Here is a 57,179-nt window from a genome sequence, read left to right on the forward strand (position 1 = left end):
GGGGTAATACCGGCGAGTATTACCCCGACTCTCCCGAGATCAACGGGCAAGAAGGAGGGGGCGCGCACCCCGGGGCGGGGCCGCCGATCGCGCCGCAGCGGTCGCACCGCTCACACGGGCGAGGCCGAAAGCTCCACCACTCCAATGGACACGACCTGGGGAACCGCCCCGCTTCCTCGTCGCCGCCGTTCCCCCTGGCCCCGAAGAGCCCTGCCGCTCGGCAAGCAGGCTGGAGCGGGGAACCAGCCGTGCCGTCGTCGCTGCTCATCGCCGGGACCGCGGGAGGCCCGGCGGCCGACGAGCAGCACCGGGCAACCGCTTCGCCCCGTCGTCGCCGCCCTCTGCCTGGCGCCTCGGCGACCCGCCACCCGGCAAGCAGCCGTGAGCGGGGTACCTGCCGGGCCGTTGTTGCCGCTGTTCCCGGGTAACTGGCGACCCGGCGGCCGACCAGAGGTCATAGGGGCCCGCCCCGATCCACCGGCAGGCGATCCGACCGGGGCGGCCGGCGCCTCGTGGCGGTCCTCCGTGCGCCGGAGACCGCTCAGCGGGCCGGGCGCGGGACCGCCCGCGGGGGGCACGGCGGACGGTCCCGCGGTCAGGGGCGCGATCGCGGCGCCACGGAGGCGCGCGGCGCGGTCGGGGTGCCGCAGGGCCGTAGGGTCACCGCGGGCGGTGCACCGAGGCCGCGGTGTGCAGCAGCCAGGTGCGGAAGCCCACGGCGTCGCGGATCAGCCCGGCCGAGACCGCGGCGTGCAGCTCGCCCTCGGCGCGCCGCTCGGCGAGGGTCTGGGCGTCGGCGAGGGCGATGGCGTGCACGGTGAGCCGGTGCCCCTCGGGCAGCGACCCGCGCGCCTCGGCCGCGGTGCCGCGGACCCCGGCGCCCATCAGCAGGTCGGCCAGGGCCCGCTTGGCGCCCCCGTCCCACCAGGCCTGGAACGGGGGCCAGGCGGCGCGCAGGTGCGCGGCCAGCCCGTCGGCACCGCCGAGCGAGGAGAAGTGCGGCGGGTCGCAGCCGGTGGGGGCGCCGTCGGTACGGGCCGCGGAGCCCGCGGTGCCGGTGCCCGGGCCGCGGAGGGGGGCGCCGTGCGCGGCCGCCTCCCTCCACAGCCGCCTCCGCCATGTGCGCCACTCCTCGTGGACGGCCTCCCCGGGGGCGGGCACCGCGTCCCGGCCGGTCGGCTCGGGCGTGAAGTCGGCGCCGCCGCGGTCGGGCTCGGCGAACCACAGCCAGTTCAGGCTCCAGGGGGCGTCCAGGGCGAGCTCGGGCGAGGAGGGGCGCGTCCGCATGGCCGTCACCGTCCGTTCGGTCAGGGGAGCCGGGCGGGGGCGCGGCCGTCCGTCCGCGTCCCCCGGCGCCCGGGGGACCGGCCGGCCCCCGCCGCGGTCACTGGATCCACTGGGTGTCGTTGGGGCCGAGCGCCGTGCAGATCTGGAAGTTCGACAGGAAGGCCCAGCCGTTGTCCACCATTCCGTCGTAGAGGTCGGTGGCGGGGACCATGCCGTAATAGTCCTGGCTCCAGTCCTGGCTGTCCAGGACCCCTCCGTCCTCGAAGGTCTGCTCGTAGCGGGTGTCCCCGGCGCCGATCACGGCCGACTCCCAGCCGTAGAACCAGGCGTTCTCGTTGACGTGGAAGCCGGTCCACGCCATGTAGCCGCGGTTGCCGGTGCTGAAGAGCCACAGGTAGGAGTAGCCGCAGTCGCCGATGACCAGGTCTTCGGTGCCGACCTCGCCCTTGCTCTCCCGCCACTCGGTGTAGGCCTGCTCGGGCAGCTCGATGCTCTGCCCGTTGTCGAGCCGAGCCGTGGCGCCCTCGCCGTCGGCGTCGGGCACGGCCGAGGTGATGTTGGCCGCCTCCATGGGGACCTTGACGACCTCCGCCGCGGCGCCTTCGGGCACCTCCGGGGGCGCGTCGGGCGCCGGGGACGGGGAGGCTGAGGCGGGCGCGGGGGCCGCCAGGGCGAGGGCGGCGCCGGAGACCAGCGCCGCGGCGGTGGTCAGCCAGGGCACGGGGGATGTCGTGGAGGGCATGGGTGCTCCTCTTCGTGGAGATCGCCAGGACCGGGGTCCGGTCCTTCGCTCGTACATTCGGGAGGGGAAGGTCATGGAATCCGGAATTCCTCGGTCCGGTCCACGGTCGCCGACTCTAGAAGTGTTCTCCCGAATGCGGGAGGCCTAGGCCGATTTTCGGGCTTCGGCGGGCCTGCGCTCCGATTGCTCTGGTGTCCGCGCATGTGGGGCGTGTTTTTGCAGGTCGATCCAGGGTGTGTTTGTCGTTTAGAAAGGAATGGGGAATGCGCGGAACAAGGGGGTGCGGGACCTTTTTCGGGAATGGGGGATCCGCGGCCGATGGGGGCGAAGCGGAATGCCGGTCCCTGTGCTCCGACCGGTCCGCGCGGCGCTGAGGGTCGGTGGCCGGACCCGGCCACCGACCCCTGTGCCGACCGGCCGGCGGCGTGCGGGGACCGGGAGAAGGGAGGGAGGGGGAACCGGGCAGGCCGGCGACAGACGGTCACACGCCCTGGTCCCGGGCGGGCGCCTCTGCGGCCGCGTGCGACAGGGCGCCGACGAAGGCCGCGACGGGCGCGGGCAGGGGAGGGGCGCCGAAGGTCACCACCTCGACCGTGCGCACCCGCCCCGTCGGCGCGGTGTGCAGCCCCTCCCGCCGGTGGGCCCGCAGCGCGAGCCCCGGCAGGGTGCTCACCCCCAGACCTTCGGCGACCAAGGCCTGCACGGCCACGTAGTCGTCGGTCGCGTAGGCGATCTCCGGCTCGAAGCCTTCGGCGGCACACGCACGCAGGAGCTGGGCACGGCAGCGCTCGCACCCGGTGATCCACCGTCGGTCGGCGTGGTCGCGCAGCCGCGGCGGCCCGGACCGCCGACCGCCCGGCCCCTGCGGGGCCTCCGGCGTGACGAGGTGGACCGGGTCCTCCAGCAGTGACACCGCTGCGAACCCCTCGGGGGCGGGCTCTCCGGTGTGGCGGAAGACCACCGCCGCGTCGGCCTCGCCCCGCCGCACCGCCGCCAGCGCCTCCGGCGGCTCGGCCTCGGTCAGGGCGGGCTCCACCCCCGGGTGCGCCCGGGCGAACCGCGCGGCCGCCGGGGGCACCAGCACCGCCAGTGCGGACGGAAAGGCGGCCAGCCGCACCCGTCCCCGGGTCAGCCCGGCGTGCGCGGCCAGTTCGGCGCGGGCCTGGTCGATGCGGCCCAGGATCTCCTCGGCGCGGGCGGCCAGGTCCCGGCCGGCGTCGGTCAGCCGGATGCCGCGGCCGCTGCGCAGCACCAGCGCGGTCCCCGCCTCGGCCTCCAGGCGGGCGAGGTGGTGGCTGACCGACGGCTGGGCGTAGTGCAGGGCGGCCGCGGCCCCGGTGACCGATCCTTCGCGGGCGATCGCGGCGAACACGCGCAGCCGGGTCTCATCGAACATGCGCCGACGCTACCTGCTCTTATAGAAATGATCGATGGATCCACTCGGAACCGGCATTTGTCCTATGCCTGAGCCGGCCCGACGATGGGCCCATGACCACTGCGGACGCCTCCTCGCCCACCGCCCCTGCCGACACCTCCGCTCCCGCCCCGGACATCACCGACGTCCTGCGCGCGCGCCGCCTGCTCCAGGGGCGCCTGGAGCCGACGCCGCTGCGCTCCTACCCCGCCCTGGACCGCCGCATCGGCGCCCGGGTGCTCGTCAAGCACGAGAACACCCAACCGACCGGCGCCTTCAAGGTGCGGGGCGGACTCGTGCTGCTGGCGGGCATGTCCCGGGAGGAGCGGTCCCGGGGCGTCGTCACCTACTCCACCGGCAACCACGCCCAGTCGATCGCCTACGCCGCCCGCGAGACCGGCGCGCCCTGCGCCATCGTGGTGCCGGAGAACCCGAACCCGGTGAAGGCCGAGGCGATCAGGGCCCTGGGCGCCGACCTGGTCGAGGCCGGGGCCGACCTGGACGGCGCGCGGGAGCGCGCCGAGGCCCTGGCCGCCGAGCGGGGCGCCCGCCTGGTGAGCCCCGGCGACGAGCCGGACTTGATCGCCGGGGTCGCGACGGCCTACCTGGAGCTGTTCGAGCAGGCACCGGACCTGGACGCGGTCGTGGTGCCCGTGGGCGGCGGGAGCGGGGCGGCCGCGGCGTGCATCTCCGCGGCCGCGGTGGCGCCGGGGTGCCGGGTGGTCGGTGCGCAGTCCTCGGCCTCCCCGGCGGCGCACGACTCCTGGCGCGCGGGCTCCTGCACGGTGCGCCCGAACCGGACCCGCGCCGAGGGCCTGGCGACCGGGCGGGGGTTCGCGCTCCCGCAGTCGGTGATGCGCGGGCGCCTGGACGACTTCGTCCTCGTCGGCGACGAGGACATCCGCCGGGCCCAGTGGTGGGCGCTGAGCGAGGCCCGCACGGTCGCTGAAGGCGCGGGGGCGGCGGCCCTGGCGGGCGCCTACGCCCTGCGCGCCGACCTCAGGGACCTCCGCGTCGCCGTGGTCTGCACCGGTGCCAACGCCGCCCCGGACGAACTCCGCGGACTCCTGGCACCCTGACGGCGACGACGGCGGCATTCTCGGAACCGGGGACCGCTGGAGGGCGGCTCGGCCATGCTCGGATACCTGGGACGGTCGTGCCCAAGCCCCCGAGGCGGTCGATTCTGCTGGAGTGCTGAGACGGGGGCGAGGGGACCAGGGAGGTATCGTGTCGGGCGAATCTGCTGCATCCGTGAACGACCCGCTGATTCCGCAGCCCGCGGCGACGCCTGAAGCGCTACGGGAAGCGGTCGCCGTCCTGGATTCCGAACGGCTTGGCGAGTTCCTCAGTGATCTCGCGCGAGCGAAAGCCGAGTCGCGAAAGACGTCGAGCATGCGCCCCATGCTCGCTTTCTATAACAAGTGGTCGCAGTTTGCCGCTCTCCATCGGTATCCGGCCAGACGAGAGCGCCTGCGGAAGCTGGAAGCGATCGCCGGGAGTGAGCCCGACCCCGTGAAGAACCGCGAGGCGATCAAAGGGATATCCGAGCCTCTCACCGAGGCCGAGTCCGAGGTCAACGGGTGAGCGACTGGGGGTATGGCTTTGAACCTCCTAGCCTGGTGAAAGATCTTCCGCCAGGAGCGCTCGCAGAGGTCGAGCGAAAGGCGGCGGAACTAGCGGAGCTGGGGCTCGACGCAAACCAGGCGGGGGATCCGGCAGGGCGGTACGGAGGACTTCGCAGCCTTGCGCTCGATGACTGCCTTGTGGCATTCCAACGGTTCATGACCCCTCGGACCACAGCGCCCGCTCCTCCGCGTAGTGGCAGGCGGTCAGGTGGCCGGCCGCCCACGGGTCCAGGGGCGGCTCCTCCTCGATGCACCTGGTCTGCTCCGCCGGGGTCAGCGTGTCCGCGAACTTCGGGCACCTCGTGCGGAAGCGGCACCCCGACGGCGGCGACGACGGGCTCGGGACGTCGCCGGTGACCAGGATGCGCTGCCGCCGCCGCTCCTTGCGGGGGTCCGGCAGCGGGATCGCCGAGACCAGGGTCTGGGTGTAGGGGTGCGTCGGCGACGTGAACAGGCGGTCGGCCGGTCCCGACTCCACCACCTTGCCCAGGTACATCACCGCCACCCGGTCGGCGATGTGCCGCACCACCGACAGGTCGTGCGAGACGAACAGGTACGCCAGGCCGAACTCCTCCTGCAGGTCCTCCAGCAGGTTGACGACCCCCGCCTGGATCGACACGTCCAGTGCCGAGACCGGCTCGTCCAGGATCAGCGTGCGCGGGCGCAGCGCCAGCGCGCGGGCGATGCCGATGCGCTGGCGCTGCCCGCCCGAGAACTCGTGCGGGTAGCGCGCCCCGTGCTCCGGTCCCAGCCCCACCGTCCTCAGCAGACGATGCACGTCGGAAGCGCCCCCGCGCTGGCGGTACGACCCGTGGATCCGCAGCGGCTCGGCGACGATCTCGGCGACCGTCATCCTCGGGTCCAGCGACGCGAACGGGTCCTGGAACACGATCTGCATGTCCTGGCGCAGCCTGCGCAGGCGCGCGCGGGGCAGCCCGGCGATGTCGGCGCCCTCGAACTCCACCGTCCCCGCGTCGGGGGTCAGCAGCCGCAGCAGCAGCCGCGCCGTCGTCGACTTGCCGCAGCCCGACTCCCCGACCAGCGCCAGCGTCTCGTGCTCGTGCAGGTCCAGCGACACCCCGCACACCGCGTGCACGTCGCCGATCCGCCGCCGCACCACCCCCTTGGACCGCACCAGGAAGTGCTTGACCAGCCCCTTGGCGCTGAGCAGGGGAGCGGCGCCGTCCGGCGCGGGCGGCGCGGTCGAAGGCGCGGCCCGGTCCGGACGGCCGAACAGCGTGTCCGCGCCGTCCTCCTCCAGGCGCTCGCTGAAGTGGCAGGCGGCGGTCCGGCCCGCGCCCACGGGCCGCAGTGGCGGCTCCTCGGCGGTGCACCGGTCCTCGGCCATCGGGCAGCGCGGCGCGAACGGGCACCCGGGCGGCGGGGCGAGCAGTGTCGGAGGCGCCCCGGAGATCGGCGCCAGCCGCCGGACCCGCTCCTCGTCCAGCCGCGGCCGGCTGCCCAGCAGCCCCAGGGTGTAGGGCATGCGCGGGCGGGAGAAGACCGCGTCCACCGGCCCCTCCTCGACCACCCGCCCGGCGTACATCACCGCCACCCGGTCCACGTGCCCGGCCACCACCCCCAGGTCGTGGGTGATCAGCACCAGCGCGGCCCCCGTGTGCCGCCGCGCCGCCTCCAGCGCCTCCAGCACCTGGGCCTGCACCGTCACGTCCAGCGCGGTCGTCGGCTCGTCGGCGATCATCACGTCCGGGTCGTTGGCCATCGCGATCGCGATCACCACCCGCTGGCGCATGCCGCCCGACAGCTCGTGCGGGTAGCTGCGCACCCGCTCCTGGGGCCGGGGGATGCCCACCGCCCCCAGCAGCTCCACGGCCCGTTCCAGAGCCGTCCGCTCGCTCACCGCCCGGTGCGCGCGCACCGCCTCGGCGATCTGCCGTCCCACCGTGTACACCGGGTTGAGGGAGGTCAGCGGGTCCTGGAAGATCATGGCGATGCGCTCCCCGCGCACCCGGCTCAGCTCCTCGTCGGGCAGGTGCAGCACCTGCTCTCCCAGCACCCGCGCGGCCCCCCCGCACCTCGGCGCCGCGCGGCAGCAGCCCCATCACCGCCAGCGAGGCCACCGACTTGCCCGACCCCGACTCGCCGACGATCCCCAGCGCCTCGCCGCGGTGCACCCGGTAGGACACGCCGCGCACCGCCCGCACCCGCCCGTCCTCGGTGGGGAACGACACGTGCAGGTCCTCGATCTCCAGCACCGGCGCGCCCTCCCGCGCCGGCCGGGACCCCGCCACGGGGTCGGACACCGCTTCCACCGCCGCCTCCTCCGCCGTCATGAGCGCACCATGGCCTGCCGGGGGTCCAGGGCGTCCCGCAGCCCGTCCCCGATGAAGTTGATCACCAGGGCGATCAGCACGATCGCCAGCCCCGGCGGGTAGAAGAGCCAGGGCCGGGTGAAGGCCGCCGTCTTGGCGTGCTGCACCATCAGCCCCAGGCTGACGTCGGGCGCCTGGATCCCGAAGCCCAGGAACGACATCGCCGCCTCGACCAGGATCGCCACCGCGATCAGCAGGGTGGCCGCCACGATGATCGGGCCGGCCGCGTTGGGCAGCAGGTGGCGGAAGACGATGCGGGCGTGCGAGGCGCCCGCGGCCCGCGCCGCCTCCACGAACTCCTGCTCGCGCAGCGACAGCACCACCCCGCGCACCACCCGGGAGATCGGGGTCCAGGCGAACGCGGCGATCACCAGCGCCACCCCGTACCAGGTGGTGCCGCCCCGCACGTTCCCGCCGACGGCGGCCACCACCACCAGCAGCGGCACGATGAGCAGCACGTCGACCGCGCGCATCAGCACCGCGTCCACCCACCCGCGGAAGTACCCGGCCACAGCGCCCCACACCGACCCCACCACGGTGGCCAGCACCGTGACGGTGAAGGCCACCTTCAGGGTCTGCTGCATCCCGCGCATCAGCTGGCCCAGCACGTCGTTCCCGGCGCTGGTGGTGCCGAGCGGGTGCTCTGGGCCGGGCGGCGCGCTGCTGGGGATCTCCCCGGACACGGTGTGGTCCCACGTCCACAGCAGCGGGCCGGCGAAGGCGAACAGCACCAGCGCGGCCAGCGCCGCCAGCCCGGCCATGGCCGGGCGGTGCCGCGCGAAGCGGGCGGCGACGGTGCGCAGCCGGCCGCGCGGCGGGGGCGGGGCGCCGTCCCGGACGGTCTCACTCATAGCGGATCCTCGGGTCGAGCACGCCGTAGAGCAGGTCGGCGGCGAGGTTGGCGAGCACCACCAGCGTCCCGGCCAGCATCAGCCAGCCCATGAGCACGTAGGCGTCGCTGGTGCGGACCGCCTCCACCAGCAGGGTGCCCATGCCCCGCCACTGGAAGACGGTCTCGATGAGCACCGTCCCGGCCAGGATCTCGGCGATGGTCACCGCCGCCACGCTGGTCAGCGGGATGAGCGCGGTGCGCAGCGCGTGGCGGCGCATCACCGTGCGCCGGCGCAGCCCCTTGGCGTGCGCCAGGCGCACGTAGTCGCTGTTGAGCACCTCCAGCATGGCGGTGCGCTGGTAGCGGCTCCAGGCGGCGTAGCCGGTGAGCATCAGCGCCACGGTGGGCAGCACCAGGTGCCCGCCGGCGTCGGCGATCCGCTCCCAGAGACCCATCCCGCGGGTGTCGGCCGCGCTCGCGCCGATCGTGGAGAAGACGGTCGTCCCGAGCTGCCCGTTGGCCCACACCCCCGCCTCCTTGATCAGTGCGCCGAGCCAGAAGGTGGGCATGGCCAGCGCCAGGAAGCCGATGAAGGTCAGCGTGTGGTCCACCACCGAGTACTGGCGCATGGCCGAGACCACGCCGGTGGCCACGGCCAGGCCCAGGGCCAGCAGCACGGCCGCGGCCACCAGCCGCAGGGTCACCCCCATGCGGGCGGCGACCTCGGCGCCCACGTCGAAGGCGGGCCCCTGGACCGAGGGGCCGAACTCGCCCTGCAGCAGCCCGATGTCGCCGTTGCCGCCGATCCCGGTCAGCCACAGCCAGTACCGCTCGTAGGCGGGCCGGTCCAGGTACAGCCGCTCCCGCTCGGCCTGGATCACCTCCTGGGACGGCGGGGGCTGCTGCACCAGCAGGTCGGCCAGCGGGTCGCCGGTGACGTCGATCAGGGCGAAGGAGAACATCGAGGCGGCCAGCAGCACCGGTACGGTCACCAGCAGCCGCCGGATCACGAAGACGAGCACGGGACGCGTCCCTTCCGTGCCGGGCGGTCAGTTCGCCACCGTCCCCCACTCCCCGATGTTGTACGTGGCGCGCAGGCTGTGCTGCCGGTTGTCGCGGATGTTGGTGAAGCCGTCGGTGACGAAGGAGTACCGCGGCTCGTCGGCCAGCGGCAGCACGTAGGCCTGGTCCACCACCAGGCGCCCGGCGTCGTTGGCGTACTCGGCGGCCTCCTCCAGCGTCGTGGCGGTGCCCATCCGGTCCAGCGCCTCGTCGACCTCGGGCACGTCCAGCCCGCCGAAGTTGCTGCCGGACCCGCTGTGCCACTGCTGGCCGGGGTTGATCAGGAACCAGGGCGAGGTGCTCCAGCCGAACTGGACGATGTCGTAGTCCTGGTCGCCCAGCACCCCGCCCAGGTCGTTGATGGCCTCGATCTCGGTGGCCACGCCGATCTCCTCCAGGTGGGACTGGATGATCTGCAGCGAATCCTGGCGCACCTGGTCGGCGGTGGCGCGCAGGCGGAAGGGGCCGACCTGCTCGCCGTCGCGCTCCAGCGTCCCGTCGACGATCGCGTACCCGGCCTCCTCCAGGATCCGCGCGGCCTCCTCGGCGTCCCCGGTGCCCTGCGGCGAGTCGCCGAACAGGTCCTCATGGTGGGGGCTGTCGGCGGCGAAGGTGTGGTTGGTCTTGCGCTGGACCTCGGGGTAGGCGGTGCCGTAGCTGCGCTCGACGATCTCCTGGGCGTCGATGGCGGTGAAGACCGCCCGCCGCAGCTCCACGTCCTGCAGCCACTCGTTCTCGGTGTTCAGGTCGATGTGCTCCCAGCTGGCGCCGGGTCCCACGTCCACCGACACCTCGGGCATGCCGCGCAGCTGCTCGATCACGTCGTCGTTGATCTTGGCCGGGTTGCCGCCGTCGATCTCGCCGTTGGTCAGCGCCGGCACCCAGCTGTTCTCGTTGTCGTTGAACTGCACGATGACGGTGTCGAGGGTGGGCTGCGCCTCGCCGTACCAGTTCTCGTTGGGCTCCATGATGACCTGGGTCTCCAGGTCGCCCTCGACGATGGTGTAGGGGCCGCCGGAGTACTCGGGCACGGTCTCGTTGAGCCACTCGAAGTAGGCGCCCACGTCGGCGGGCTCGTCCAGGTCGTAGCCCTGCTCCTCGGCCAGGTGGGCGGGCAGTATGCCGCCGGCGATCTGGTGCGCGTCGAGGAAGCCCCGCCACTCGGGGTTGGCGCGCCCGTCCTTGAGGGTGAACGTGACGGTCTTGCCGTCCTCGGAGGCCTCCATCTCCTCCACGTCGTCGTAGATGCCGGGCTGGCGGGAGCGGCAGCCCTCGCACCAGCCCTCCTCGTCGCTGGTGGACATCTTGACGGTGGCGATGGCGTCGTCGGCCCCGATGGGGGTGCCGTCGTCCCATTCGGCGCCGTCGGCGAAGGTGAAGGAGAAGGTGAAGGGGTCCTCCGAGACCAGCTCGGGCTCTTCGGCGAGCAGGTCCATGTTGAACTCGTAGGTCTCGCCGTCGGGCGCCCACTGCCCGGTGCTCGGCACGATCCCGGAGAGCATCTGCAGGGTGTAGACGCTGCCCCCCTCGGGGGAGACGGTGGTCCAGGCGCCGGGGAAGTCGCTGACCACCCAGGTGATCTCGCCGCCGTCGGCCCGCTCGCCGGAGTTGCAGGTGTTGGGATCGCTCTCGCACTCCTCCCACACGCCTCCGGCTCCGGTCCCGCCGCCGCCTCCGCCGCCGGTGCACCCGGCCGCGGCCAGGGCCAGCGCGGCCGCCACCGCCGCCGGGCCGGTGAGTCTCGATCTGTTGCGCACGTTGGCCATCCTTCTCCTCGCCGGTTCTGCACCCGGGGGGCGGTGCGCCGGTCCGGGCGGGGTGATTACCGACAGCACACCATCGGGGGCGCCGGCGGGATAAGACCGTGGACGCGATTCGTGACGAATCTGAAACCGCATTCTTCGTGAAATGTTCTGACTGGGGGAGGGGTGCGGTGATCCATTGTTCCTGCTGGTGGGCAGGGGATTGCTGGTGCCTGGAGAGGGAAATGGAGGCACCTGTTTCCATTCATGGGAAGCGTGGAGCGAAGGGAGAGGGGATTCCTCTGGCGGCGGTGGTGCCCTTGGGAATAGGAAAAGGGCGGGCGCGTTGCGCGCCCGCCCTCTGGAAGGGGCGGAGCCGGGGGCCGGTTTCCGGCCCGGGCCGCCGGGTCAGCCGTCCGCGTGCGGCCCCTTGCCGTTCCCGCCCTTGCCGAGGCCGTTGCCGTTCCCGGGGCCGTGGCAGGCGTGCTTCCCCTTGCCCGTGCCCGGCTTTCCGTAGAAGCGCCTCTGCTCCGCGCGGTCGGTCTCCGTGTCGCCGCTCAGCGGGCGGAACCGCAGCACCTGCGGGTCGTGGTCGCTGGCCTGGTCGTGGAACTCGGCGTTGGTCCGCACGATCGCGTAGCACAGTCGGTCGGCTGCCTCCCCGCTGACCAGCATGTGGTCGAGCGACTGCGCATTGCCGTCGTAGACGTAGTTGTAGCGCTCTTCGGCGGGCAGGTCCTCCATCGGGTTGTGCAGGGCGCCGCCGTCGGTGAGCGTGCCCAGCGTCTCGGAGAACCAGAAGTCGTTCAGGTCGCCCACGACCAGGACGTTGGCGTCGGGGCGGGCCTCCTGGAGGTCGTCGACGAACCCGCGGACCAGGGCGGCCTGTGCGTGGCGCTGCACCTCCGAGGAGCGCTCGGGCGGCTGCGCGGTCCCGTGCAGCGCCTCGTCCCCGCCCTTGGACGCGAAGTGGTTGGTCACCACGAACACCGGGCGCCCCTGGAAGGAGAACTCGCCCACCAGCGGCTTGCGGCTGTCCTCCCAGGCCGGGTCCTTGGGGGCGATCCGGCCGGGGGACACGCTCAGGTGCGTCCCGGAGCCCTCGCCGACCACCTCGACCGGGGTGGTGGCGTCGCCGCCCGGGCGGTCGGTGAACGACACCCGCTCGGGGTCGTACAGCAGCGCGTTGCGGATGTTGCCGCCCGGCTGCCCGCCGTCGCGCCCGTCCTCGGGGTCGATCTGTCGCCACGCGTAGGAGGGGCCGCCGGCCTCCTCGACCGCCGCGGTCAGGCGGTCCAGGGTCCGCTCGGGCGATACGGTGCCGTCGTCTTCGGGGCCGGAGTCGTCCTGGACCTCCTCCAGCGCCACGATCGCGGGCGCCGCCAGCCCGTCGGCGACCCCCTCGGCGAGCCGGTCGAACACGGCCTGATCGTCCCGGGCCGACAGGTTCTCCAGGTTGTAGGTGGCGACCGACAGCTCCCCCTTCCGCGCGGGATCGGCGGAGGTGCGCTCCAGGCCGTTGTCCACGTGCTCGCCCAGCTCACTCGCCTTGAGGACGTAGCCGCCGAACCGGGTGTAGTACAGCGGCCCCTGCGTGGTCCCGGCGAGCTCGTCGCCGGTGTCCACCTCGGGGAAGGGGCGCTCGGAGAAGGGGATGAGCGACTCGATCTTGAGCCTGCCGGAGTTGGGGTCGCCGTAGCCGTTGTAGACCGTCCCGCCCCGGGGCGAGGCGTTCTGTCCGGGCTCGGTGGTCACCCACAGCCCGTTGTAGTCGTCGGTCGGCGCCACGGTGCGGGCGTCCTCCACGCGCACCACCATGTGCTCGCGGGACTCCCAGTAGTCCAATGCGAACGCACCGGGCTCCAGCTCGTATCCGCTGATGTCCTCGCCTTCGGGGGCGTAGTCGTCGGGGACCGTGCCCGGCTCCAGCGCGACCGGGTCCGGCACCTCGGCCCGGCGGGACACCTCCCAGGAGGCGTCGGCCAGCTGGGTCACGGTCTGCAGCCCGTCGCCGGGGGAGTACTCCTGCACCCGCCCGTCCACGGCGACCCGGTCACCGGGACCGACGTCGGGCGTGGTGCCCGCGGTGTAGACGAACAGGGCCTCGCTGGTGCGGGGGTCGCCGTCGCCCCGGGGGTCCTGGAACCAGAACCCGCGGGCCGAGCCGAAGGCGTTCACCGCGGTCACGACGCCGGTGACGCCCGCGACCTCGCGGCCGTCGTAGGGGGAGAGGCGGGTGGTGCCCTGGACGTCGTGGATGCGCGGGGCCTCGTCGGCCCGGGCGGCGGTGCAGGCGGTGGCCGCGAGCGCGGCGGAGAGCACCGCCGCGCCCAGGACCGAGGGGAATCGGGGCAGGAGGGGTGTGCGGGGTGTGGGGGCCACTCCGATCGGCCTTTCCGGATCGCGGGAAGAGGGTCCGATGATGCCGGAGGCCCGTTACCGCTGGGAAGACCCCCGGTGAACGGCGGCGGCCGCGTCCGGGGAGTCCGGAACGGGCGGCCGTGAAGCGGAGGGGCCGGGCCCGGGGGAGGCGGGCCCGGCCGGTTCCGGAAAGGAACGGGAACGGATCAGGCGGGCTCGAAGACCCACTTCTGGAGGGCGCCGTCCTCCCACGGCGGCAGATTCAACCGGCTTCCCTCCGTGTCGCCGGCGAGCGAGAGGGACTGGTCGGCGAACGGATTGCGGATCCGGAACAGGTCCGGCCCGGCCGGTTCGATCGACCAGGGCATGGGAAGCGGTTGGACGGCCGCTTCGAGCGGTTGTCGGCGGCCGAATCCGATTCCGACATAGACCGCGCCCAGTACGCTCCTCAGGCGGAACTCGTTCACCTCGTTCACCCCGTCGACGTTCCTGACCTCCCATTTCTGGTTGTCGCCCCGGTGCGGGCCCCGGCCGATCAACGGAGTGGCGGGCCGGGTTCCGCCGCCGGACAGGTCTATGGAGAGGTCGGCGCCCGCGCACGAGATCAGGTAGACGCCGTCGGGAATGAGCGGTGGCATCTCCACTCCGTCGGAAAATCGGGTTGGAAGGCCCCTGAGGGGTCAATGAAGACTCTCTCAAAAACGGGCCGCCGTCACCCGGCGGTTTTCGCGGGGATTTCGAACCCCCAGCTCTCGGGCCTGTCCTCATCCGGCCACGTATCGGGAGCCGAATTCCTCTCGAATTCGAGAGGTCGGATTTTCGATGACCGTGCGGGGGCCGTGCGGCGGGAGCGGCGCAGGGGCTCCGCGGCCCCCTCGGGGCGGTCGGCGGAACGGCTGCGCGGCGCCGGGGCCATGGTGCACCATGGGCTGCGTGGACGCCCGACACGTCGCGCAGCTGCGCGACCTCCTCGCTTCGACGCCCTGGGTGGAGCGCGCCGAGGACTTCGCGCGCGCCCTGCGCCGCACCAACGCCCCCGACGGGCTGATGCTGCTGGGCACCCCGGAGGACGAGCCGTGGCACCTGGCGGCGCACCTCGACGACGAGGCGCGCTATGCCGGGATCCCGCAGCTCTCGCCCTCGCTGGTGCGGTGGCAGCCGCCGCCGGACGCGCCCGCGCACCTGCGCATCGGCCTGGAGCGGCTGGAGGACGCCCGGCGCGGGCACACCCTGTTCGTCGTCAACGACGCCCCCGAGGCGCCGGTGCCGCTGCTGGAGCGGGTCGACGACGCCCGCCGCTCCGGGGCCACCGTGCTCTCCCTGGACCAGGGCGACCCCGAGCTCACCGCGATCGCCCACGACGCCATAAGCCTGCGGCCCAAGGCGGCGCCGCTGTCCTTCGACGGCATGCAGCACCTGGTCTCCAGCGCGGCGGGGCAGGCCGAGGAGGCGCGCAAAGGCGGTCTGCGCGACCGGATCTCGCGCTTCCTCGACCTGGTCAGCGGGCCGCGCCCGGTCGACTGAGCGGGGCGCGCCCGGCTCGGTCGGGTCGGCCGACGGGGCCGGCACGGCTGGCGCGGTCGGGACGCGGCCCCGCTGCGGACGCGGTCCGCGCGGCCCCCTCCAGTGCCCTCAGTGCCCTTCCTGCTCCCAGGGGTCGTCGTCGGCGTCCCAGGCCTCGTTGCGCTCGGAGACCGTGCGCAGCGCCCCGGCGGCCGACTCCTCGTCGGCATAGGGGCCCAGGCGGAACTTGTTCGGGCAGCCCGCGCCCTTCTCCACCCGGTCGTGTTTCAGGCAGTACCACCAGCGCTGGTCTTCGGGCAGGTCCATCGGGTTGCCGGCCATCTCTGTCGCTCCCTCTGCGCCGTCGTCCCGGGTGCGCGCCGCACCGGGCGCCCGGAGCGGCGCGCACCCGCCTCTTACCCTCGTCACGTGCGGTGCCACACACCGGCGCCGCGCCCCTGTGCGCGAGCCGGTACGGGGGGGCGTCGCGGGTAGACTCCCACGACATGACCACACCGCTTGTTCCCGGGCGAATCTCGCCGCAGCGCTCCGTCCCCTCCACCATCGAGCGGCCGGAGTACGTCGGCAGGAAACGCCCGGTCGAAGGGGTGCTGGGGGACGTGCAGACCCCCGAGACCATCGAGGCCATGCGCGAGGCCGGGCGGATCGCCGCCCAGGCCCTGCAGGAGGTCGGCAAGCACATCGTCCCGGGCGTCACCACCGACGAGCTCGACCGGATCGGCCACGAGTTCCTGCTGGACCACGGGGCCTACCCCAGCACGCTCGGCTACAAGGGCTACCCCAAGTCCCTGTGCTCCTCCCTCAACGAGGTCATCTGCCACGGCATCCCCGACGACACCGTGGTCAAGGACGGCGACATCGTCAACATCGACATCACCGCCTACAAGAACGGCGTGCACGGGGACACCAACGCCACCTTCATCGCGGGCGAGGCCACCGAGGAGCACCGGTTGCTCGTCGAGCGCACCGAGGAGGCCACCCGGCGCGCCATCAAGGCCTGCCGCCCGGGCCGCCAGATCAACGTCGTCGGCCGCGTCATCGAGTCCTACGCCAAGCGCTTCGGCTACGGCGTGGTGCGCGACTTCACCGGCCACGGCGTGGGCCCGGAGTTCCACTCGGGCCTGGTGATCCCGCACTACGACGACCCGCGCGCCGACACCGTCATGGTCCCCGGGATGACCTTCACCATCGAGCCGATGATCACCCTGGGCACCATCGACTACGACCTGTGGGACGACGGCTGGACCGCGGTCACCGCCGACCGCAAGTGGACCGCCCAGTTCGAGCACACCCTGGTGATCACCGAGGGCGGCGCCGAGATCCTCACCCTGCCCTGACGCGCCCCCGCCCCTGTGGGGGAGGAGAGGAAACGGGCCGAGGCCCTCGACGGCGATCACGTGCGGGCGCTTCCCGCAGGACCGCGCCCGCACGACGGGGGACGCGTCTCCAGACCGGGCCCGGCCCCGACCCCCGGCGCACGCCCTTCGGCCGCCGATCTGCGCGAGGCCTGGCTCCCCACGGGACGCCCGGGATAGGGTCGCCCTCGTGAGGGTGCTGATCTCCGCCGACATGGAAGGCGCCACCGGCGTCACCTGGCCCGCCGACGTCGAGCCCGGCACCGAGCAGTGGCAGCGCTGCCGGTCGTTGTTCACCTCCGACGTGAACGCCGCCATCGCCGGGCTGCACGCTGGCGGCGCCACGTCGGTCCTGGTCAACGAGGCCCACGCCACCATGCGCAACCTGCTGCTGGAGCGTCTGGACGAGCGGGCCGAGATGCTCACCGGCCGGCACAAGGACCTGTCCATGGTGGAGGGGGTCCAGCGCGGCGACGTCGACGCCGTCGCGTTCGTGGGCTACCACTGCGGCGCCGGGGAGGAGGGCGTGCTCGCCCACACCTACCTGCCCAACTCCATCACCGGGGTGTGGCTGGACGGCGAGCCGGCGAGCGAGGGGCGGCTCAACTCCTTCGTGTGCGCCGAGTACGGCGCCCCCGTCGTCCTGGTCACCGGCGACGACAAGGCCTGCGAGGACGCCGCACGCTACGCGCCGCAGGCCCGTACGGCCGCGGTCAAGGACCACGTCTCCCGCTACGCCGCGGTCTGCCGCCCGCCCGGGCGCACCCACGCCGCCATCGCCGAGGCCGCGCAGGACGCCATGGCCCTGGCCGGGCGCACCGAGCCGGTCCGGCACGGGCCGCTCACCGTCGAGGTGGAGGTCGACGCCGAGCACCTGGCCGGCGCCGCCGCCGTGGTCCCCGGCGTGGAGCGCGTCGGCGCCCTGCGCGTCCGCTCCACCTCGCCCACCGCCTATGACATGATCCGCTGCTTCAAGGCGGTCGCCACCCTCATCTCCAATGCGGTCGAGAACCGCTACGGGTGACGCTGCCCGGCCAGGCGAGACGAACGAGAAGGGCGCGCGTGCGCGTGGAAGACTTCGCCACCGCCGACGAGGAAGTCGTGCGGTTCACCTCTGAACTGATCCGGATCGACACCACCAACCGCGGGGGAGGCGACGGCGACGAGCGGCGGGCCGCCGAGTACGTCGCCGAACGGTTGGGCGAGGCCGGTCTGGAGCCGCGGCTGCTGGAGTCGGCGCCGCGCCGCTCCAACGTGGTCGCCCGCATCCCGGGCACCGACCCCGCGGCCCCCGCGCTGCTGGTCCACGGCCACCTGGACGTGGTCCCCGCCGACCCGGCGATGTGGAGCACCCACCCCTTCTCCGGGGAGGTGCGCGAGGGCGTGGTGTGGGGACGCGGCGCCATCGACATGAAGAACGCGGTGGCCATGGCCGTGGCCGTCGCCCGGCACTGGGCCCGCACCGGCCGCCGCCCGCGCCGCGACACCGTGCTCGCCTTCACCGCCGACGAGGAGGCCAGCGCCGCCTACGGCGCCCAGTGGCTGGTGCGCACCCACCCCGAGCTGTTCGCCGGGTGCACCGAGGCCGTCGGCGAGTCCGGCGGGCACACCGAGCACGTGCGCGCCCCGGACGGGCGCACGGTGCGGCTGTACCCGGTGGCCGCGGGCGAGCGGGGCACGGCCTGGCTGCGGCTGTGGGCCTCGGGCACCGCCGGCCACGGCTCGCGCCCCAACAGCGACAACGCGGTGCAGGCGGTGGCCGCCGCCGTCGCCCGGATCGGCGAGCACCGCTGGCCGCACCGGCTCACCCCGCTCACCCGGGCGGCGATCACCGAGATCGGCGCTGCGGTGGGCGTCAAGGCGGACCTGGACGCCCCCGGCTTCGACCCCGACCGGGACCTGCCCGGGGTGCTGGACCGCCTGGGCGAGGCCGCCGCCCTGGTGCGCGGCACGGTGCGGGAGAGCGCCAACCCCACCATGCTGAACGCCGGGTACAAGGTGAACGTCATCCCCTCCGACGCGGGGGCCGGGGTCGACGGGCGGGTGCTGCCCGGAGGGCGGGAGTCCTTCGAGGCGGCCATGGACGAGCTGACCGGCCCGCGGGTGGGCTGGGAGTACGAGCACAGCTCCCCGGCGCTGGAGTCCCCGGTCGAGGCGCCGGTCTTCGCCGCCATGCGCGCGGCGCTGCTGGCCTTCGACCCCTCCGGCCACGTGGTGCCGGTGTGCATGGCCGGGGGCACCGACGCCAAGCAGTTCTCCGAGCTGGGCATCGCCGGGTACGGCTTCACGCCGCTGCTGATGCCCCCGGGGCTGGACCGCGACGCCATGTTCCACGGCGTGGACGAGCGCGTGCCGGTGGAGGCGCTCCGCTTCGGCGTCCGGGTCCTGGACCGCTTCCTCTCGACGGTGGAATAGCGGCCCGGCCCTCGGCGGCCGGGCGGTGACGAACAGAAAGGCACGGGTGACCATGCCCCACCTGCCCTACGGTTCCTGGCCCTCGCCGGTCGGCGCGGACGCCGTGGCCCGGCACGACGGCGCCCCGGGGTGGCCGTGCGCCGTCGGCCAGGAGGTGTGGTGGACCGAGCCGCGCCCCGAGGAGGGCGGACGGACCGCGCTGTGCCGCACCCGGCTGGACGAGCCCGAGGACGGGGTGCAGGAGGTGCTGGCCGCCCCGTGGAACGCCCGGACCCGGGTGCACGAGTACGGCGGGCGCCCCTACCTGGTGCTCGACCGCGCCGAGGCGGGTACCGCCGCGGTGTTCAGCGAGTTCACCGACCAGCGGCTGTACCTGTTCTTCCCGGGCCAGGTGCAGGCGCCCTCGCCCCTGACCCCCGAGCCGCCCGAGCCCTCCTCGCTGCGCTACGCCGAGCCGGTGGAGGGGCCGCCCGGGCGGGACGAGGTGTGGTGCATCCGCGAGGAGCACACCGGGCCCGCCCCCACGGACGTGCGCCGGGCGCTGGTGGCGGTGCCGATGGACGGATCGGCGGCCCGGGACCCCGGCCGGGTGCGGGTGGTCGCCGAGGGGCGCCGCTTCCTCGCCTGCCCCCGCGTCTCCCCGGACGGTCGGCGCCTGTCCTGGATCGGGTGGGACCACCCGGACATGCCCTGGGACTCCACCTACCTGTCGGTCGCCGCGATCGGACCGGACGGGACCGTCTCGGGTCCGCGCGACGTGGCCGGCGGGCCGGGGGACTCGGTGGTGCAGGCCGAGTGGGGCGACGAGGAGACGCTGTTCTGCGTGTCGGACGCCTCGGGCTGGTGGAACCCCTACCAGATCTCGATCGCGCGCGACGGCGGCGCGGCCCGGGCGCCGGTCGCCCTGGCCCCCTCCCAGGAGGAGTACGGCGGGCCGCTGTGGACGCTGGGGCAGCGGTGGATCCTGCCGATGCGGAGCGGCCTCATCGCGGCCGTGCACGGCACCGGCTCGTCCCGGCTGTCGCTGCTGTGCCCGGACTCCGGGGCGCTCACCGACATCGCCACCCCGCACACCGAGTGGTCGGGGCGGCTGTGCCCGGCCGGGACCGCCGGGGAGGTGGTCGTGGGTGTGGCCGCCTCGCCCGACCTGCCCGCCCAGGTGGTGGCGGTGGTCGCCGCCGACGGGTCGTGGCGCGCGCTGAGCCGCCGGTCGGGGGACGACCCGGAGGTGCGGCACGGGTACGCGCCGCGGGCCGAGCGGCGGGTGTTCAGCGGCCCCGGCGGGCGCGAGGTGCACGCCATCGTCCACCCCCCGCACAACCCCCGCGCCCAGGGGCCCGAGGGGGAGCCGCCGCCGTTCGCGGTGTGGGCGCACGGCGGCCCCACCGGCCGGTCGACCACCGCCCAGGACGCCGAGGTCGCCTTCTTCACCAGCCGCGGCATCGGGGTGGTGCAGGTCGACTACGGCGGCTCCACCGGGTACGGGCGCGCCTACCGGGAGCGGCTGCGCGGCCGGTGGGGCGTGGTCGACGTGGAGGACTGCGCGGCGGTGGCCCGGGCGCTGGCCGCCGAGGGCACGGCCGACGCGGACCGGTTGGCGATCCGCGGCGGCAGCGCCGGCGGGTGGACCGCCGCGGCGGCGCTGGCCTCGGACCACGTGTTCGCCTGCGGGGTGATCCAGTACCCGATCGTGGACCTGGTCGGGTGGCGGACCGGCGAGACGCACGACTTCGAGTCGCAGTACCTGGAGAGCCTGGTGGGGCCCTGGCCCGAGGAACGGGAGCGCTACATCGAGCGGTCCCCGGTCAACCGGGCCGACGCCGTCACCGCGCCGTTCGTGCTGATGCAGGGAGACGAGGACGAGATCTGCCCGCCGGTGCAGGCGCGGCGGCTGCTGGAGCGGGTGCGCGGGCGCGGGGTGCCCCACGCCTACCTGGAGTTCGCCGGGGAGCAGCACGGCTTCCGCAAGGCCGAGACCATCCGTGTCGCGCTGGAGGCGGAGCTGGCGCTGTACGCGCAGGTGTTCGGGTTCGACGCCGACGTCCCGGCGCTGGACCTGCGGCCGTGAGCGCGCGGCGGCCCCCGCGGCTGCACGCGGGCGAAAAGGTGGCGGTGGTCGCGCCGTGCAGCCCCGCCCCGGAGGAGGAGCTGGCGGCGGCGCTTCCGGTGATCGAGGCCTGGGGCGTCCGGGCGGAGGTGCGCCCGCACGTCCGCGACCGGCACCCGGAGCTGCCCTACCTGGCCGGAACCGACGCCGACCGGGCGAGGGACCTGCAGGAGGCGCTGCTGGCGCCCGGCGTCGCGGCGGTGCTGTGCCTGCGGGGCGGCGACGGGGCGCACCGCATGCTGGACCTGCTCGACTACGGGGCGCTGCGCGGGGCGCCGCCCAAGGCGTTCATCGGATTCAGCGACGTGACCGCGCTGCACGAGGCGTTCGCGGTGGAGCTGGACCGGGTCACGGTGCACGGCCCGGTGGGGGCGTACTTCGGCCGTGACCCCGAAGCGGTGGAGGACCTGCGCGCGATCCTGTTCGAGCCGGAGTCGCGGATGCGGATCGCCCCTCAAGGGGTGCGCACCCTCGTGGGGGGGAGGGCCCACGGGCGGTTGATGGGGGGCAACCTCAGCGTCCTGGCCGACAGCATCGCCACGCCGCATTTCCGCCGTTCGGCGGAGGGGGGACTCCTGCTGCTGGAGGACGTCGACGAGGACGCCTCCCGGATGGACCGGATGGTCACCCAGCTGCTGCGGAGCGGCTGGCTGGACGGGGTCGCCGGCGTCCTTCTGGGGTCGTGGGGCAAGTGCACGCCCGATGAGGAGACGATCCGGCTGATGATGCGGGACAGGTTGGCCCCCTTGGGCGTCCCGGTCGCGGACGGCTTCGGCTTCGGACACATTCCCGCCCAGACGACGGTCCCCCTCGGAGCCACCGCGACCCTGGACGCGGACGAGGGAACCCTGACCCTCGACGAGCCCGCCCTCCTCTAGGAGCGGGCCGGCTCTAGGGGAGGGACCTCCTCCCTCAGGCGGACCGGGGGTGCCCGCGGTCCGGACGGCGTGCGGTTCGTGGATCGTGCGGGGCGCGGTTCGTGCGGGGTGTGGTTCGTGCGGGGCGCGGTTCGTGCCGCCCGACGGCGACAGCCCGGCAGGCGCCCCACTCGCGGGCCCCGGCCAAGTCCCGGCGTCCCGGCGGTACCGGCGATGAGCGGCGACGACGGCCGGCAGGTACCCCGCTCCGGCCTGCTCGTCAGGCGGCGGGGCCCTTCGGCGCAGGGAGGGAGACGGCAACGACCAGGCGCGGCGGTTCCCCGGCCCTGCTTGGCGGGTGGCGGGGCTCTTCGGTGCCAAGGGGAGGGCGGCGACGACGAAGCGGGGCGGTTCCCCAGTGCCTCCGGTCGTCCGCCGGGCCTCTCGCGGTCCGGGAACAGCGGCAACGACGGGACCGGCAGGTGCCCCGCTCCGGCCTGCTTGCCGAGCGGCAGGCCCCCTAAGTGCCAGGGGGCGGCGACGGCGCAGCCGGTGCCCGGCTCACGGGCCCCGGCCGGGCGCCGGGCCGCCGCGGTGCCAGGAGAGGCGGTGATAAGGGGGCGGTTGCCCGGTACTGGTGGTCGGCCGCCCGGTGGATTGCCTCCTGGAAGGGCCCTTCTTTTTCGCGTTCCGGGCATACCGGGCATGCCAGGCGCTGCTTAGACATCGTGAGTGGTGATATCGCCATCCAATTGCACATTGCGTGGCGATATCACCACTCACGATGAAGAACAGGCCCCTCTGGGCTAGTCTCCAGCGGACACAGCCCGCCAAGTGCCCCGTTTGTCCGGATTAGAAGGGGATGAGGGTCCCGCGCACGCCCGGAGCAGCCCCGTGGGCCGGGCGGGCGTGCGGTGGCGGCCAGGCCAGAACCGGATTCGGTGCCCGACACCCCTTCTACCGGAACACTGGAGCCGATTGCGGCACTCTCGGACACTCTGGGTAGCCGGAGGTGGGCCGATACCGGCGCGAGGCTCAACACGGGCGGACGCCCCACCCCTCCTCTGCCGCCTCCTCCCTGTCGACGGACGGACAAGTAGGGGCAATACGGGCACTGCGATACCGAACCCCGTTCTGGTCTGGCCGGGATCGCACCCGGGAGCCGCCGCGGGGCGTCGATCAGCACGCTCCCGCTCTCCCTGAGCTGTGACGGTGCGTATTCTCCCAGGTCAGAATGGTGCCTCTGCTCGAAGGGGTGCCTGATGCGGGCGCGGGCGGGGCACCGCGAGCGCGGGCGGGCGACGCCCGGCCCCACCGCGCACCTGCCCCGGACCGCGAGGGGCCCGCCGGACGACCGGGGCGCCCGGGGAACCGCCCCTGCTTCGTCGCCGCCGCCTTCCCCCTGGCCCCGCGGCGGCCCGCCGCCCGGCCGGGGCCCGTGAGCGGGGCACCGGCTGCGCCGTCGCCGCCATCTCCCCGGACCACCGATCACCCGGCGGCCGACCGTCGACCTCGGGGGACCGCTTCCCACTTGTCGTTGCTGCTCATCTCCCTGAACTGAAGGGTCCCACCGCACGGCAGGCGGCCCGGAGCGGGGTACCTGCCGTGCCGTCGTTACCGCTGTTCCCGGGCCGCGAGAGGCCCGGCGGCCGAAAAGCAGGGCCGGGGAACCGGCCCGCTTCGTCGTCGCCCCCTTCCCCCGTCTCCAGGGGCCCGCCGCCGGCAGGCAGCCTTGATCAAGATGTCGGCGCCCGGGGCGGGCAGGGCGGGCTCCACCTCCTATCGACCGGTGTCGGCCGTTCGGGACCGACTTTGGTATTGATCTGATTCCGAACTTACGGCCGATGTGCTCTCACCTTCGCGAGTCCATACTCGAATCACACGATCGGGCCGCGAGGGGGAGGAGCTCGACGATGACCGCGATCCACATGCAGAGGGCGCCGGCAGGCGCCGCGCGGGTGGTCGGCGGCGCCCGGTGGGGCGTCAAGGCGCGCTCGGTGGCGGCGGGACTGTTCTGGTCCCTCTTCGACGCCGAACGGGTCCTTCCGGAGGCCGAACCGGCCGAGGTCCGCTGGCGGCTGATCGAGCTGGGACTGCTCGACCCGTGCGCGCCACCCGCGGCCCGCCCCGAAGCCCTGGCCCGCTTCCAGGACGCGGTCGGCCTGCCGCGGACCGGCCGCGCCGACGGCCGCACCGTCTCCGCCCTGGCGGCGGCCGCCGCCCACCGCCTGCACATGCGCGAGCTCGGGCTGGAGGGGCTGGAGCCGCGCGTCTTCACCGCCTGACGGCGTGTCCCCGCCCGGGCGGCGGAGCCGTGCGGGTGGGATGATTCCTGTCATGGCTGATCAGACATCCCCACACGACACCCCCGACGTCTCGGGCCTGGTCGTCGCCGTCCTCGGCGGGACCGGCGACCAGGGCCGGGGTCTGGCCCGGCGGCTGGCCCTGGCCGGAACCGAGGTCGTCATCGGCTCGCGCAGCGCCGAGCGGGCGCAGGGCGCCGCCGACGGTCTGGGCGCCGACCTTCCGGTCCGCGGCCTGGACAACGCCGGCGCCGCCGCCGCTGCCGACGTCGTGATCGTCGCGGTGCCCTGGGCGGGCCACCGCGAGCTGCTGGCCTCCCTGGAGGAGGAGCTGGCCGGGAAGATCGTCGTGGACTGCGTCAACCCGCTCGGCTTCGACAAGAAGGGGCCCTACGCGCTGCCGGTGGAGGAGGGCAGCGCCGCCCAGCAGGCCGAGGCGGTGCTGCCGCGCAGCCGGGTGACGGCCGCCTTCCACCACGTGTCCGCGTCGCTGCTGCTGGACCCGGAGGTCGAGGAGGTCGACCTGGACGTGCTGGTCCTCGGGGACGACCGGGAGGCCACCGACACCGTCCGGGCGCTGGCCGGGCTCATCTCGGGGGTGCGCGGCATCTACGGCGGCCGGCTGCGCAACGCGCACCAGGTGGAGGCGTTCACCGCCAACCTGATCGCGATCAACCGCCGCTACAAGGCCCACGCAGGCCTGCGCATCACCGACGTGTGAGGGCCTCAGGGATCGGCGGTCGACAGGGGTGAATTCACCACTCCGAGCCGCCGACAGTGGTGGTTCCCCTATCGACGGCTGTAGGGGAATCGTCCGTCCTGAGAGGCGGGCTCCTCGCGACTCCCGAGAAGCCCGTTGCCGGGCCTTTCGGGAGTCGTGGGGGCGGTCGTCGGCCCGGCAGGGGCCGAGGGCGACCGGCGAGCCTGCGATCGCGCGCCCGCGAAGCCCACGGCCTGCCGATCGGTGCTGAGGGCGATCGGTGCTGAGGGGCGGTCGACGCAGGCCTCGGCAAAGGAGGCCGCCCGCATGTTCGGCACGTCCGTCGTCCAGGCGCGTTTCCGGATTGCGGGGCGCAATCGTGTGAAGGGGCGTGGAGCTTTCGGCCGCGTCCTTGTGAGCGGTGCGACCGCTGCGGCGCGATCGGCGTCCCCGCCCCGAGTCCGCGCCCCCTTCCTTGTCGTTGATCTCGGGGGAGTCGGTGCGGGCGGCAGGCAGTGCCCCCGGGGGCGGCCGGGGTCCGGAGGGTTCCACCACGCCGGCGGACACGACCGAACGGCGGATCTCGTCGGGGCGCGTGGGCGCGAATGCAGTTCATCGATGTTCCCTCTGACCGGGGGCGGGGCCGGGGCGAGCGCTGCCGCATCCGGCCTGTCGGGGTAGAGTCCCGTCCATGGGGGCACCCGAAAGCCAAGGACGCTACGGAAAGAACCGGTACGTCCAATGCGACAAGTGCTGGACGGTCATCGACCGGGAGAAGTACACCTACCGGAGGTTCTGGATGGCTTGCCCCCGCTGCCGATCCATGATCGGCCTTCCCGACCGCGACCTCATCGGGAGCCGAGGCGACCGCATCGACCAGGAGAACTGTCGCCACTGCGGCACCATGAAGGAGATCGGCCAGACCTGCCCCGGCTGCGGTAAGCGGTAGCCGGTCCCCGGGCGGTGGTCCCCACACGCCGCCCTGCTCCTCCGCCGACCCCGGCGCCCGCTCGCCGGAGGCCGACCTCCGGGGCGAGTGCGCCGCCGCGTTCGTCGGCGACGACGCCGCACACATCGCGGGCATGCCGTCCGGGCCTGCCCCGAGGAGCACGCTCGCCGACCACCTCGCGGGTGGTGGGCCCTATCGGGGTCAAGTGGCCGATTGCGGTGGGTTTCTGTGCGAGTGCCCTTCGTGCGGCGGCCGAATGTCCTGCGAGCTGCGCATTTCCACACGGGTCGAAGTTCTTTGCCCTCGCGGGGGCCGGGTGCCTAGCTTTGGGGCGCTCGCGTGAAGCGATTCACCGGTCGATGAAAGGGAACCCCTCATGCGCATATCGCGTATTTCCCGTTGGGCCGTCGCCGTGGCCGCCCCCGCCATGGCATTGGGCCTGCTCTCCGCCCCCGCCGCCGCCGAAGAGGAACCGGAAGCCCGGCTCGTGGACATCCCCCCGATGGTGACGGCCGCGCTCGACGAGCAAGGAGGTACCACGGCGGACGCGGCGCCCGTCGCCGCTGCCGCCGACCTGTACGAGGCCAGCCCCAGGAACGCCTTCAACGTTTCAACGGCGAAACAGGCGACGATCGGCGGTGTCACCCTGCAGGTCCGCCGGGGGCTGGTCACCCGGAACGCCGCGAATGACGTCCCCATCGCCTGGGCCCGGGTGGTCGGTGCCGATGACGGAGACGTCCTCGCCATCGTCGTCCACAACAGCCACGGCAGCCGGGTCGCCAACGACGGGACCCGCTCGGACGGGACGACGACCTACACCAACGGGTTCCAGATCAAGAGCGGATACAAGTACAAGGCCTGCCTCAGCGACACCTCGGTAGGCTGCGACAACTCGATCTCCAAGGTCATGTAGGCGCTGAGGGCCCGGCCCCTGATCGGGTACGAACCGTGGCCGGGGCGCCTCCCAGGAGGCGCCCCGGCCACGGCATGTCCACGGCAATGGCGGGCCGGACCTCACCGCTCCGCCCGTGCACTCCCCGCCTCCTCCACCAGCCACCGGAACAGCGAGGGATCGTCGCCCATCTCCGGATGCCACTGCACCCCCAGCGCCCTCGGCTCGTCGGTGAACTCGACCGCTTCGACGATCCCGTCCTCCGTCCACGCCGTGGCCACCACGCCCGCGCCCAAGGCGTCGACGCCCTGGTGGTGGTAGGTCGGCACCTCCAGCTCGCTGCGGCCCAGCACCTCCGCGGTGCGGCTGCCCGGGGAGACCCGGACCGGGTGCGGGTCGAAGACGGCGGTCCGCCTCCGGTGCGCGTCCCCGCCCACCACGTCCGGCAGGTGCTGGTGCAGCGTGCCCCCGCGGGACACGTTCATCACCTGCATCCCCCGGCAGACGCCCAGCACCGGCAGCCCGCGCTCCAACGCCGCCTCCAGCAGGGCGAACTCGGAGGCGTCCCGGCCGGGGTCCACCCCCGCCGTCCGCTCGGCGGCGGCCGCGCCGTACCGCCCCGGGTCGATGTCCCCGCCCCCGGCCAGCACCAGGGCGTCGACCCCCGCGACCGCGTGCTCGATCCCCGGCACCGGCGGCAGCATCACCGGCACCCCGCCGGCCCCGGCCACCGCGTCCACGTAGGCCCGGGGCAGGAGCGCGGCCGGCAGGTCCCACGCCTCGCCCCACCGGGCCTGCTCCGCATAGGCGGTGATCCCGATGAGCGCGCCCCGGCCCCCGTCCGTCGGGGCGCTCACAGCGGCGTCACGTAGGCGCCGGAGATGCCGCCGTCCACGAGGAAGTTGCTGGCGGTGATGAACGAGGCGTCGTCGCTGGCCAGGAACGCCACCGCCGCAGCGATCTCCTCCGGCTCGGCGAACCTCCCGGAGGGCACGTGGACCAGCCGCCGCTGCGCGCGTTCGGGGTCCTTGGCGAACAGCTCCTTGAGCAGGGGGGTGTTCACCGGCCCGGGGGAGAGCGCATTGACGCGGATGCCCTCGCGCGCGAACTGCACCCCCAGCTCCCGGCTGAGTGCCAGCACCCCGCCCTTGCTCGCGGTGTAGGAGATCTGCGAGGTCGCCGCGCCCATGGTCGCCACGAACGAGGCCGTGTTCACGATCGAGCCGCGGCCCTGCTCGCGCATGTACGGCAGGGCGTGCTTGCAGCACAGGTAGACCGAGGTCAGATTGACCTCCTGCACCCGGCGCCAGGCCTCCAGCCCGGTCTCCAGGATGGAGTCGTCGTCGGGCGGGGAGATGCCCGCGTTGTTGAAGGCCACGTCCACCGACCCGTAGGCCCGGTTCGCCTCCGCGAACGCGGCCGCGACCTGGTCGCCGTCGGTGACGTCGGCCGCCACGTATCGCCCGCCGACCTCCTTGGCCGCCTGCTCGCCGGCCTCCCGGTCCAGGTCGACCACGACCACGTTCGCGCCCTCCTCGGCCAGCCGCAGTGCCGTGGCCTTGCCGATGCCGCTGCCGCCGCCGGTGATCACGGCGGTGCGCCCCTCGAATCGCCGCATGTCGCTCCTTCGCTCCTCGAAATCCTCGAATCCGTCGACCTTCGATCCGTGCGGCACCGGTGCCGCACGCCCCGGCCCCGGTGACGCGCGTCCCGGCTCCGGCCGGCGCCGACCCGGGCGGGCCCTGCCCCGAGTTCTGCAGCGCGCCCGCACGCTCGGCGACGGCGGGCGGCGCCGTTCCGGCCCTCCTCCGTCCTCGGCCCGGTGCCCGGCCGCCCCGGTGGACCCCTGCGCCATCGGGGAGCTCCGGTCGGTCCGCGGGCCGGTCGGTGCGTGGCGCCGCCGGTCCGCCGCATCCGGGCCGGCCACCGTCAATCCGCCGTGTCGTCGGCGATGAAGACCGTCTTGGTGTCGGTGAACGCCTCCAGCGCGTCCGGGCCGAGTTCGCGCCCCAGCCCCGACTGCTTGAACCCGCCGAACGGGGTCCCGTACCGCACGGCCGAGTGGGAGTTGACCGACAGGTTCCCCGCCGTCACCGCGCGTGCCGTCCGCAGGGCGCGGCCCACGTCGCGCGTCCACACCGACCCCGCCAGGCCGAACGCGGTGCCGTCGGCGATGCGCACCGCCTCCGCCTCGTCCTCGAACGGAACCGCGCACACCACCGGCCCGAAGATCTCGTCCGTGAAGGCCGGGTCCTGGGCCCCGGGGGTGAGCACCGTCGGCGGGAACCAGAACCCCGCCCCCTCAGGCGCCGACCCCCGGAATGCGACGGGCGCCCCGTCGGGCACGTAGGAGGCGACCTTGGCACGGTGCGCCGCCGACACCAGCGGTCCCATCTCGGTCCCCTCGGCGCGCGGGTCGCCCACCGCGACCCCCTTCACCGCTGGCTCCAGCAGTTCCATGAACCGGTCGAACACCGAGCGCTGGACCAGCAGCCGCGAGCGCGCGCAGCAGTCCTGCCCGGCGTTGTCGAACACGCCGTAGGGCGCGGCGGCCGCCGCCTTCTCCAGGTCGGCGTCGGCGAAGACGATGTTGGCGCTCTTACCGCCCAACTCCAGGGTCACCCGCTTGAGGTCCTCGGACGCCAGCGCCATGATGCGCTTGCCGACCGCCGTCGACCCGGTGAAGGCCACCTTGTCCACGCCCGGGTGCCGCACCAGGCGCTCGCCCGCCACCGGCCCGGTCCCCGGCAACACCTGGAGCACCCCCTCCGGGATCCCCGCCTCAAGGGCCAGTTCCCCGAGCCGGAGGGCCGTGAGCGGCGTCAGCTCCGACGGCTTGACCACGACCGCGTTGCCCGCGGCGAGCGCGGGCGCCACGCCCCAGGACATGATCGGCATCGGAAAGTTCCAGGGAACGATCACCGCCGCGACCCCCAAGGGCTCGGAGAAGGTGGCGCTCCAGCCCCCGGAGACCGGGATCTGCCGCCCGGAAGCGCGCTCCGGCGCGCCCGCGTAGTACAGCAGCACGTCCCGCACCATGGCGGCCTCTCCGCGGGCCTGGCCGATCGGGTGCCCGGAGTTGCGCACCTCCAAGGCGGCCAGCTCCTCGATGTGCGCGCCGACCTTCTCGGCGAAGGCGCGCAGCAGCCGCGCGCGGTCGGCGGGAGCGACGGCCCGCCAGGCGGGCCAGGCCGCGCGGGCCCGGGCCACCGCCGCGTCGGCCTCCTCGGCCGAGGCGAGCGGCACCGTGCCGATGACCTCCTCGGTCGCCGGATTCACCAGTTCCTGCAGGGTCGGCGCTTCGGACGCCCCCATCGATGGTCCCCCTCTCGGTCGGAGCGCCCCGTCACAGGCGCTCGAAGCCCCGGTACAGTTCCCAGTCCGTCACGGCGGCGTCGTAGGCCGCCAGCTCCACCCGCGCGTAGTTGGCGTAGTGCTCGACCACCTCGTCGCCGAACGCCGTGCGCGCCAGGTCGCTCTTCTCCCACAGCTCCAGCGCCTCGCGCATGGTCGCCGGCACCGAGGGGGCGTCCCCGGCGTAGGCGTTGCCCGCGCAGGCCGGGCCCGGCTCCAGCTGCCGGTCGATCCCGTCCAGGCCGCCGGCGATGAGCGCGGCCACGGCCAGGTAGGGGTTGACGTCGCCGCCGGGCACCCGGTTCTCCACCCGCAGGCTGGGGCCGTGCCCCACCAGGCGCAGCGCGCAGGTGCGGTTGTCCACGCCCCAGGCGACCGACGTCGGGGCGAAGCTGCCGGGAACGTAGCGCTTGTAGGAGTTGATGTTGGGCGCGAGCAGCAGGGTGAGCTCGCGCAGGGAGGCCAGCTGCCCGGCGAGGAAGTGCCGCCCGGTCGCCGAGAGCCCGTGGGGCGCCCCCTCCTCGGCGAGCACCGGGGCGCCGTCGCCCAGGCCGCGCAGCGAGATGTGCACGTGGCAGGAGTTGCCCTCGCGCGCGTCGGGCTTGGCCATGAAGGTGATGGACATGCCCTCCTGGTCGGCGATCTCCTTGCTGCCGGTCTTGTAGATGGCGTGCTGGTCGCAGGTGGCCACCGCCTCGTCGAAGCGGAACGCGATCTCGTGCTGGCCCAGGTTGCACTCGCCCTTGGCCGACTCCACGTACATCCCGGCGCCGGCCATCCCGTTGCGCACCCGGCGCAGCAGCGGCTCCACCCGGGCGCCGCCCAGCACCGAGTAGTCGACGTTGTAGCGGTTGGCCGGGGTCAGGTCCCGGTACCCGCGCTGCCAGGCCTGCTCGTAGGTGTCGCGGTAGACGACGAACTCCAGCTCGGTGCCGACCATCGCGCTCCACCCGCGCTCGGCCAGCCGGGCCGTCTGGCGCTTGAGGATCTGCCGCGGGGAGGGGGCGGCGTCGGCGCCGTCCAGGCGCAGCACGTCGGCGGTGACCATGGCCTGGCCCTCCTGCCAGGGGGTGCGGCGCAGCGTGGCGGGGTCGGGCCGCAGCACGATGTCGCCGTAGCCGGTGTCCCAGGAGGACATCGCGTACCCGTCGACGGTGTTCATCTCCACGTCGACGGCGAGCAGGTAGTCGCAGGCCTCGGTGCCGTGGGCGAGCACCTCGTCGAGGAAGAAGCGGCCGGAGACGCGCTTGCCCTGCAGCCTGCCCTGCATGTCGGTGAAGGCGACCAGCACGGTGTCGATGGCGCCGGAGTCCACGTCGGCGCGGAGCCGGTCCACGGTCAGCGGGGGCCCGCCGCGGTTCGTACTCACCCTCGGCCTCCTTAAGGTTCAGGACCGTACCTTTTACGGAGCAAAGCAGGGGCCGAGGGCGGTGTCAATCCCTCCCGGTGCGCGAAACCCTGTCGAAACGCCGGTGAAACGGCAGGTGTGCGCCGATGCGCCGGAATGCGCGACCCCCCTTGACAGGTCCGTTCCGCGGCGCGCATCATCACCGACCATCACGTAAAGGACCGGCCTCATACCTTTTCAGGCTCCGGGTCCCCGCACATCCCCCGCACCATCCCCCCCGACCACGACCCCGCTCCACCGACCCTTGACCCGACCGCCCCCGAGGGGAGCACCGTGGCACGAGAAACCGGCCCGCACGCCGACGGACACGTCCAGGGCGCCGACTACGTCCGCGCCGGCACCGACTACCTCCAGCGCCGCACCCTGCGCCGAGGCGCCGCCGGGTGGCTCCTGCTCGCCGGCCTGGGCGTCTCCTACGTGATCTCCGGCGACTTCGCCGGCTGGAACTACGGCATCGCCGAAGGGGGATGGGGCGGCCTGCTCATCGCCACCGTCCTCATGGGCACCATGTACCTGTTCATGGTGCTGGGGCTGGCCGAGATGGCCTCCGCGCTCCCGGCCACCGGGGCGGGCTACGGTTTCGCCCGCCGCGCGCTGGGACCGCTCGGCGGTTTCGCCACCGGGACCGCGATCCTCATCGAATACGCCATCGCCCCGGCCGCGATCGCGGTCTTCATCGGCGGGTACGTCGAGGCGCTGGGACTGTTCGGCATCACCAACGCCTGGCCCGTCTACCTCGCCTGCTACGCGCTCTTCGTCGGGATCCACCTGTGGGGCGTCGGTGAGGCGCTGCGCGTCATGTTCGCCATCACGGCCGTGGCCGTCGTGGCCCTCGTCGTCTTCGCCGCCGGGATGGTGCCGAAGTTCGACCCGGCCAACCTGGTCGACATCGCCCCCACGGACGCGGCGGGCGCGAGCGCCTTCCTGCCCTTCGGGTACGCGGGCATCCTCGGGGCGTTCGTGTTCGGCATCTGGTTCTTCCTGGCCATCGAGGGCGTTCCCCTGGCCGCCGAAGAGGCCCGCGACCCCAAGCGCGACATGCCCCGCGGCATCATCGCCGGCATGGCGGTGCTGCTGGTCACCGGGTTCGGCATGCTGCTGCTGGCCCCGGGAGGCGCCGGGGCCGCCGCGCTGGCCGACTCCGACAACCCGCTCCCGCACGCCCTGCGCGAGGCCTACGGCGGCTCGACCGTGCTGGCCGACGCCGTCAACTACGTCGGCCTGGCGGGACTGGTGGCCAGCTTCTTCTCCATCATCTACGCCTACTCGCGCCAGCTCTTCGCCCTGTCGCGGGCGGGGTACCTGCCCCGCTGGCTCTCGCTCACCGGGCGCCGCAAGACCCCCTACACCGCGCTCATCGTCCCCGGCACCATCGGCTTCGTGCTGGCGGCCGCGGTGGGCGACGGCGACCGGCTGATCAACATCGCGGTCTTCGGGGCCACCGTGTCCTACGCGCTGATGATGGTGGCCCACATCGTGCTGCGGCGCCGCGAGCCGGGGCTGGAGCGCCCCTACCGGACCCCGGGCGGCGCGGTGACCACCGGCATCGCCCTGGCGCTGGCGCTGTGCGCGGCGGTGGCGACCTTCCTGGTGGACGTGGTGGGCGCGGCCGTGGCGGCGGCGATCTTCGCGGCGTTCCTGGCCTACTTCTGGTTCTATTCGCGGCACCGGCTGGTCGCCGACGCCCCGGAGGAGGAGTTCGCCCTGGTGGAGAAGGCCGAGTCGGAGCTCAACTGACCCGGTCCCGGGGCCCCCGTCCCGCCCCGTCCGCCGCCCCGGGCCCGGCGGACGGGGGCGCCGGTCAGGCCAGGAATGCGCGCAGCAGCGCCTCCGTCCCCTCCAGGTGCTCGCCGACCGCGCGGCGGGCGTCCTCCGGCCGTCGGTCGCGCACCGCCGCGACGATCGCCCGGTGCTGGGCGCCGCTGTGCTCCAGGTTGCGCGCCAGGATCGGCATCGCGTTGAGCAGGTCGTTGATCCGCATCCGCGTCTCGGCCAGCGCCCCGGTCAGCGACGCCGACCCGGTCAGCTCGGCCAGCGTGTGGTGGAAGACGGTGTCGCACCGCCGGTAGTCCTCGATCGGGGCCTCGTCCACCGCGGCCAGCCGCTCGGCCAGCAGCCGCTCGCCGTCCGGGTCCAGCCCCTCCTCGGCCAGCCGCACCGCCGCCCCGGTCTCCAGCGCGCGCCGGAAGGTGAACAGGTCCTCCAGGTCGGCTCCGGTGCGCTGGAGCATCCGCTGCGCCTCGGCCCGGCTGGGGCGCGGCGGCACGTCGGCCACGAAGGTCCCGCCGCCGCGTCCGCGCCGCGACTCGGCGTACCCGGCCTCCTGGAGGGCGCGGATCGCCTCCCGCAAGGTGATCCGGCTGACCCCGAGCCGGGCCGCCAGCTCCCGCTCCGGGGGGAAGCGCCCGCCCCGGGCCACCACCCCGAGCTTGATCGCCGACAGCAGCCGCTCCACCGTCTCCTCGAAGGCGTTCCCGGTGCGCACCGGGCGGAACACCGCCTCGGCCGCGGTCTCGGCCAGGGCCCCGGCCTCCGGCTCGGACACGTGCCCCCCTTCCGAACCGCCGTGGGCCGGGCGGTCCCGGCCCCGGCCGCCCTCCGCAGCCGCAGCACTCAGGGTAATCCCGGGGCGGCGGCGCGCTGGCCCGCCCCGGTCGGGTGTGCGATGATTCCGGGACCGGCACCCTCTGCCTGGAGCGTGGTCGCCATGGACCGGAGCGAAGACCGAACCCCACCCGCCCGCGGCGTCGCTCTGACCGCCGTCGCCTGGCTCCTGCAGGTCCTCGGGTTCGCCGTGTTCATCCTGATGGGGATCGGCAAGCTCGCCGGGTGGGAGGACTTCGCGCAGACCTTCGAGGAGATCGGCGCGGGCCAGTGGCTGCGCTACTTCGTGGGCGTCGCCGAGGTGGCCGGGGCGGTCGGGCTGCTGATCCCGCGCCTGTCCGGGCTCGCCGCCTCGGGCCTGACCCTGGTCGTGGCCGGAGCCGCCGTCACCCACCTGGCCGTCCTGCGGGACTCGGGCTGGGCGCTGCCGGTGGTGCTGATCGTGCTGATGGGCGCGCTGGCCTGGATCCGCCGCGCCGAGACCGCGTCGCTGCCCTCGTTCGTGCGCGGCCTGCTCGGCCGGGACTGAACGGACCGCGGTCCCGCACTGAGGCCCTGCACCGAGGCCGCGCCCCGCGCCGGCCCCGGTCCGCAGGCAGGGGCCCCGGCCGGACCAGGGCCGTACCGCCGGCCCCGGTCCCGATCCGGCCGTGCGCTCAGAGCCAGCCCTTGACCTTCTCCACCAGGCGGACCGGGTCGTCGGCCACCGGCGTGACGTTGAGCTCGGTGACGCCGGCGGCGCGGAAGGCCTCGATGCGCTCGCGCACGTAGGACTCCGGCCCCACCAGGTTGGTCAGCTCCAGCATCTCCTGCGGAACGGCGGCCGCCGCCTCCTCCTTGCGGCCCTCCAGGTACAGCTCCTGGATCCGGTCGGCCGCCTCCTCGTACCCGTAGCGGCGGGCCAGGGTGTTGTAGAAGTTCTTGCCCTTGGCGCCCATCCCGCCCACGTACAGGGCGATCATCGGACGCGCGAAGTCCAGGAGCTTCTTGGTCTCCTCGCCCTCGCCGATCGCGAGCATGCCGCCGGCCGAGATCTCCAGGTCCCCCAGGGACGGGTCGCGGTCGGCCTTGCCCGCGCGCAGCGAGTCGCCCCAGACGTCGTCCGCCTTCTCGGGCATGAAGAAGATCGGCAGCCACCCGTCGGCGATCTCGGCGGTCATCTTCACGTTCTTCTCGCCGAGCGAGGCGATGTACACCGGGACGGAGCTGCGCACCGGGTGGTTGATGATCTTCAGCGGCTTGCCCAGCCCGGTGCCCTCCTCGGGCGGAAGCGGAAGGGTGAAGACCTTGCCGTCGTGGGTGAGCCGCTCCTCGCGGGCCCACACCTTGCGGCTGATCTCGACCACCTCGCGGGTGCGGGCCAGCGGGCGGTTGTAGGGCAGGCCGTGCCAGCCCTCGATCACCTGCGGCCCGCTGGCGCCCAGTCCCAGCACGGCGCGCCCGTCCGACAGGTAGTCCAGCCCGGCCGCGGTCTGCGCGATGAGGGTGGGCGTGCGCGTGTAGACGGGCAGGATGGCGGCGCCGATGCGCACGCGCTCGGTGCGGGCGGCGATGTAGCCCATGAGGGTGGGGCTGTCGTAGCCGTAGGCCTCGGCCACCCACACGGTGTCCAGGCCGACCTTCTCCAGCTCGGCGATCTGTCCGACGGACTCCTTGGGGTCGCCGGCGTACTGCAGGGGCATGGAGATGCGCATGCTGCCTCCGTTGGTGGTCGCCCGTGATCGGGGCGACACTCTACCCCCGAGTAGGATTCGGTCCGACGACCGGGGCCGGTCGGCGCGCGTCGCCGACCGGCCCCGATACGCCCCGGTGGATCAGGAGGGGGTCAGGAGTAGGAGTGCTCAGGGGCGGGGAAGGCGCCGCCCACGACCTCCTCGGCGAAGCTCTTGGCCGCGCCCTCCAGGGTGGCGTTGAGATCGGCGTAGGTCTTGACGAACTTGGCCACGCGCGGGCTCAGGCCCGCCATGTCCTGCCAGACCAGCACCTGGGCGTCGGTATCGGGGCCTGCGCCGATGCCGACCGTGGGGATGGTCAGCTCGGCGGTGATGCGGGCCGCCAGTTCGGCCGGCACGCACTCCAGGACGACCGAGAAGGCGCCCGCGCGCTCCAGTTCCTTGGCGTCGGCCAGCAGCTCCTCGGCCGCCTCGCCGCGCCCCTGCACCCGGTAGCCGCCCAGGGTGTTGACCGACTGGGGGGTCAGGCCGATGTGCCCCATGACCGGCACGCCGGAGGCGACCAGGGCCTCGGTCTGCGGCGCCATCCGGCGCCCGCCCTCCAGCTTGACGGCGTGGGCCCCGCCCTCCTTCATGAAGCGGGAGGCCGCGGCCAGCGCCTGCTCGGGCGAGGCCTGGTAGGACCCGAACGGCAGGTCGGCCACGACCAGGGCGCGCGAGGTGGAGCGGGCCACCGCCGCGGTGAGCGGGAGCAGGTCGTCGACGGTGACGGGCACGGTGGAGTCGTAGCCGTAGACGACCATGGCCGCGGAGTCGCCGACGAGCAGGACGGGGATCCCGGCCTCGTCGAAGACGCGCGCGGTGAGGGCGTCGTAGGCGGTCAGCATGGGCCAGCGCTCGCCCCGCTCCTTGGCGGCGGCGATGTCGCGTACGGTGACCCGGCGCGTCGATGAGCCCCCGTAGAGGGCGGGGGCGGACGTGGTGGTGCTCATGACGTGTTTTCCCTCCGGTGTCTCGAAGCGCTGAAGGCGTCTCCGGACGGTGTCGGTAAAAACGGGCGCGCTCATCCTCGCACGCGGGGCAGGGCGCGACCTCTGCCGGGGCAAACGTTGGCGGGACCCCGGTTCATCCCTGGACCGGTCGGATGCGAGCCACCCCACGGGGGCGCATCCCGGTGCCGTGCGCCGTCACGTCGGCAGGGGAGGCCTCTGTGGGTTCCTGAGGTCCGTCGGGCTGCGGAACGTGTTCCGATACGCCGGCGGAGCGGTGCCCGCCAGGCAGGGGGGCGAACGCGGCCGGCGACTAAGAACTCCTAACGAAATGATCTCCGAGGTGGTTGGATCGGTCCAGGACCGGTGATCCGGAGGTGCGGGCCGCCCGCGGCCGAAGCCGCGGGCAGCCCCGAACGGTGGGACAAGCTCAGATACAGACCACGATCTTCCCCCGCGTGTGTCCCCGCTCGGCGTATGCGTGCGCTTCCGCGATCCGTTCGAGCGGGTAGGTCCGCTCGATGCGCGGTGTGTAGCGGGCTTGTCGGCCGAGTTCGGCCGCTTCGGCGAGGAGCGTGGAGTCGTTCTCCGCGTTGGCCAGATGCACACCCAGGCGCTGCGCGTTGGCGTAGTCGGCGATCGTCGACACGCGGGCAGGGTCGCCCACGATCGCAATGAGATCGGCCAGGGATCCGGAGGCCGCGGTGTCGAGCGCGATGTCGACACCGTCCGGAGCCAGGGCGGCGAGGCGTTCCGCGAGGCCGGTGCCGTAGGTGGTGGGAACGGCTCCGAGAGAGGTAAGGAACTCATGATTGCGCTCGCTGGCCGTCCCGATCACGGTGGCGCCCTGAGCCACCGCGATCTCGACGGCAGCACTGCCCACGCCTCCGGCGGCGCCCTCGATGAGCAGAGTGCGCCCCCGCAGGGGACCGAGCGCCTTCAGCCCGCCCATCGCGGTCACGGATCCCAGACCGGCGCCGGCGGCCTCCTCGTCGGTCCACGCGGCCGGCGCGTGGGCCCAGGCCGAGAGCACGGCCAGCTCCGCCGTCGCGCCGGTGACGCCGCCCAGCCCGAAGACACGGTCGCCGATGCTCACGCCCTGCACGCCCTCACCGGTCTCGTCGACCACGCCGACGGCATCACGCCCAGGAACCGCGGGCAGGTCCACGGGGAGCACCTCGTGCACCGCACCGGAACGCACCTTCCAGTCGACGGGATTGACGCCGGCCGCCGCAACGCGGATGCGGATCTCGCCGGCCCCGGGACGCGGCTCCGGCACCTGCTCGACCATGAGAGTCTCTACACCGCCGTACTCGTGATAGCGGACTGCGCGCATGACGTTCTGCCTTTCCAACACGGCCTGCACCGGCCGTTCGTGAGATCAGTGGGATGAATGTTCGGCGAGTGCCGACGCCCGCTACGCTAGAACCTGACGTTGACGTCAGGTGCAAGTCGGGCGGGCCGCCCGACAGAGGAGGACGGGTGCGCATCGGTGAGGTCGCCGAGAAGGCGGGAGTGAGCGTCCGGGCGCTGCGCTATTACGAGGAACAGGGGCTGCTCCAGGCGGGCCGCGGCCCCGGCGGCCAGCGGCATTATCCCGACACTGCCGTCGGCCGAGTCCGGCTGATCCAACAGCTGTATGCCGCGGGCCTCCCGAGCAGAGTGGTCCGCAAGGTGCTGCCGTGCGTGGACTCGGGTGAAGAAAAAGCGCCCCCGGCACTCCTGGACCAGATGGCGGCCGAGCGTGTCCGCGTCGACCAGCGGATCACCGACCTGCTCGCTGTGCGCGACCGGCTCGATGACGTGATCGCCATCGCGCGGGACCCTGATTCCGACTGCTCTCACGTGGAGTGAGGACTACTGCCGCAATGACTTCAGACGTCGCCGGCAGATGAGTGCGCATCCGAGGGGGAGGAAGGCTTCGTGGATGTCGTCGCGTATCTCCCAGCGGATGCGCAGGCGGCGGAACCAGTGCAGGTGGGCGAACGCGCGCCTAGCGTTGGGTGCCGAGGCCGAAGCCGAGTTCCTGCGAGATGCTCCCAGGCGATCCCGGTGTGCAGCACGAACAAGATGCCCTGGGATACCAGCCGGTCCGGATGCCGCTTGCGTCCCGGACGCCGAAGCCGACGCTCCACCTTGGGCAGCAGCGGCCCGAGCGCCGCCCACGGCTCGTCATCGACTTCCCACGGTTTCGGCCGCGTCACCCCGCACCCCCCGGATCATCGGTCCTGGAGTGGTCCAACCGCCTCGAAGATCATTTCGTTAGGAGTCCTAAGGACCCTCTGAGGTCGATCTAAGGCCCCTGTGACCGGCGAAGATACGGCGACTTTCCGATACCGGCGGGGGCCCCTGGGGCGGGAGTGTGGAGGTACGCCGCCGAGAGGGAGGACCCCCCATGCACCACCCCGTCCATATGGACCGACTGGCCCGTCAGCACCGGGAGGAGATGCTCCGCGCCGCCCAGGAGAGGAGGGAGGCTCGGAGCGCCCGGCGCCGGGAGGAGGACGAACGCCGGGAGGCCCGCCGCCGCGAGGGTGAGCGCTTCGGCCCGGCCGCCTGACCGGGTGCGGCCTGACGTCTCGTCGCCGCCTGAAGGCGTGCCCGCCGAGCCCTTGTCCACAAGGGGCCGCCGTCCGCGCCCGGGCCGCGCGATCCCCGACATACTGGGCGCCATGGACGGTCGCGAACGCAGTTCGGTCTTCGTCGGGCGCCGGGACCAGGTGAAGAGCCTGGTCTCCCACGCCCGGCGCGCCCTCAAGGAAGGGGCGGGCGCGGTGCTCATCGGCGGCGAGGCCGGAGTCGGCAAGTCCCGCCTCCTGCGCGAGTACGCCCGCACCTGCCCCATGCGCCTCGCCGTCGCCGGGGGCTGTCCCGAACTCGGCGTCGAAGGCCTGCCCTACGCCCCGTTCACCGCGGCCCTGCGCCGCCTCATCAGGGACGGGGCGGCCCCCGCCTCCGGCGGCCCCGGTGAGCTGGCGCGGCTGCTGCCCGAGCTGGGATCGGCGCCGGCCGGCCCCGAGCAGGGCCGCGCCCGGCTGTTCGAGGAGGTCCTGGTCCTGCTGGAGGGGGCGGCCGCACCCGGCGGCCTCGCCCTGGTCCTGGAGGACCTGCACTGGTCCGACGCCTCCACCCGGGACCTGCTCGTCTTCCTGCTGGGCAACCTGGACGCGGCACCGGTGCAGATCATCGCCACCTACCGCACCGACGACCTGCACCGCGGCCACCCCCTGCGGCGGCTGCTGCCCGAGCTGGAGCGCCTGCCCGGCGTCGACCGCACCGAGCTGCCGCCGCTCTCCCGGGAGGAGGTGGCCGAACTGGCCGAGGGCCTGCACGGCAGCGCCCTGCCCGACCGCCAGGCCGACCGGCTCTTCGAGCGCAGCGGCGGCAACCCCCTGTTCGTGGAGTCCTTCCTGGAGCACCCCGACGCGGGGACCGCGCCGGTCCCCGACGGGCCCCGGGAGCTGCTGCTGGGCGCGGTGCGCACGCTGGACGCCGAGGCTCTGGGGGTGCTCCAGGCGGCCTCCGCCGCGGGGGAGCGGGTGCACCACGCGCTGCTGGAGGCGGTCAGCGGGTCCGGGCCGGCGGAGTTCGCCGCGGCGGTGCGCGCCGCCGTGGACGCCAACGCCCTGGTCCCGCGCGGGGAGGGGTACGCCTTCCGCCACGCGCTGCTCGCCGAGGCCGTCCAGGAGGACCTGCTCCCCGCCGAGCGCACCCGCCTGCACCGCCGCTACACCGACGTCCTGGAGCAGGGGGTGGAGGGGCTGGAGCCCGACCAGGCCGCGCTGCTGCTCGCCCACCACGCCTACGCCGCCCACGACCTGCCGCGGGCCCTGGAGGGCGCATGGCGCGCCGCCGAGGCCGCACACCGCGGTGCGGCGCTGCCCGAGCGGGTGTCCCTGCTGGAGCGCGTCCTGGACCTGTGGGAGCAGGTCCCCGACGCGGAGGAGCGGATCGGGTGCTCCCGCACCGAGCTGCTGTACCTGCTCTCCCAGGCCACGCACGACATCGGGGCGCCGCGCCGGGCGGCCGAATACGCGGCCGAGGGACTGAAGGCCTACTCCCACTGGCTCGACACCGGCATGTGCGAGGTGCGCTCCGCGCGTGTCGTCCCCGAGGCCGACGCGATCGCGATGGGCCGACTGCTCCAGGCGCGGGGCGACGCCCGAAAGGAGATGTCCCAGGACGGGGCCTTGGAGGACTACGGGGAAGCGCTCCTGCACCTGCCCCGGGCCCACCCCTTGCGCGCGCGGATCACGGCCGGCCTGGCCACGACGCTCATGGTGCGGGGGCACGACGACGAGGCGCGCCGTGCCGCCGAGCTCGCCCTCGAACGCGCCCGTGCGGCGGGGGACGTCCGGAGCGAGGCCGACGCCTTGATCACCCTGGGGAGCCTCGACTCCCACGGGCCGGACACCGGAGCGGCGGTGGAGTACATCCGTCAGGGCGTCCGGTCGGCGCGTGACAGCGGTGACGTCTCCGTCGAGCTGCGCGGTCGGAACAACCTGGCGGCCACCTATGACATGGCGGGCCTCCCGGAGGAGGCGATGCGGGTGAACCGGGACGGCCTGAAGCGGGTGGCCGAGCTGGGGCTGACCCGCACCCAGGGCGGGGGTTTCACCTTCGGTCTGGCGCACCTGCTCTTTGCGAAGGGCGAGTTGGACGAGGCACGCGACGTGCTCCGCGCGATGCGCCCCGCCCCCAACCCCCGCAGCCAGGGAAGACGTCACCGGCTGCTCGCCGAGATCGAGCGCATGCGGGGGTCGGTGGCGGACGTGGCCAGGGAGGTGGAGGCCTTCGACCGGCTGATGCCGCCGGAGAGCTCGGCCCAGATCGAGACTCTGAGCAATCTCGGTTCGCGGGCATGGCTGATGCAGGCCGACGGCCGAGCGGAGGAGGGGGTCGACCTCCTCCTCACGGCTATGGAGGAGGAGCGGCCCTGGGCCCGTGGAGTGTGGATCGGGATGAACCTGGCGCACGTCGCGGGGCTGGTCCGGGACATCGAACGTGAGGCGGTCGGGGACCCCGCACGGTCGGTCGCGGTCGAGCGGTTCAAGAAGCGGGTCGAGGACAAGGCGCAGGTCCTGCCGAGCGACGAGGGGTCCCCGTTCATGGTGCGCGTGGACGCCCGGATCGTCCACGGCCACCTGGCGACGGGCGGTGCCCCGCGTGCCGCGGACGAACACTGGGCCTGGGTCGAGCGGGAGACGCGGAGCAGGGGGCTGAAGCTCGATCTGCTCCAAGCGCTCTTCGGCCGCGCCGAATGCGCGCTGGCACTCGGTGAGCGTGAGCGCGCGGCCGAACAGCTCCGTGAACTGCACTTCCTCGCCTCGGAGTGCGGAGCGGCCCCCTACCTGCAGCGCGCGCAGAGGGCCATGGAGGGCGCGGGGATCGCCCCGCCGCGGGTGGCGTCCGCCGCCCCGGACGGGACCGGAGACGCCCTTCCGCCGCTCACTCCGCGTGAGCGCGAGGTGCTGCGCCTGGTCGCGCGCGGGCGGACCAACCGGGAGATCGCCGGTGAGCTGGTGATATCGGCGAAAACGGTGAGCGTCCACGTTTCCAACGTGCTCGGCAAGCTCGATGTGACGAATCGGAATGCGGCCGCCCGCAAGGCACTCGATTCCGGGCTCGGTTGAGCGACCGCGGAGAATTCCCCATAAAACGGCGTAAGGTGGTGTGCCATCGGCCCCCGACCTCGGCGGGCCGCGCGGCCTCGGGCGATCCCCGGGGCATTCACCCTGTACGGGGGCGGGTGCACCTGGCATAAACTGTTCGCAGGAGCGGCCTCCCGAATCGCATTCCACAACTGCAGCCATCTCGCGCCAGGAAGGAATTCCGTTGTGAGTGGGCACCCCCCGTCCCCGGGTGCGGCGCGGACCGTCGAGGCGGTCCCATCCGCGCCCCCCATCCGTGTGCTGCTCGTCGACGACCACGCCTTCTTCCGCCGGGGCCTGGTGTCGGTCCTGGAGGAGGAGCCCGACATCGACGTCGTCGGCGAGTGCGGAAGCGGGGAGGAGGCCGTCCGTTCAGCGGCGCGCCTTTCCCCCGACGTGGTCCTGATGGACGTGTGGATGCCCGGGGCAGGCGGCATCGACGCCTGTGCCGGGATCCGCGCCCGCGCGCCCGCGGCCAAGATCACCATGCTCACCATGAGTGACGAGGAGGACGACCTCTTCGAGGCGCTCAAGGCCGGCGCCGACGGCTATCTCCTCAAGGAGATCTCGGTGGACGAGCTGCCCGACGCGGTGCGTTCGATCTCCGACGGCCAGTCGTTCATCAACGCCTCCATGGCCACCAAGCTCATCGGCGAGTTCACCGCCCTGGCCAAACGTGACAGCGCGGCCCGTCCGCGCCCCGCCGCGCCCCGGCTCACCGGCCGTGAGACACCCCTGCTGCGCCTGGTGGCCAGGTGCTTCAACAACAAGGAGATCGCCGACGCGCTGTTCATCTCCGAGAACACCGTCAAGAACCACATCCGCAACATCCTGGAGAAACTCCAGCTGCATTCGCGGACCGAGGCCGCGGTGTACGCGGTCCGGGAGAAGGTGCTGGAACTCGACTGACCGGGCCGGGCGCCGCGCACCGGCGCGGCGCCCGGAGGCGGACGTCACAGCGTCGGCAGGTACCGCTGGAGCTCGTACGGCGTGACCTGGCGGCGGTAGGACTGCCACTCGGCCTTCTTGTTGCGCAGGAAGAAGTCGAAGACGTGCTCGCCGAGCGTCTCGGCCACCAGCTCGCTGCTCTCCATCGCGCGAATGGCCTCGTCCAGGCTCTGGGGCAGCGGGGCGATGCCCATCGCGCGCCGCTCGGCGTCGGTCAGCGCCCACACGTCGTCCTCGGCCCCGGGCGGCAGCTCGTAGCCCTCCTCGATGCCCTTCAGCCCGGCCGCCAGGATCACCGCATAGGCCAGGTAGGGGTTGCAGGAGGTGTCCAGCGAGCGGAACTCGATCCGGCTGGAATTGCTCTTGGTGGGCTTGTACATCGGCACCCGCACCAGCGCCGAGCGGTTGTTGTGGCCCCAGCACACGTAGGCGGGCGCCTCGCCGCCGGCCCCGGCCGAGGCCGCGGCGTTGTCCCACAGCCGCTTGTAGGAGTTGACCCACTGGTTGCACACCGCGGTGATCTCCGGGGCGTGCCGCAGCAGCCCGGCGATGAACCCGCGCCCCACCTTCGACAGATGGTACTCCGCGCCCGGCTCGTGGAAGGCGTTGCGCTCGCCCTCGAACAGCGACATGTGGGTGTGCATGCCCGACCCGGGGAACTCGGTGAAGGGCTTGGGCATGAAGGTGGCGTAGACCCCCTGCTCCATCGCCACCTCCTTCATCACCAGCCGGAACGTCATGATGTTGTCGGCGGTGGTCAGCGCGTCGGCGTAGCGCAGGTCGATCTCCTGCTGGCCGGGGCCGCCCTCGTGGTGGCTGAACTCCACCGAGATGCCCATGGCCTCCAGCATGTTGATCGCGTTGCGCCGGAAGTCGTGCGCGCTGTTGTGCGGGGTGTGGTCGAAGTAGCCGCCCGAGTCGTTGGGCTCGGGGAACTCCCCCGGATCGGGCATCTTCTTGAGCAGGTAGAACTCGATCTCGGGGTGGGTGTAGAAGGTGAAGCCCAGGTCGGAGGCCTTGGCGAGCTGGCGCTTGAGCACGTGCCGCGGGTCGGCGTAGCTGGGGCTGCCGTCGGGCATCAGGATGTCGCAGTACATCCGGGCGGTGCCGTGCGGCTCGTTGCGCCAGGGCAGCACCTGGAAGGTGGAGGGGTCGGGCTGGGCGAGCATGTCGGCCTCGTGCACCCGGGCGAAGCCCTCGATGGCCGAGCCGTCGAACCCGATGCCCTCGGTGAAGGCCGCCTCCAGCTCGGCGGGGGCCACCGCCACCGACTTCAGGTAACCGAGCACGTCGGTGAACCACAGCCGGACGAACCGGATATCGCGCTCCTCCAGGGTCCGGAGCACGAACTCCTGCTGTCGATTCACGGGTTCACCTTCCTCAGTCGAACGTCGGGGTGCGGACGCGGGCCGCCCGCCGCGCGGGCCCTCTCCCAGTCTGCCTACCTCAGGTTTCCGGCGCATTAACGCAGGTGGCCCCGGAGGGCGCCGGGGCCCGCCCGAATTATCACAGCTTCGCGGGGTGTGCGCCCGCCCGCGGCGGCCCGGCCCGGCTACGCTCGGGTGCGTGGCACAGCTCAGAATCGCGATGGCCCAGGTCAACCCCGTCGTCGGGGACCTGGAGGGCAACAGCGCCCTGGTCGCCGACCAGGCGCACCGGGCGGCCGCGGCGGGGGCGCACCTGCTGGTGTTCCCCGAGATGGTCGTCACCGGCTACCCGGTGGAGGACCTGGCGCTGCGCAACTCCTTCGTCTCGGCCTCCATCAAGGCCACGCACGCGCTCGCCGAGCGCCTCGCCGAGGAGGGGCTGGGCGACCTGCCGGTCGTGGTGGGCTTCCTGAACCGGCGCGAGGGGGTGGGGGCGCGCTTCGGCCAGCCCACGGGCGCGCCGCAGAACTCCACCGCCCTGCTGCACCGGGGGCGCGTGGCGCTCACCTCAGCCAAGTACCACCTGCCCAACTACGGGGTCTTCGACGAGTTCCGCAACTTCGTGCCCGGCGACGCGCTGCCGGTGGTCCGGGTGCGCGGCGTCGACGTCGCCCTCGCCGTCTGCGAGGACCTGTGGCAGGAGGGCGGCCCGGTCACCGCCGTGCGCGCCGCGGGCGCGGGCATGCTCATCACCCTGAACGGCTCGCCGTACGAACGGAACAAGGACGACGTGCGCCTGGAGCTGTGCCAGCGCCGGGCGCGCGAGATCGGCGCCGCCGTCGGCTACGTCAACATGGCCGGCGGACAGGACGAGCTGATCTTCGAGGGCGACTCGCTCATCGTCGACGCCGAGGGCGACCTGGTGGCCCGCGCCCCGCAGTTCGAGGAGGCGCTGCTCGTCACCGACCTGCGCCTGCCCGACGCCCCCGAGCCCGCCCCGCACGCGCGGGAGGCCGACGGCATCCGCATCGTCCGGTACACGGTCTCGGCGGACCCGGTGGCGCCCTACGACCCCGAGCCGCCGGTGCTCACCCCGCGCCCCGACCCGGTCTCCGACGTCGGCGAGGTCTACCACGCGCTGGTGGTGGGGCTGCGCGACTACGTGCGCAAGAACGGGTTCGACAGTGCCCTGGTGGCGCTGTCCGGGGGGATCGACTCGGCGCTGACCGCCACCATCGCCGTCGACGCCCTGGGCCCGGACCGGGTGCACGGGCTGATGATGCCCAGCCGGTACTCCAGCGGGCACTCCCTGGACGATGCCCGGGAGCTGGTCGCCCGCCAGGGCATCAGCGGGCGCACCATCGCCGTGCAGGAGGTCGTGGACGCCTTCACCGCCGGGGCCTCCGGCGCGGGGGTGGAGCTGGAGGGGCTGGCCGCGGAGAACCTGCAGGCGCGGGTGCGCGGCACCCTGCTCATGGCGCTGTCCAACCAGGAGGGCCACCTGGTGCTGGCCACCGGCAACAAGAGCGAGCTGGCGACGGGCTACTCCACGCTCTACGGGGACTCGGTGGGCGGCTACGCCCCGATCAAGGACTGCTGGAAGACGCTGGTCTGGGAGTTGGCGCGGTGGCGCAACGCCGACGCCGCCGAGCGCGGGGAGGCGCCCCCGGTGCCGGAGAACTCGATCGCCAAGCCGCCCAGCGCCGAGCTGCGCCCCGACCAGCTGGACAGCGACTCGCTGCCCGACTACGCGGTGCTGGACGCCCTGCTCGACGCCTACATCGGCACCGACCGGGGGCACGGCGAGCTGATCACCGCCGGGTACGACCCGGAGCTGGTGGCGCGGGTCGTCCGGCTGGTGGACCGGGCCGAGTACAAGCGGCGCCAGTACCCGCCCGGACCCAAGATCAGCTCCCGCAACCTCAGCCGCGACCGGCGCGTGCCCATCACCAACCGCTGGACGCCCTGACCCGCCCGTATCTTCGTTGATCTCGGGGATCTCGGCCTTGTACCGGCCGGTACAAGGCCGAGATCCCCGAGATCAACGGGGGCGCCGGGGACAGGTGGGCGGGCCGCGGGGACAGCAGGGTCTTGCCGGGCGGCTGCCTGTGCGCGGCACCGGCCGGGAATAGGCTCACGGTGAACCTCGGAGGGGCGGAGGCGCCGATCGGGCGGCCGGGCCCCCGGGCCCCGCAGACGCCGGAGCGGGCCTCCTCCGAGTGGTCCGGCGTGGACCGAAGGGTTACGACCATGGTCGCTCGAACCCCCGAACGCATCGTGCAGGACATGGGCGAGCGGAGGGGCCGCGGGGCCAAGCTCCGCGCCAAGCTGGAGAAGAACCGGGACCGCAACTGGCTCCTCGCCCTGACCACGCACTCCCTCGGCAAGTTCGCCGAGAAGCAGCGCCTGTCCGACCTGGAGCAGACGCTGGTGAGCGCGTTCCTCGAGAACGGCTACAGCGAGGACGAGCTGAGGAAGCTGGGCGAGGCGTCCGAGCTGCTGTCGCAGGACGCGCGCCAGGCCGTCTACCCCGCGCGCTTCGCGCGGCTGGACGTCAAGTCCTCCTACTCCTTCGACGACCTGCGCAAGGATGCGCCGGAGATCGTGCGCTCCACCCTGGAGATGCCCAACCTGACTGCGGTCGACGTCGGGAAGGCCCACAGCGAGCGCACCTCAGTGCGGAACCTGCCGCGGCTGGACCGCAGGACGCTCGCCGAACACGGGGCGGAGTTCCTGGTCACGCAGAACCCGGACGTGCAGGCGGCGCCCAGCGGGTTCTTCACGATCAAGGCGACCCAGTTCCGCTGCAACGACGAGACCGGGGCCGACTTCTTCGGCTCGGACGAGCCCTCCTGGATCTTCGGCACGCTGGCCGACGGCGCCACCGTGACCACCCGCAGCCGGATCTTCGGCAACGTGGACACCGGAAACACCCGCACCTTCAACTCCGCCGACGGCAACATCTGGGGGGCGAACGGCCAGGCGCAGCGCTTCCCCGAGGGGCAGATCGGCACGCTGATCCAGCTCTGGGAGCACGACCACGGGGACCCGGAGAAGATCAGGGCCGCGGTGGCGGCGGCGTTCGCCGGAGCGGCGGGCGTCCTGGCGGCCACGGGCGTGGCCGCGTGGATCGCCGCCGTGGTGGCGGGCGTGGGCGCCGTGGTCCAGCAGCTGCTGGCCTTCCTCGACGACGACCTGATCGGTGAGCAGACGTTCGTGTTCCACACGGCCACGCTGGCCAAGCAGGTCCCCAACGTCGGGAACACGCAGACCATGACCCGCCGGTTCACCGACGGGGACGGCGACTACACGCTGACGATCGTCACCACCCGCACGGGCAACTAGCGGAAGGCGGCGCCGGCGGCGGCCTCGGCCGCCGCCGGCGCTCTGCCGTGTCAGCTCACAGCTCGTCGTCGGTGGCGGCGGTGAGGAAGGCCTGCCACTCGTGGGTGGGGAAGTCGAGGTGTGCGAGTTCGCGGTTCTGGGTGTCGCGGATGAGGGTCTGCTCGCCTTCGACACGGTGCACCACCTCGGCGGGGCGCGGACCGTCGTCGTGCTCCCGTAGCAGGTGGACGGGCCCCGCAGGGCTTCAGCCCCCGGAAACCGGCGCTACGCCATCCCCAGCTCCCGGGCCCGCGCCCCCGCCGCCGCCCGGTTGGGGACGTCGAGCTTGGACAGGATGTTGGACACGTGCACACTGGCCGTCTTCGGCGTGATGAACAGCTCCTGGGCGATCTCCGCGTTGGTCAGCCCCCGGCCCAGCAGCCGCACCACCTCCGCCTCGCGCCGGGTCAACCCCCGGGGCAGCGGCGGCGGCGCGGTCCCGGCACCGCCGTCCAGGGCCACCCCGGCCCGCCGGGCCAGGTCCTCGGCGCGGCGCCGCAGGGGGCCCGCCCCGCACGCCTCGGCCAGCTCCGCGGCCTCGCGCAGCGCCCCGGGGGCACCGGCCCGCCGCTCGCCCCCGGCGGCCACGGCCTGCTCGGCGGCGTTCAGCAGCGCATCGGCCAGGTTCAGCCGCATCGGCAGCGGCCGCCACAGCTCCACCGCCCGATCCCACAGCCCGGCCGCCTCCTCGGCCGGGGGGCCGTCCGCGACGGCCAGGCGGGCGGCGACGGTGGCGCGGCGGGCCTCGGTGACCGGCCCGCGGGTCCGCACGGCCTGTGCCGAGGCGTCGATCAGGGCGCGCACCTCGGCCGTCTCGGCCGGGAACGCCCCCGCCGCCGATGCCGACCGCACCACGTCGGCGAATCGGTCCAGCAGCTGCCAGCAGTACCCCGGCGCCCCGGCCAAGCCCTCCCGGCGGAGCGTCTCCCGGGCGATCTCAAGGGCGGCCGCGTGGTCCCCCTCCACCCGGTGCAGCTCGGCCCGGGCGCCGATGGCGATCTGCACGATGTTGAGCTGCCGCTGGGTTCCGGGGCCGAACGCCGGAAGGCGCGCATAGGCCTCCCTGGCCGCCTCCAGGTCGCCGCGCGCGAGGGCGGCGTTCAGCGACTCGGAGTTCAAGAAGAGCAGGAGCTTGGGGGAGGGGGTCAGGGTCATGCCCTCCCGGATCCACCGCTCGGTGGCGTCGAGGTCGCCCATTTCGGCGTAGGTCTCGGCGAGGTTGGCGGCGGCGAAGGGGGCGCTCACGCTGATCATCCCCAGGCCCCGGGTGCGGACGATCGTGTCCTTCAGCACCTCCACCGCCTCGGTGTGCAGCCCGATCTCGCGCAGGAAGTGCGCGTACACCGCCCGGGTGTTGGCCTCGATCGCGGCCTCGCCCAGTTCCCGGGCGAGCGCGGAGGCCGCCTCCATCGCGCTCCGGCCGCCCTCGAAGTCGCCCGCGTCGAACAGGGCCGAGCCGACGGTGGTCATGGCCTCGGCCTCGGCGCAGCGGTCCCCGGCGGCGACCGCCCCCTTGAGCGCCCCTTCGGCCAGTTCGACCTGGGTGATGGGGCCGTCGCCGCCGCCGATCAGCCGGCGCAGTGACGGCAGGTCGCCCGGGTCCAGGTGCGGGTCGCGCATGCACCCGCGTGCCAGCATGGACAGCGCCATCGAGAACCCGGGCGCCTCGGGCGGGTAGATCTCGAGTGCGGCGAAAAGGTCTTCCATGGCGGTGTTGTCCGCCGCGTCGAAGCGCGCTTGGGCGCGTCGGCGCAGCAGCAGTGCACGCCGCCCCGTCACGGCCTCGTCCCCGCTCTCCGGAAGCTCGGCCAGTCCCTCGTTGCACAGCTCGATGGCGCGCTTGGGGTCGCCGCTCTCCAGGGCGGCCGCCGCGGCGAGCCCGAGCACCTCCACCCGGTCCCGCCCCCGGGTGCGGTCGGCGGCGTCGGGGACCCGGTCCCACAGCTCCAGGACGCGCTCCAGCATGCGCTGTTCTTCGGCGTGGGCCAGCTTCTCGCCCGCGTACACCGCGGCCCACCAGGCCGCGCTCAGCGCGCGCGGCAGGTCGTGGGCCGCGTGGAAGTGGTGGGCCTGCTCGGCCGCCAGGCGGTGGGAGGGGACGGCCTCGGGGAGCGCGTCCAGGGCCTCGGCGAAGCACAGGTGCAGCCGGGTGTGGCGGCCGGGCAGCAGGTCGTCGTGGACCGCCTCGCGCAGCAGGGCGTGGCGGAACCGGTAGCCGGTCTCGGTGACCCGCAGGATGTTGGCGTCCACCGCGCTGCGCAGGGCGCCGTCCAGTTCGGCGTGGGGCAGTTCGCACACCCGGGCCAGCAGTTCGTGCTCGACCTGGCCGCCGCTGACCGCGCCCACCGCGGCGGTGCGCACGACGTCGGCGGCGCGTTCGTCCAGCCGGTGCAGGGGCGCCAGCAGCAGCTCGCGGGGGCGGTCGGGGACGGGGGAGTCCAGGAACCCGGGCTGCTCGGCCAGGGACTCCACGAACAGCGGGTTGCCCTGGGAGCGCGCGTGCAGGGCGGCGGCCTGGGCGGGGGAGGGCTCGGTGCCGCGGATGGAGGCGGCCAGGCGGGCGGACTCCTCGGCGGTGAGCGGGTGCAGGTCGATCCGGTCGACGTGGGGCAGGCGCTCCAGCTCCGGCAGCAGGCGGCGCAGCGGGTGGTCCCGGTGCAGCTCGTCGGTGCGGAAGGTGGCCACCAGCTGCACGGGGACGCCGTCCAGGCTGCGCACCAGGAACACCAGCAGGTCGCGGGTGGAGGCGTCGGCCCAGTGCAGGTCCTCCAGGACCAGGGTGAGGCCGTCGTCGCCGGCGGCGTGCACCAGCGCCAGCAGGATCTGCTGGAAGAGCAGGCCGCGTGCGGAGCGGCGCTCGTCGGGCGGCGGGCCCAGCTCGGGCAGCAGGCGCGGCAGTTCGCTGCCGCCGCCGGCGGCCTCGGCCATCGCGGGGCCCAGCTCGCGCAGGAGCTGGCGCAGCACCGCGACGAAGGGGGCGAACGGCAGGCCGTCCACGCCCAGCTCCAGGCAGCCCCCGGCGACCAGGCGGCCCCGGCCGCCCTCGGCCTCCAGCCGGGCGCCGAACTCGGCGAGCAGCCGGGACTTGCCCACCCCCGCCTCGCCGCCGACCAGGACGGCACCGGCCCGGCCTCCGCGACTGCTCCGGGCGTGGGCCAGCAGGCGGTCGACGTCGTCGGCGCGGCCGACGAACACGGGCGCGGTGCCAAGGGAGGACATGAGGTCCATTATGGGGGCGGATTCGGACATCGCGCCGCTCATTTCTCGCGGGGGCGGTGGCCGCCGCGGCGGCGCGGGGCCCGGTCCCCGGTCGGTCGGCCGGGACGTCGGCCGGGAACCGGGGTCACCGGCGGCCCTCGGGGGAGACGCGCGGGCGCGGCAGCCAGGCGTCGGCGGCGCCGGGCCGGCCGAGGAGGCGGAGCAGGGCGTCCAGGCGGGTGCCCGGGGTGCCGCCGCCGGGGCCGCGGCCCGCGGGGGCCTGGACCTCCGGGCGTCCGGCCCGGGCCTCCCGGTGGAGGTCGGCGATCCGCTCGCGGGCGACGGCCGCGGTCAGGTCGGGGTGCATCATCGTGGGTCCCTCCCGTCGGGGCCGGTCGATCCGGCCCGCTGTGAGACTCAGATTCGTTCTAAGAGGAGGGGGCGGGCATCGGGCGGATGCCGTAAATCGGGGGATCCGGGAGGGTCCGGGAGCAAGCGGACGCCTAAGAAGGGGGATCGGCGCCGTGCGTGCGTGTCGCGCAGCGCATCCGGGGGATTGCGGGTAGTTGTCGAAGCCGGAGTCCGGTAAGCCGGACACGGGATGCTCTCCGGGGGATGCGATGGGTGTGGCCCGTTCTTGCGTGCGCGGAAGGGCCGGATGGATTCCGGTCGCGGCCGCGGCGGTCCTGTCCTCGGGGGCGGGCGCCGCCTCCGCCGACGAGGGCACCGGCGCTGCCGACAAGGGGGAGGGGGCCCAGGGCGGCGACGTCCCGGCCCTGTCCATCGAGGTGGCCGACGGCCTGGACGGCATGGAGCCGGGTGAGGAGACCGAGTACACCGTCACCGTGCGCAACGACGGTGACGAGGCGGTCGAGGGCCTCGTGGTGTCCCAGGGGGTCCCGCCGGAGATGGAGCTGGTGGAGACCGACGGCGAGCGGGTCGGCGAACCCGGCGGGGCGCTGGACGGGCTGGCCGTGTGGGAGGTCGATCTGGATCCCGGTGAGGAGGCGGTCGGCCGTACGAAGGTGCGGCTGGAGGACCCGGGGGAGAAGCTGTGGCGGGCCGCCGTCACCGCCTGCGCGCAGCCGGGCGCGCAGAGCCCGCCGCTGGTGTGCGCGACCGACGCCAACCTGCTCCCCGAGACCCCGGACGCCGAGCCGGCCGACCCGGCCGAGGCCGCCGCCTCCACGCCACGTACGGGACCGCCGGTCGACGCGGGCACGGGCGCGGTCCTTGCGGGCCTGGTCGTGGGGGTGGGAATCGTCTACTTCCTCTGGCGCCGGAGGACGGCTTAGACCGGCGGAGGCATGGTTTCTCAGAGGTCTTAGGACACCTCGGGCCGACGGCCGGGCCTCATGAGCGCTGCGCGGACGAATTCCCGGGCGAAGCCGAAGGTGAACACGGCGCATGCCAGGCCGAAGAGCCCGAACACGCCGTCGATGAGGAGGAGGGGTGCGGCCAGGGTGTAGAACCGCCCGGCCGGTGTGGCGCCGGGCACGTACGCGCTCATCCTGGTCTCGATCAGAAAGTCGTCGCCCTCCACGAAGCGGGCGTCCTGGGAGCGCCCCTGGACGCATTCGGCCTCGGGGACGTGGACGTCCACATCCGTCCGTGCGGGGCCGTCCCCTTTCGGGGTGAAGGTCCCGAGGCACTGGACGCGGCTCGCTCCGCGCCCGCTTGCGACGCGCCGTTCACCCGTCACGGTGACCGTTCCGACCTCGCCCGCCCGCCCTTGCGCGGCGGCCGTGTGTTCGACGGCGGTACTCGAAACGTCGAAGGTGAGGGCGGCGCACGCCAGGGTGAGGAGGGCGAAGAAGGCGGTGCCGAACGCGCACACGCCCTTGGGGAGGAGGCTTCTCCGGCTCGCGCTCCTGCGCCGCGCCACGTGTCCTCCCTCCGTCCACACCTGTCACTCCGAGGCGTTCGGCCCGTCAAGACGGGCCGAGGTGGGACGTCGGCAGGGAACGACGGGTTCCAGGGAGGGGGAACCCACAGGCTCTGCCGGACCGGCAGGGGACGGGGACCGGACCTGGAATCGCGCACTGCCGACCGCAGAAGCCTGCTCGGCCGCGGGCGCACGCGTGACGATTTCCACGAGAACCGCGACGCCGCTCGTGCCGCAGGCTCCGCCCCGTGCGGAAAGGGCGCCCCGGCTACGGCCCGTACTTCGACGGGGGCGGCCGCCGACGCGTCGGATCAGTCGGCGAGGATCTTGTCGACCAGGTCCTCGCCCCACTCCGGTTCGGGGTCGGTGGGGGAGAAGAAGACCCGGTAGACGATCGGCGCGACCACGTGGTCGAGGACCGTGTCGATGTGCGGCACCGGCTCGCCGCGGGCGGTGGCGCGTTCGAGGATGACCTCGATCTGGATGGAGCAGAACGTCCGGCAGTGCCCGGAGTTCTCCTCTCCGTCGCTGGCGACGAGGTCGCGGACGTACTGGCGGCCCGGCGAGGAGGAGATCTCCTCCAGGTACTGGCGGGCCCACGCCTTGAGGTCGGTGGCCAGCGCCCCGGTGTCCTCGGGCGGGCCGTCGGGGCGCAGGCGCTCCAGGGCCACGTCGGCCAGCAGCTCCTGCATGCCGCCCCAGCGGCGGTAGACCGTCGAGGGCGTCACCCCCGCGCGCTGGGCGACGAGGGGCACGCTCAGCTCGGAGCGGGAGCGCTCGTTCTGCAGGTCGCGGACGGCGTCGTGCACGGCGCGCTGGACGCGGGCGCTGCGCCCTCCCGTGCGGGTTCCCTGGATCGGACTCACGGCGCCAGTTTAACGCACAATCTTTGCGTTAGTCAGCGGGGCGGGTGTACCGTCCTTAACGCAAACTCTTTGCGTTAATCCGACCCGTCTCATCTCTGGGGGAGACCTGTGTCCACGACCGCTGTACGCCCCGCTCCGACCCGCCGCGGGGCGGGGACGGCGACCGCCGCCTTACTCGCCGCCACCCTGGTCACCTTCCTGGGCGCCTCCGCCGCGCCCACCCCTCTGTACGCCGTCTACCAGGAGGCCTGGGGGATGGCCTCCAGCGCCACCACCGTGGTCTTCGGCGTCTACGCACTGGCCCTGCTGGTCGCGCTGCTGGTGTTCGGCCGCCTGTCCGACCACGTCGGCCGCCGCCCGGTGCTGCTCGGCGCCATCGCGGTCGAGATCGTCTCCGTCGTCGCCTTCCTGGCCGCCGACGGCATGTCCGCGCTGATGGTCGCGCGGGTCCTGCAGGGGCTGGCGACCGGCGCCGCCACCGCGGTGATCGGGGCCGCGCTGCTCGATGTCGCTCCCGCCCTCGGCCCGATCATCACCGGTGCGGCCCCGGTCGCCGGCATGGGGCTCGGCGCGCTCGGCTCCGGAGTGCTGGTCCAGTTCGCGCCCGCGCCGATGCGCCTGGTCTACGCCGTGCTGATCGTGCTGCTGGTGCTGGAGGCCGTCGGGGTGTGGCGGGCGGCCGAGACCGCCGAGCGGCGGCCCGGCGCCCTCGCCTCGCTCCGCCCGGCCGTCAGCGTCCCCCGCCAGGCCCGGCGCGCCCTACTGGTGGCCGCCCCCATCGACATCGCGGTCTGGGCGCTCGGAGGCTTCTTCATGTCCCTGGGGCCCGCCCTGACCACGGACGTGACCGGCTCGCACGCGCCCACGGCCGGCGGGGCGGCGGTGTTCGCCCTCACCATGAGCGGGGCGGTGGCGATCCTGGTCCTGCGCACGGTCCCGGCGCTGCGGGTCATGCTCATCGGCGCCCCGGTGTTCGCCGCCGGGCTCCTCGTCCTGCTGGCCGGCGTGCAGGCCGCCTCGGTCGGGCTGTTCTTCGCCGGAACGGCGCTGGCCGGGTTCGGCTGGGGTGCGGGGTTCCAGGGGGCCCTGCGCACGGTGCTCCCGCTGGCCGGGCCGCACGAGCGGGCCGGGCTCATGTCGACCTTCTACGTCCTGAGCTACCTGGCGCTGTGCCTGCCGGCCATCGCCGCGGGGGTCGCCACCGACGCGTTCGGCCTGACCGCCGTCACCGACGTCTACGGCGGCGCCCTCATCGTTCTGGCGGTGCTGGCCGCCGCCGGCACTCTGGCGATGCACCGGTCCCAGGCGAAGGCCGCGCCGGCCGGGGCGCACTGAGGGGCGGCGTCCGCTGGAGGGGCGGCTCGGCGGCACCTGTTATGACGCTGTGTCGTGTCCCCGGCGCGGCATTACTACCGCCTGTAGTAGCGTCGGGGGCATGGCATTCGTTCACTCACTCCTCCTCTTCCTCCACCTGCTCGGGATGGCCGGGATCATCGCCGGGTTCCTGATGCAGGTCGCCACGGACAGCGCCAAGGCGCCCAAGGCCATCCTGCACAGCTCGCTGCTGCAGCTGGTCACCGGCCTCATCCTGGTCGGGCTCGCGGAGATGGGCGACGGCGCCGTCGACCACATCAAGATCGGCGTCAAGCTCCTCGTCGCGCTCGCCGTGGTGGTCATCGCGATCATCAACGTGCGCAAGCCCGCCACCAAGCTGGCGGTCTCGGCCGGCGTGCTCGCGATCGTCAACGTCGCGGTCGCCGTCTTCTGGGTCTGACGGCCCCGGCCGGCCCTCGGACGGAACGGCCGGAACCGCCGGGCGGGCTCCGCGTCCCGCACCGGCGGCCGCCGGACCAACGACCGTTCCGGCATGCCGAGCTCCGAGCGGCCCGCGCCCCGTTCGAAGGGGCGCGGGCCGCCTGCCGTTTCGTGGCCTCTTCCGGCCCCCGCACCTCCTGACGCGTCGGCATCCGGAAAAGTCACGTGCCGGAACGAGGCCGCGTCGGGGATCGTGGCACCGCACACCCCCACGGGAGGCCACAGGGAACCGATCCCGCTTCAGGCCCGTGTCGCCCGAGCGTCCCGGCCCGCCCTCACCCGTCGTAGAAGACGCGCTCCATCACGGTCCGGGCTCTGCGCGTCGCCTGGCGGTAGTCCTGGAGCAGCTGGGCCGCCGCGCCCTCGCCGTCCTCGCCGGTGCGGTAGCCCAGCGCCTCGGCGACGGCGCCCGCCTCGCGGGTGTCCGAGGGGATCGAGTCGCTCGGGCGCCCCCGCACCAGCATGATCATGCCGCGCACCCGCGCCGCCATCCGCCAGGCCACCTCCAGCACCGCGGCGTCGTCGGCGTCCAGCAGGTCCGCCCGCACGGCCGCCTCCAGGGCCGGGATCGTCTGGGTCGTGCGCAGGCCGGGCACATCGTGGGCGTGCCGCAGCTGGATCAGCTGCGCCACCCACTCCACGTCGCTCAGGCCGCCCCGGCCCAGCTTGGTGTGGAGCGCGGGGTCCGCCCCCCGCGGCAGCCGCTCGGCCTCCATCCGCGCCTTGAGCTTGCGGATCTCCAGCACCCCGGCGGCGTCCACCCCGCCCTCGGCGTAGCGCACCGCGTCCACCATCTCCATGAACCGCGCGCCCAGGCCGGCGTCCCCGGCCACCGGGGCCGCCCGCAGCAGCGCCTGCCGCTCCCAGGTCGCCGCCCACTTGCCGTAGTAGACCCGGTAGGAGTCGAAGGTGCGCACCAGCGGGCCGCTGCGCCCCTCGGGCCGCAGGTCGGCGTCGACCACCAGGGCCGGGTCGGCGGCGGGCATCTCCAGCAGCCGCCGCATCTCGCGCACCAGCGCCTCGGCGTGCGTCCGCGCCTCCTCGGGCTTGGCGCCCTCCACCGGCTCGTACACGAACATCACGTCGGCGTCGCTGGCGTAGGTCAGCTCCCGGCCGCCGAAGCGCCCCATGCCGATCACCGCCATCCGGCACGCGGGCGCGGCGTCGCGCTCGCCGGCCACCACGCGCTCGGCCGCGCGCAGCGCCGCGTCCACGGTCACCCGGCTGATCGCGCTCACCGACCGGCCCACCGACCCGATGTCGGCCACCTCCAGCAGGTCGGCGGCGGCCGTGCGGAACAGCTCCCGGCGGCGCAGCGCCCGCACCGCCGCCACGGCCGTGGCCATGTCGTCGTGCCGCCGCAGCGCCGCCTCGGCCTCGGTGGCCAGCTGGGTGGTGGGGCGCCGGACCAGCTCCTCGTCCCCGGCCAGCATCGCCACCGCCTCCGGGGCGCGCAGAAGCAGGTCGGTGGCGTAGCGGCTGGTGCCCAGCACGCGGGCCATGCGCTCGGCCACCCGCACATCGTCGCGGAGCAGCC

Annotated in this window: 47 protein-coding genes and 3 pseudogenes (1 of these 50 running past the window's edge); 23 read left to right on the forward strand and 27 right to left on the reverse strand. The window is 73.6% G+C overall.

Translation table 11 applies throughout. From position 1 onward, the window contains the following. Window positions 1–660: 660 nt before the first annotated feature. From C892_RS0113810 to C892_RS0113820, 3 genes are all read right to left on the reverse strand, one after another. Window positions 661–1,287 carry a hypothetical protein gene (locus C892_RS0113810; protein ID WP_239647394.1) on the reverse strand — a complete coding sequence of 209 codons (627 nt, stop codon included), beginning with the start codon at window positions 1,285–1,287 and terminating at the stop codon, window positions 661–663. Between the two features lie 97 nt (window positions 1,288–1,384). Then, window positions 1,385–2,029 (reverse strand): hypothetical protein, encoded by a 645-nt coding sequence (locus C892_RS0113815; RefSeq protein ID WP_239647395.1) that lies wholly within the window; start codon window positions 2,027–2,029, stop codon window positions 1,385–1,387. Window positions 2,030–2,510: 481 nt separating this feature from the next. Beyond that, a complete protein-coding gene (locus C892_RS0113820; RefSeq protein WP_017557701.1) occupies window positions 2,511–3,425 on the reverse strand; it encodes a LysR family transcriptional regulator in 915 nt (304 codons plus the stop codon). Between the two features lie 92 nt (window positions 3,426–3,517). On the opposite strand from C892_RS0113820, the gene C892_RS0113825 reads away from it, so the two are divergent. Continuing rightward, the gene (locus tag C892_RS0113825; protein ID WP_017557702.1) at window positions 3,518–4,522 is read left to right on the forward strand and encodes a threonine ammonia-lyase; all 1,005 of its coding nucleotides are present in this window, start codon (window positions 3,518–3,520) and stop codon (window positions 4,520–4,522) included. Between the two features lie 172 nt (window positions 4,523–4,694). Further along, the gene (locus tag C892_RS0113830; protein WP_017557703.1) at window positions 4,695–5,027 is read left to right on the forward strand and encodes a DUF6247 family protein; all 333 of its coding nucleotides are present in this window, start codon (window positions 4,695–4,697) and stop codon (window positions 5,025–5,027) included. A 195-nt stretch (window positions 5,028–5,222) separates the two neighbouring features. Here the strand turns inward: C892_RS0113830 and C892_RS0113835 are convergent. The 6 genes and pseudogenes from C892_RS0113835 to C892_RS0113860 form a co-directional block, all read right to left on the reverse strand. After that, a pseudogene (locus C892_RS0113835) lies at window positions 5,223–7,362 on the reverse strand (dipeptide ABC transporter ATP-binding protein). Next, the gene (locus tag C892_RS0113840; RefSeq protein ID WP_017541135.1) at window positions 7,359–8,252 is read right to left on the reverse strand and encodes an ABC transporter permease; all 894 of its coding nucleotides are present in this window, start codon (window positions 8,250–8,252) and stop codon (window positions 7,359–7,361) included. The pseudogene C892_RS0113835 and the gene C892_RS0113840 overlap by 4 nt, the downstream one beginning before the upstream one ends. After that, window positions 8,245–9,255, reverse strand: coding sequence for an ABC transporter permease (locus C892_RS0113845; protein ID WP_017557705.1), 1,011 nt, complete (start codon window positions 9,253–9,255; stop codon window positions 8,245–8,247). The genes C892_RS0113840 and C892_RS0113845 overlap by 8 nt, the downstream gene beginning before the upstream one ends. 27 nt (window positions 9,256–9,282) lie before the next feature. Further along, window positions 9,283–11,061: an ABC transporter family substrate-binding protein gene (locus C892_RS0113850; RefSeq protein ID WP_017557706.1), complete on the reverse strand. Its 1,779-nt coding sequence runs from the start codon at window positions 11,059–11,061 to the stop codon at window positions 9,283–9,285. A gap of 384 nt (window positions 11,062–11,445) precedes the next feature. Beyond that, window positions 11,446–13,419 carry a DUF8508 domain-containing protein gene (locus tag C892_RS0113855; RefSeq protein ID WP_017557707.1) on the reverse strand — a complete coding sequence of 658 codons (1,974 nt, stop codon included), beginning with the start codon at window positions 13,417–13,419 and terminating at the stop codon, window positions 11,446–11,448. Window positions 13,420–13,604: 185 nt separating this feature from the next. Continuing rightward, entirely contained in the window at window positions 13,605–14,036 is a 432-nt protein-coding gene (locus C892_RS0113860) for a ricin-type beta-trefoil lectin domain protein (protein ID WP_017557708.1), read from the reverse strand. 286 nt (window positions 14,037–14,322) lie between these two features. Here C892_RS0113860 and C892_RS0113865 point away from each other — a divergent pair, with 286 nt between their 5' ends. After that, window positions 14,323–14,922: a hypothetical protein gene (locus C892_RS0113865; RefSeq protein WP_017557709.1), complete on the forward strand. Its 600-nt coding sequence runs from the start codon at window positions 14,323–14,325 to the stop codon at window positions 14,920–14,922. Window positions 14,923–15,030: 108 nt separating this feature from the next. Here the strand turns inward: C892_RS0113865 and C892_RS0113870 are convergent, their stop codons facing one another. Next, the gene (locus C892_RS0113870) at window positions 15,031–15,243 is read right to left on the reverse strand and encodes a hypothetical protein (RefSeq protein WP_017541141.1); all 213 of its coding nucleotides are present in this window, start codon (window positions 15,241–15,243) and stop codon (window positions 15,031–15,033) included. A gap of 164 nt (window positions 15,244–15,407) precedes the next feature. On the opposite strand from C892_RS0113870, the gene map reads away from it, so the two are divergent. The 9 genes from map to C892_RS0113915 all read left to right on the forward strand — a co-directional run bounded on the left by map (window position 15,408) and on the right by C892_RS0113915 (window position 26,521). Then, entirely contained in the window at window positions 15,408–16,259 is an 852-nt protein-coding gene (gene map / locus C892_RS0113875; RefSeq protein WP_083934373.1) for a type I methionyl aminopeptidase, read from the forward strand. 208 nt (window positions 16,260–16,467) lie between these two features. Continuing rightward, window positions 16,468–17,301 carry a M55 family metallopeptidase gene (locus C892_RS0113880; protein WP_017557711.1) on the forward strand — a complete coding sequence of 278 codons (834 nt, stop codon included), beginning with the start codon at window positions 16,468–16,470 and terminating at the stop codon, window positions 17,299–17,301. A 38-nt stretch (window positions 17,302–17,339) separates the two neighbouring features. After that, the gene (locus C892_RS0113885) at window positions 17,340–18,692 is read left to right on the forward strand and encodes a M20/M25/M40 family metallo-hydrolase (RefSeq protein WP_017557712.1); all 1,353 of its coding nucleotides are present in this window, start codon (window positions 17,340–17,342) and stop codon (window positions 18,690–18,692) included. 52 nt (window positions 18,693–18,744) lie between these two features. Further along, complete coding sequence (locus C892_RS0113890; RefSeq protein ID WP_051060541.1) at window positions 18,745–20,760, forward strand: S9 family peptidase; 2,016 nt, start codon at window positions 18,745–18,747, stop codon at window positions 20,758–20,760. Continuing rightward, complete coding sequence (locus C892_RS0113895; RefSeq protein ID WP_017557714.1) at window positions 20,757–21,677, forward strand: S66 peptidase family protein; 921 nt, start codon at window positions 20,757–20,759, stop codon at window positions 21,675–21,677. The genes C892_RS0113890 and C892_RS0113895 overlap by 4 nt, the downstream gene beginning before the upstream one ends. 1,892 nt (window positions 21,678–23,569) lie before the next feature. Next, window positions 23,570–23,941 (forward strand): hypothetical protein, encoded by a 372-nt coding sequence (locus tag C892_RS0113900; protein WP_017557715.1) that lies wholly within the window; start codon window positions 23,570–23,572, stop codon window positions 23,939–23,941. A gap of 52 nt (window positions 23,942–23,993) precedes the next feature. Next, window positions 23,994–24,680, forward strand: a complete 687-nt coding sequence (gene npdG, locus C892_RS0113905) for an NADPH-dependent F420 reductase (RefSeq protein ID WP_017541455.1) — start codon at window positions 23,994–23,996, stop codon at window positions 24,678–24,680. Between the two features lie 670 nt (window positions 24,681–25,350). Then, complete coding sequence (locus C892_RS31820) at window positions 25,351–25,608, forward strand: hypothetical protein (protein WP_152513394.1); 258 nt, start codon at window positions 25,351–25,353, stop codon at window positions 25,606–25,608. 376 nt (window positions 25,609–25,984) lie between these two features. Continuing rightward, window positions 25,985–26,521 (forward strand): hypothetical protein, encoded by a 537-nt coding sequence (locus C892_RS0113915; RefSeq protein WP_017557716.1) that lies wholly within the window; start codon window positions 25,985–25,987, stop codon window positions 26,519–26,521. Between the two features lie 101 nt (window positions 26,522–26,622). Here C892_RS0113915 and C892_RS0113920 read toward each other — a convergent pair whose 3' ends face one another. From C892_RS0113920 to C892_RS0113935, 4 genes are all read right to left on the reverse strand, one after another. After that, complete coding sequence (locus C892_RS0113920; RefSeq protein WP_017557717.1) at window positions 26,623–27,357, reverse strand: gamma-glutamyl-gamma-aminobutyrate hydrolase family protein; 735 nt, start codon at window positions 27,355–27,357, stop codon at window positions 26,623–26,625. Further along, entirely contained in the window at window positions 27,354–28,118 is a 765-nt protein-coding gene (locus C892_RS0113925) for a 3-oxoacyl-ACP reductase (RefSeq protein ID WP_017557718.1), read from the reverse strand. The genes C892_RS0113920 and C892_RS0113925 overlap by 4 nt, the downstream gene beginning before the upstream one ends. 311 nt (window positions 28,119–28,429) lie before the next feature. Further along, entirely contained in the window at window positions 28,430–29,815 is a 1,386-nt protein-coding gene (locus C892_RS0113930) for an aldehyde dehydrogenase family protein (RefSeq protein WP_017557719.1), read from the reverse strand. A gap of 31 nt (window positions 29,816–29,846) precedes the next feature. After that, on the reverse strand, window positions 29,847–31,223 hold the full coding sequence (locus C892_RS0113935; RefSeq protein ID WP_017557720.1) for a glutamine synthetase family protein: 1,377 nt from the start codon (window positions 31,221–31,223) through the stop codon (window positions 29,847–29,849). A gap of 312 nt (window positions 31,224–31,535) precedes the next feature. On the opposite strand from C892_RS0113935, the gene eat reads away from it, so the two are divergent. Beyond that, entirely contained in the window at window positions 31,536–32,999 is a 1,464-nt protein-coding gene (gene eat, locus C892_RS0113940; RefSeq protein WP_017557721.1) for an ethanolamine permease, read from the forward strand. 64 nt (window positions 33,000–33,063) lie between these two features. Here the strand turns inward: eat and C892_RS0113945 are convergent, their stop codons facing one another. After that, window positions 33,064–33,807 (reverse strand): FadR/GntR family transcriptional regulator, encoded by a 744-nt coding sequence (locus C892_RS0113945; RefSeq protein ID WP_017557722.1) that lies wholly within the window; start codon window positions 33,805–33,807, stop codon window positions 33,064–33,066. 162 nt (window positions 33,808–33,969) lie between these two features. On the opposite strand from C892_RS0113945, the gene C892_RS0113950 reads away from it, so the two are divergent. Further along, window positions 33,970–34,395, forward strand: a complete 426-nt coding sequence (locus C892_RS0113950) for a DoxX family protein (RefSeq protein ID WP_017557723.1) — start codon at window positions 33,970–33,972, stop codon at window positions 34,393–34,395. Between the two features lie 127 nt (window positions 34,396–34,522). Here the strand turns inward: C892_RS0113950 and C892_RS0113955 are convergent, their stop codons facing one another. The 3 genes from C892_RS0113955 to C892_RS0113965 all read right to left on the reverse strand — a co-directional run bounded on the left by C892_RS0113955 (window position 34,523) and on the right by C892_RS0113965 (window position 37,864). Next, window positions 34,523–35,560 carry an LLM class F420-dependent oxidoreductase gene (locus C892_RS0113955; protein ID WP_017541445.1) on the reverse strand — a complete coding sequence of 346 codons (1,038 nt, stop codon included), beginning with the start codon at window positions 35,558–35,560 and terminating at the stop codon, window positions 34,523–34,525. A gap of 131 nt (window positions 35,561–35,691) precedes the next feature. Beyond that, on the reverse strand, window positions 35,692–36,531 hold the full coding sequence (gene panB, locus C892_RS0113960; protein ID WP_017541444.1) for a 3-methyl-2-oxobutanoate hydroxymethyltransferase: 840 nt from the start codon (window positions 36,529–36,531) through the stop codon (window positions 35,692–35,694). A gap of 427 nt (window positions 36,532–36,958) precedes the next feature. Next, the gene (locus tag C892_RS0113965; protein ID WP_026124348.1) at window positions 36,959–37,864 is read right to left on the reverse strand and encodes an NADP-dependent oxidoreductase; all 906 of its coding nucleotides are present in this window, start codon (window positions 37,862–37,864) and stop codon (window positions 36,959–36,961) included. A gap of 146 nt (window positions 37,865–38,010) precedes the next feature. Here C892_RS0113965 and C892_RS0113970 point away from each other — a divergent pair, with 146 nt between their 5' ends. Then, window positions 38,011–38,382 carry a MerR family transcriptional regulator gene (locus C892_RS0113970; protein WP_017557725.1) on the forward strand — a complete coding sequence of 124 codons (372 nt, stop codon included), beginning with the start codon at window positions 38,011–38,013 and terminating at the stop codon, window positions 38,380–38,382. Between the two features lie 3 nt (window positions 38,383–38,385). Here the strand turns inward: C892_RS0113970 and C892_RS31600 are convergent. Both C892_RS31600 and C892_RS32790 read right to left on the reverse strand, forming a co-directional pair. Further along, window positions 38,386–38,505 (reverse strand): annotated as a pseudogene (locus C892_RS31600) (IS5/IS1182 family transposase); the annotation flags it as partial. A gap of 62 nt (window positions 38,506–38,567) precedes the next feature. Continuing rightward, a pseudogene (locus C892_RS32790) lies at window positions 38,568–38,732 on the reverse strand (transposase); the annotation flags it as partial. 191 nt (window positions 38,733–38,923) lie between these two features. Here C892_RS32790 and C892_RS31825 point away from each other — a divergent pair. The 3 genes from C892_RS31825 to C892_RS0113985 all read left to right on the forward strand — a co-directional run bounded on the left by C892_RS31825 (window position 38,924) and on the right by C892_RS0113985 (window position 43,088). Beyond that, window positions 38,924–39,088, forward strand: coding sequence for a hypothetical protein (locus C892_RS31825; RefSeq protein WP_017557726.1), 165 nt, complete (start codon window positions 38,924–38,926; stop codon window positions 39,086–39,088). Window positions 39,089–39,200: 112 nt separating this feature from the next. Next, on the forward strand, window positions 39,201–42,161 hold the full coding sequence (locus tag C892_RS32600; protein ID WP_017557727.1) for a helix-turn-helix transcriptional regulator: 2,961 nt from the start codon (window positions 39,201–39,203) through the stop codon (window positions 42,159–42,161). Window positions 42,162–42,365: 204 nt separating this feature from the next. Beyond that, a complete protein-coding gene (locus C892_RS0113985; RefSeq protein ID WP_394296676.1) occupies window positions 42,366–43,088 on the forward strand; it encodes a response regulator in 723 nt (240 codons plus the stop codon). A gap of 44 nt (window positions 43,089–43,132) precedes the next feature. Here C892_RS0113985 and C892_RS0113990 read toward each other — a convergent pair whose 3' ends face one another. Next, window positions 43,133–44,494: a glutamine synthetase family protein gene (locus C892_RS0113990; RefSeq protein WP_017541440.1), complete on the reverse strand. Its 1,362-nt coding sequence runs from the start codon at window positions 44,492–44,494 to the stop codon at window positions 43,133–43,135. A 220-nt stretch (window positions 44,495–44,714) separates the two neighbouring features. On the opposite strand from C892_RS0113990, the gene C892_RS0113995 reads away from it, so the two are divergent. Together C892_RS0113995 and C892_RS0114000 are read left to right on the forward strand one after the other, a co-directional pair. After that, complete coding sequence (locus C892_RS0113995; RefSeq protein WP_017557730.1) at window positions 44,715–46,463, forward strand: NAD+ synthase; 1,749 nt, start codon at window positions 44,715–44,717, stop codon at window positions 46,461–46,463. A gap of 281 nt (window positions 46,464–46,744) precedes the next feature. Next, a complete protein-coding gene (locus tag C892_RS0114000; RefSeq protein WP_017557731.1) occupies window positions 46,745–47,839 on the forward strand; it encodes a hypothetical protein in 1,095 nt (364 codons plus the stop codon). Between the two features lie 55 nt (window positions 47,840–47,894). On the opposite strand, the gene C892_RS30585 is transcribed toward C892_RS0114000, so the two are convergent. The 3 genes from C892_RS30585 to C892_RS0114015 all read right to left on the reverse strand — a co-directional run bounded on the left by C892_RS30585 (window position 47,895) and on the right by C892_RS0114015 (window position 51,446). Further along, the gene (locus C892_RS30585; protein ID WP_239647397.1) at window positions 47,895–48,020 is read right to left on the reverse strand and encodes a DUF397 domain-containing protein; all 126 of its coding nucleotides are present in this window, start codon (window positions 48,018–48,020) and stop codon (window positions 47,895–47,897) included. An 83-nt stretch (window positions 48,021–48,103) separates the two neighbouring features. Then, a complete protein-coding gene (locus tag C892_RS32605) occupies window positions 48,104–51,097 on the reverse strand; it encodes a helix-turn-helix transcriptional regulator (protein WP_275041822.1) in 2,994 nt (997 codons plus the stop codon). A 124-nt stretch (window positions 51,098–51,221) separates the two neighbouring features. Continuing rightward, entirely contained in the window at window positions 51,222–51,446 is a 225-nt protein-coding gene (locus C892_RS0114015; protein WP_017541433.1) for a hypothetical protein, read from the reverse strand. A 250-nt stretch (window positions 51,447–51,696) separates the two neighbouring features. Between C892_RS0114015 and C892_RS0114020 the strand changes: the two genes are divergently transcribed. Next, a complete protein-coding gene (locus tag C892_RS0114020; RefSeq protein ID WP_026124349.1) occupies window positions 51,697–52,371 on the forward strand; it encodes a DUF11 domain-containing protein in 675 nt (224 codons plus the stop codon). A gap of 29 nt (window positions 52,372–52,400) precedes the next feature. Here the strand turns inward: C892_RS0114020 and C892_RS30020 are convergent, their stop codons facing one another. Next, window positions 52,401–52,961: a hypothetical protein gene (locus tag C892_RS30020; protein WP_017557735.1), complete on the reverse strand. Its 561-nt coding sequence runs from the start codon at window positions 52,959–52,961 to the stop codon at window positions 52,401–52,403. A 311-nt stretch (window positions 52,962–53,272) separates the two neighbouring features. Further along, window positions 53,273–53,827, reverse strand: a complete 555-nt coding sequence (locus tag C892_RS0114030) for a TetR/AcrR family transcriptional regulator (protein ID WP_026124350.1) — start codon at window positions 53,825–53,827, stop codon at window positions 53,273–53,275. Between the two features lie 108 nt (window positions 53,828–53,935). Here C892_RS0114030 and C892_RS0114035 point away from each other — a divergent pair, with 108 nt between their 5' ends. Then, window positions 53,936–55,162 (forward strand): MFS transporter, encoded by a 1,227-nt coding sequence (locus C892_RS0114035; protein ID WP_017557737.1) that lies wholly within the window; start codon window positions 53,936–53,938, stop codon window positions 55,160–55,162. Between the two features lie 100 nt (window positions 55,163–55,262). Then, complete coding sequence (locus C892_RS0114040; RefSeq protein WP_017541428.1) at window positions 55,263–55,601, forward strand: hypothetical protein; 339 nt, start codon at window positions 55,263–55,265, stop codon at window positions 55,599–55,601. Window positions 55,602–55,917: 316 nt separating this feature from the next. On the opposite strand, the gene C892_RS0114045 is transcribed toward C892_RS0114040, so the two are convergent. Then, a protein-coding gene (locus tag C892_RS0114045; protein WP_017557738.1) for a bifunctional [glutamine synthetase] adenylyltransferase/[glutamine synthetase]-adenylyl-L-tyrosine phosphorylase crosses the window boundary here: on the reverse strand, window positions 55,918–57,179 show its end. Its footprint extends 1,771 nt past the window's final position; only the last 1,262 of its 3,033 coding nucleotides appear in the window; its start codon lies off the right edge, out of view; it ends in the stop codon at window positions 55,918–55,920.

Source organism: Nocardiopsis baichengensis YIM 90130 (genome assembly GCF_000341205.1).
Classification (GTDB): Bacteria; Actinomycetota; Actinomycetes; order Streptosporangiales; family Streptosporangiaceae; genus Nocardiopsis_A; species Nocardiopsis_A halophila.

Coding starts and splice junctions, on each gene's coding strand:
- C892_RS0113810 (WP_239647394.1), bottom strand. CDS start 1,287: ATGCGGACGCGCCCCTCCTCGCCCGAGCTCGCCCTGGACGCCCCCTGG.
- C892_RS0113815 (WP_239647395.1), bottom strand. CDS start 2,029: ATGCCCTCCACGACATCCCCCGTGCCCTGGCTGACCACCGCCGCGGCG.
- C892_RS0113820 (WP_017557701.1), bottom strand. CDS start 3,425: ATGTTCGATGAGACCCGGCTGCGCGTGTTCGCCGCGATCGCCCGCGAA.
- C892_RS0113825 (WP_017557702.1), top strand. CDS start 3,518: ATGACCACTGCGGACGCCTCCTCGCCCACCGCCCCTGCCGACACCTCC.
- C892_RS0113840 (WP_017541135.1), bottom strand. CDS start 8,252: ATGAGTGAGACCGTCCGGGACGGCGCCCCGCCCCCGCCGCGCGGCCGG.
- C892_RS0113850 (WP_017557706.1), bottom strand. CDS start 11,061: ATGGCCAACGTGCGCAACAGATCGAGACTCACCGGCCCGGCGGCGGTG.
- C892_RS0113860 (WP_017557708.1), bottom strand. CDS start 14,036: ATGCCACCGCTCATTCCCGACGGCGTCTACCTGATCTCGTGCGCGGGC.
- C892_RS0113865 (WP_017557709.1), top strand. CDS start 14,323: ATGGGCTGCGTGGACGCCCGACACGTCGCGCAGCTGCGCGACCTCCTC.
- C892_RS0113870 (WP_017541141.1), bottom strand. CDS start 15,243: ATGGCCGGCAACCCGATGGACCTGCCCGAAGACCAGCGCTGGTGGTAC.
- map (WP_083934373.1), top strand. CDS start 15,408: ATGACCACACCGCTTGTTCCCGGGCGAATCTCGCCGCAGCGCTCCGTC.
- C892_RS0113890 (WP_051060541.1), top strand. CDS start 18,745: ATGCCCCACCTGCCCTACGGTTCCTGGCCCTCGCCGGTCGGCGCGGAC.
- C892_RS0113900 (WP_017557715.1), top strand. CDS start 23,570: ATGACCGCGATCCACATGCAGAGGGCGCCGGCAGGCGCCGCGCGGGTG.
- npdG (WP_017541455.1), top strand. CDS start 23,994: ATGGCTGATCAGACATCCCCACACGACACCCCCGACGTCTCGGGCCTG.
- C892_RS31820 (WP_152513394.1), top strand. CDS start 25,351: ATGGGGGCACCCGAAAGCCAAGGACGCTACGGAAAGAACCGGTACGTC.
- C892_RS0113915 (WP_017557716.1), top strand. CDS start 25,985: ATGCGCATATCGCGTATTTCCCGTTGGGCCGTCGCCGTGGCCGCCCCC.
- C892_RS0113925 (WP_017557718.1), bottom strand. CDS start 28,118: ATGCGGCGATTCGAGGGGCGCACCGCCGTGATCACCGGCGGCGGCAGC.
- C892_RS0113930 (WP_017557719.1), bottom strand. CDS start 29,815: ATGGGGGCGTCCGAAGCGCCGACCCTGCAGGAACTGGTGAATCCGGCG.
- C892_RS0113950 (WP_017557723.1), top strand. CDS start 33,970: ATGGACCGGAGCGAAGACCGAACCCCACCCGCCCGCGGCGTCGCTCTG.
- C892_RS0113955 (WP_017541445.1), bottom strand. CDS start 35,560: ATGCGCATCTCCATGCCCCTGCAGTACGCCGGCGACCCCAAGGAGTCC.
- panB (WP_017541444.1), bottom strand. CDS start 36,531: ATGAGCACCACCACGTCCGCCCCCGCCCTCTACGGGGGCTCATCGACG.
- C892_RS0113965 (WP_026124348.1), bottom strand. CDS start 37,864: ATGCGCGCAGTCCGCTATCACGAGTACGGCGGTGTAGAGACTCTCATG.
- C892_RS31825 (WP_017557726.1), top strand. CDS start 38,924: ATGCACCACCCCGTCCATATGGACCGACTGGCCCGTCAGCACCGGGAG.
- C892_RS32600 (WP_017557727.1), top strand. CDS start 39,201: ATGGACGGTCGCGAACGCAGTTCGGTCTTCGTCGGGCGCCGGGACCAG.
- C892_RS0113995 (WP_017557730.1), top strand. CDS start 44,715: ATGGCCCAGGTCAACCCCGTCGTCGGGGACCTGGAGGGCAACAGCGCC.
- C892_RS0114000 (WP_017557731.1), top strand. CDS start 46,745: ATGGTCGCTCGAACCCCCGAACGCATCGTGCAGGACATGGGCGAGCGG.
- C892_RS32605 (WP_275041822.1), bottom strand. CDS start 51,097: ATGTCCTCCCTTGGCACCGCGCCCGTGTTCGTCGGCCGCGCCGACGAC.
- C892_RS0114015 (WP_017541433.1), bottom strand. CDS start 51,446: ATGATGCACCCCGACCTGACCGCGGCCGTCGCCCGCGAGCGGATCGCC.
- C892_RS0114020 (WP_026124349.1), top strand. CDS start 51,697: ATGGGTGTGGCCCGTTCTTGCGTGCGCGGAAGGGCCGGATGGATTCCG.
- C892_RS0114040 (WP_017541428.1), top strand. CDS start 55,263: ATGGCATTCGTTCACTCACTCCTCCTCTTCCTCCACCTGCTCGGGATG.